General features: G+C 71.7%; 33 protein-coding genes. 28 read left to right on the forward strand and 5 right to left on the reverse strand.

From position 1 onward, the window contains the following. Window positions 1-124: 124 nt before the first annotated feature. Window positions 125-517: a hypothetical protein gene (locus ACFXDJ_RS32270; RefSeq protein ID WP_384659568.1), complete on the reverse strand. Its 393-nt coding sequence runs from the start codon at window positions 515-517 to the stop codon at window positions 125-127. A 203-nt stretch (window positions 518-720) separates the two neighbouring features. Between ACFXDJ_RS32270 and ACFXDJ_RS32275 the strand changes: the two genes are divergently transcribed. From ACFXDJ_RS32275 to ACFXDJ_RS32360, 18 genes are all read left to right on the forward strand, one after another. Further along, window positions 721-1,821 carry a phenazine antibiotic biosynthesis protein gene (locus ACFXDJ_RS32275; protein WP_384659566.1) on the forward strand — a complete coding sequence of 367 codons (1,101 nt, stop codon included), beginning with the start codon at window positions 721-723 and terminating at the stop codon, window positions 1,819-1,821. After that, window positions 1,821-3,224, forward strand: coding sequence for an aldehyde dehydrogenase family protein (locus ACFXDJ_RS32280; RefSeq protein WP_384659564.1), 1,404 nt, complete (start codon window positions 1,821-1,823; stop codon window positions 3,222-3,224). Before ACFXDJ_RS32275 ends, ACFXDJ_RS32280 begins: the two co-directional genes overlap by 1 nt. A 108-nt stretch (window positions 3,225-3,332) precedes the next feature. Then, the gene (metK, locus tag ACFXDJ_RS32285) at window positions 3,333-4,556 is read left to right on the forward strand and encodes a methionine adenosyltransferase (RefSeq protein WP_384851085.1); all 1,224 of its coding nucleotides are present in this window, start codon (window positions 3,333-3,335) and stop codon (window positions 4,554-4,556) included. Between the two features lie 37 nt (window positions 4,557-4,593). Next, complete coding sequence (locus tag ACFXDJ_RS32290) at window positions 4,594-5,574, forward strand: carbohydrate kinase family protein (RefSeq protein ID WP_384662364.1); 981 nt, start codon at window positions 4,594-4,596, stop codon at window positions 5,572-5,574. Then, window positions 5,568-6,455, forward strand: a complete 888-nt coding sequence (gene metF, locus ACFXDJ_RS32295) for a methylenetetrahydrofolate reductase [NAD(P)H] (RefSeq protein ID WP_384662367.1) — start codon at window positions 5,568-5,570, stop codon at window positions 6,453-6,455. The genes ACFXDJ_RS32290 and metF overlap by 7 nt, the downstream gene beginning before the upstream one ends. 192 nt (window positions 6,456-6,647) lie before the next feature. Continuing rightward, window positions 6,648-7,022, forward strand: a complete 375-nt coding sequence (locus ACFXDJ_RS32300; RefSeq protein WP_384662361.1) for a phosphopantetheine-binding protein — start codon at window positions 6,648-6,650, stop codon at window positions 7,020-7,022. After that, window positions 7,015-9,801 carry a type I polyketide synthase gene (locus ACFXDJ_RS32305; protein ID WP_384851087.1) on the forward strand — a complete coding sequence of 929 codons (2,787 nt, stop codon included), beginning with the start codon at window positions 7,015-7,017 and terminating at the stop codon, window positions 9,799-9,801. The genes ACFXDJ_RS32300 and ACFXDJ_RS32305 overlap by 8 nt, the downstream gene beginning before the upstream one ends. Continuing rightward, window positions 9,798-10,592 (forward strand): thioesterase II family protein, encoded by a 795-nt coding sequence (locus tag ACFXDJ_RS32310; protein WP_384662356.1) that lies wholly within the window; start codon window positions 9,798-9,800, stop codon window positions 10,590-10,592. Before ACFXDJ_RS32305 ends, ACFXDJ_RS32310 begins: the two co-directional genes overlap by 4 nt. 9 nt (window positions 10,593-10,601) lie before the next feature. Beyond that, entirely contained in the window at window positions 10,602-11,657 is a 1,056-nt protein-coding gene (locus ACFXDJ_RS32315; RefSeq protein ID WP_384851089.1) for an aldo/keto reductase, read from the forward strand. Between the two features lie 49 nt (window positions 11,658-11,706). Next, window positions 11,707-14,109, forward strand: a complete 2,403-nt coding sequence (locus ACFXDJ_RS32320; RefSeq protein ID WP_384851091.1) for an acyltransferase domain-containing protein — start codon at window positions 11,707-11,709, stop codon at window positions 14,107-14,109. An 85-nt stretch (window positions 14,110-14,194) separates the two neighbouring features. Beyond that, window positions 14,195-15,439, forward strand: coding sequence for a crotonyl-CoA carboxylase/reductase (ccrA, locus tag ACFXDJ_RS32325; RefSeq protein WP_384656812.1), 1,245 nt, complete (start codon window positions 14,195-14,197; stop codon window positions 15,437-15,439). A gap of 48 nt (window positions 15,440-15,487) precedes the next feature. Further along, window positions 15,488-17,239 (forward strand): fatty acyl-AMP ligase, encoded by a 1,752-nt coding sequence (locus ACFXDJ_RS32330; protein WP_384656809.1) that lies wholly within the window; start codon window positions 15,488-15,490, stop codon window positions 17,237-17,239. 132 nt (window positions 17,240-17,371) lie between these two features. After that, a complete protein-coding gene (locus ACFXDJ_RS32335) occupies window positions 17,372-18,253 on the forward strand; it encodes a LysR family transcriptional regulator (protein ID WP_384851093.1) in 882 nt (293 codons plus the stop codon). Between the two features lie 82 nt (window positions 18,254-18,335). Further along, window positions 18,336-19,664: a cytochrome ubiquinol oxidase subunit I gene (locus ACFXDJ_RS32340; protein ID WP_384656804.1), complete on the forward strand. Its 1,329-nt coding sequence runs from the start codon at window positions 18,336-18,338 to the stop codon at window positions 19,662-19,664. A 44-nt stretch (window positions 19,665-19,708) separates the two neighbouring features. After that, a complete protein-coding gene (locus ACFXDJ_RS32345) occupies window positions 19,709-20,689 on the forward strand; it encodes a cytochrome d ubiquinol oxidase subunit II (protein ID WP_384851095.1) in 981 nt (326 codons plus the stop codon). A gap of 81 nt (window positions 20,690-20,770) precedes the next feature. Next, window positions 20,771-21,418, forward strand: a complete 648-nt coding sequence (locus ACFXDJ_RS32350) for a maleylpyruvate isomerase family mycothiol-dependent enzyme (protein WP_384851097.1) — start codon at window positions 20,771-20,773, stop codon at window positions 21,416-21,418. Window positions 21,419-21,625: 207 nt separating this feature from the next. Beyond that, a complete protein-coding gene (locus ACFXDJ_RS32355; protein WP_384656795.1) occupies window positions 21,626-23,227 on the forward strand; it encodes an acyl-CoA carboxylase subunit beta in 1,602 nt (533 codons plus the stop codon). A 45-nt stretch (window positions 23,228-23,272) separates the two neighbouring features. Beyond that, window positions 23,273-23,467, forward strand: coding sequence for an acyl-CoA carboxylase subunit epsilon (locus ACFXDJ_RS32360; protein WP_384656792.1), 195 nt, complete (start codon window positions 23,273-23,275; stop codon window positions 23,465-23,467). Between the two features lie 50 nt (window positions 23,468-23,517). On the opposite strand, the gene ACFXDJ_RS32365 is transcribed toward ACFXDJ_RS32360, so the two are convergent. After that, window positions 23,518-24,363 carry a helix-turn-helix domain-containing protein gene (locus ACFXDJ_RS32365; protein WP_384656789.1) on the reverse strand — a complete coding sequence of 282 codons (846 nt, stop codon included), beginning with the start codon at window positions 24,361-24,363 and terminating at the stop codon, window positions 23,518-23,520. A gap of 523 nt (window positions 24,364-24,886) precedes the next feature. Here ACFXDJ_RS32365 and ACFXDJ_RS32370 point away from each other — a divergent pair. The 8 genes from ACFXDJ_RS32370 to ACFXDJ_RS32405 all read left to right on the forward strand — a co-directional run bounded on the left by ACFXDJ_RS32370 (window position 24,887) and on the right by ACFXDJ_RS32405 (window position 35,790). Beyond that, entirely contained in the window at window positions 24,887-25,615 is a 729-nt protein-coding gene (locus tag ACFXDJ_RS32370; protein WP_384656786.1) for a 4'-phosphopantetheinyl transferase, read from the forward strand. Window positions 25,616-25,916: 301 nt separating this feature from the next. Then, a complete protein-coding gene (locus tag ACFXDJ_RS32375; protein ID WP_384656783.1) occupies window positions 25,917-27,212 on the forward strand; it encodes a cation:proton antiporter in 1,296 nt (431 codons plus the stop codon). Beyond that, window positions 27,199-29,988: an ATP-binding protein gene (locus tag ACFXDJ_RS32380; protein WP_384656781.1), complete on the forward strand. Its 2,790-nt coding sequence runs from the start codon at window positions 27,199-27,201 to the stop codon at window positions 29,986-29,988. Before ACFXDJ_RS32375 ends, ACFXDJ_RS32380 begins: the two co-directional genes overlap by 14 nt. A 53-nt stretch (window positions 29,989-30,041) precedes the next feature. Continuing rightward, window positions 30,042-30,359 (forward strand): PadR family transcriptional regulator, encoded by a 318-nt coding sequence (locus ACFXDJ_RS32385; protein ID WP_384656779.1) that lies wholly within the window; start codon window positions 30,042-30,044, stop codon window positions 30,357-30,359. 2 nt (window positions 30,360-30,361) lie between these two features. Continuing rightward, window positions 30,362-31,060 carry a hypothetical protein gene (locus ACFXDJ_RS32390; RefSeq protein WP_384656776.1) on the forward strand — a complete coding sequence of 233 codons (699 nt, stop codon included), beginning with the start codon at window positions 30,362-30,364 and terminating at the stop codon, window positions 31,058-31,060. 211 nt (window positions 31,061-31,271) lie between these two features. Further along, on the forward strand, window positions 31,272-33,509 hold the full coding sequence (locus tag ACFXDJ_RS32395; protein WP_384661819.1) for an MMPL family transporter: 2,238 nt from the start codon (window positions 31,272-31,274) through the stop codon (window positions 33,507-33,509). A 137-nt stretch (window positions 33,510-33,646) separates the two neighbouring features. Beyond that, window positions 33,647-35,317 carry an NAD(P)/FAD-dependent oxidoreductase gene (locus ACFXDJ_RS32400; protein WP_384661822.1) on the forward strand — a complete coding sequence of 557 codons (1,671 nt, stop codon included), beginning with the start codon at window positions 33,647-33,649 and terminating at the stop codon, window positions 35,315-35,317. Further along, a complete protein-coding gene (locus tag ACFXDJ_RS32405; RefSeq protein WP_384661824.1) occupies window positions 35,314-35,790 on the forward strand; it encodes an ester cyclase in 477 nt (158 codons plus the stop codon). Before ACFXDJ_RS32400 ends, ACFXDJ_RS32405 begins: the two co-directional genes overlap by 4 nt. Here ACFXDJ_RS32405 and ACFXDJ_RS32410 read toward each other — a convergent pair. The 3 genes from ACFXDJ_RS32410 to ACFXDJ_RS32420 form a co-directional block, all read right to left on the reverse strand. Then, complete coding sequence (locus tag ACFXDJ_RS32410) at window positions 35,771-36,403, reverse strand: LuxR C-terminal-related transcriptional regulator (protein WP_384661827.1); 633 nt, start codon at window positions 36,401-36,403, stop codon at window positions 35,771-35,773. The genes ACFXDJ_RS32405 and ACFXDJ_RS32410 overlap by 20 nt on opposite strands. 205 nt (window positions 36,404-36,608) lie before the next feature. Further along, window positions 36,609-37,679: a methyltransferase gene (locus ACFXDJ_RS32415; protein ID WP_384661829.1), complete on the reverse strand. Its 1,071-nt coding sequence runs from the start codon at window positions 37,677-37,679 to the stop codon at window positions 36,609-36,611. Continuing rightward, complete coding sequence (locus ACFXDJ_RS32420; protein ID WP_384661832.1) at window positions 37,676-38,956, reverse strand: acyltransferase family protein; 1,281 nt, start codon at window positions 38,954-38,956, stop codon at window positions 37,676-37,678. Before ACFXDJ_RS32420 ends, ACFXDJ_RS32415 begins: the two co-directional genes overlap by 4 nt. A gap of 238 nt (window positions 38,957-39,194) precedes the next feature. Here ACFXDJ_RS32420 and ACFXDJ_RS32425 point away from each other — a divergent pair, with 238 nt between their 5' ends. Then, window positions 39,195-39,980 (forward strand): SDR family NAD(P)-dependent oxidoreductase, encoded by a 786-nt coding sequence (locus ACFXDJ_RS32425; RefSeq protein WP_384661835.1) that lies wholly within the window; start codon window positions 39,195-39,197, stop codon window positions 39,978-39,980. Window positions 39,981-39,985: 5 nt separating this feature from the next. Beyond that, on the forward strand, window positions 39,986-40,435 hold the full coding sequence (locus ACFXDJ_RS32430; RefSeq protein WP_384661837.1) for a nitroreductase/quinone reductase family protein: 450 nt from the start codon (window positions 39,986-39,988) through the stop codon (window positions 40,433-40,435). Window positions 40,436-40,623: the final 188 nt, after the last annotated feature.

The following is a 40,623-nucleotide window of genomic DNA, read 5'->3' on the forward strand; positions in this document are numbered from 1 at the left end:
CTCAACCTCACTCCTACCTCTAACAATCCCCCCCCGCCCGCGCTGCCCCACCCCCCCCCCGCCCCCGCCCCGCCGGGGGCCGCCCCCCCCCGCCCCCCCCCCCCCCCCCCGCTTCGGCATGTCCTTATTTCGTGGAGGATTCCGCGAAGGATTCCTCGGAACGTTCCTCGGAGCCAGTGGAAACGAGCCCGTCCAGGGCTGCTCCGAGACCCCCCAGAGAGTCCAGGGAATGCACTCCCTCAGCGGTCGCCTCCACGTCGAACCAGGCCCGGAAGTCCACCGGATGGCCGATGAGTTCGGCCGGGCTACGGGGCAACACCGCAGCTCGGGCGGCATCTTCCGACTCCCACAGCATCAGGGCGCCCCAGCGGCCCGTCGCCGGGTCCGACAGCCAGATCTTCAGGAGCAGACCCGGAATGCCCGTCCAGTGCTCCGACTCCTCTCGGATGAAATCCCGGAGCGTTCCTGCGGTCGCTTGCGCATCAGTGAGGTCCCACCACGCGATCATTGCCTTCATGGCGCCATCCTAGAGGGTGATGGCCGCCGTCTCGTGGGCGGTACTCAATCAAAGCACCAGTGAATAAAGCGAATTGAGTAGTCAATACTCAGGCGTGGGCGGCGGGCTGGTGATCGAATGGGGGACATCGGGCACGGCTGGCGGGGACCCGGTACGGGAGACCGACCGGCTTCGCCGAGCCGGCTGTTGACATTGGAGGACGAGTGGCGCCAACCGATCTGTCGATCCTGGACCTGCCGTACGACGCGGATCCGGACCCCGACGAGCTGGTGCGGGCGGCGATGGAGTGGCACTTCAGCCCGGAGACCGGATCGCCGTTCTGGCTGAAGCGGGCCGAGACCCTCGACTTCAACCCCCTGTCGGACGTCAAGGGCCACGCCGACCTGACCCTCTTCCCGAACGTCGCCAACGAGCTGCGGGACGTGCCCGCGGCCGACCTGGTGCCGCGCGGCTACGGTGAACGCCCCGACGTCGTCGGCGTCTTCGAGAGCGGCGGCACCACCGGCGCGCCCAAGCGGGTGGTCTGCCCGGCCGACTGGCTGGAGAAGCTGGTCGGTTGGAGCAACGCCAACCTCGACGTGCACGGCTTCCCGCGCGGCGTCGACTGGCTGGGGATCACCCCGTCCGGTCCCCACGTCGTCGGCGAGATCTTCCGGCGCTCGGCCCGCACCCACGGCCGGTACGCCTTCCAGGTCGACCTCGACCCGCGCTGGGTCAAGCGCCTGATCGCGGACGGCAAGGGAAGCCAGGCCGATGCCTACGCCGAGCACGTCATCGACCAGGCCGCCCACGTCCTGCGCACCCAGGACATCGGTGTGATGACCGTGACCCCGCCGCTGCTGGAGCGCATCGCCCAGCACGAGGAGCTCGTCGAGCTCGTCAACCGGAAGGTGAAGGCCATCCGCTGGGGCGGCACCCAGATGGACCCCGACACCGAGGCCCTCTACCGCACCGAGATCTTCCCCGAGACCACCCTCTACGGGCACTACGGCAGCACGATGATCCTCGGGATCGCCGGTCAGCGCCACGGCACCCCGCTCGGTGCGCCGTGCGTGTTCGACACCTTCTCGCCGTACATCACCTTCCAGGTCGTGGACCCCGCCACCCGTGAGCCGGTGGCGTACGGGGAGCGCGGCCAGGTCGTGATGCACCACGTCAGCAAGGCCCTGCTGCTGCCCAACAACCTGGAGCGCGACACCGCGATCAGGGTGGCCGCGCCCGAGGGCCGCGTCGGCGACTCGGCCGCGGGCATCGCCCCGGTCGCCCGCTTCGACGACGAGGTCGTCATCGAGGGGGTCTACTGATGGCCGCGGAGCAGCCGAAGGGGCAGGACGGGCAGGCCCACGAGACGCCCGTACTGGACGCTCTGGGCCCGGCCGGCCCGTACCGCGCCCACAACCGCCAGGAGATCACCGACGTGACCGGCGCGGTCATGGCCGAGATGAGCCTGGTGCCCGCGCTCTACGTCAACCGGGCGATGAAGGCCCTGCACGCCGCGACCCCGCTGCCCGCCGCCGAGCGGGCCGGGGCCCTGGCCCGTGCCGCCGAGCTGTTCCGCACGGCGACGCTCGGCGGGCTGACCGTACAGGAGTACGAGGCGGCCGTCAGTCGCGTCTCCGGCCTGCCCATCGAGGTCATCCGGGTCGCCACCGCGACCTGCGCCGAGCGGGTCGCGAACTCCTACCGCAGCGCCCAGCTCGCCCGGCCCGCCGGAGCGGTGCCCGACTGGCGCGACCCGCTGGTGCACACCTCCCAGGCCGTGTGGACCCGGCGCGGCGAGGTGCTTGCCGTCCACGTCCCCGGCAACCACCCCGGCACGCACGGGTTCTGGCCGGAGGCGCTGGCCCTGGGCTACCGGGTCGTCGTCCGCCCCGCCGCCCGCGAGCCGTTCACCGCGCACCGCCTGGTCCTCGCCCTGCGCGAGGCCGGGTTCGGCGGCGACCACGTCGTCCTGCTGCCCTGCGGCCACGAGGCGGCCGACGCCATCGTGCGGGGCGCGGACCTCGCCTACGGCGGGGACGAGGTGATCCGCCAGTACGCCGACGATCCCGGAGTGCTCTCCCTCCAGCCGGGCCGCTCGAAGATCCTGCTGACCGCGGACACCGACTGGCGCGACCACCTCGACATGATCGTCGACTCGGTGACCCGGCACGCCGGCAGTGGCTGCGTCAACGCCACCGCCGTGCTGGTCGAGGGCGACCCGGCCCCGCTCGCGGGCGCGATCGCCGAACGGCTGGCCGCACTGCCCAGCCTGCCGCCGTACGACGAGAAGGCCGTCCTGCCGGTGCAGAACACCAAGGCGGCGCGCGCACTGGAGAAGTTCGTGCTCGACCGGGCCCAGGGCACCCGCGCCTGGCTCGGCGGCACCGGGTTCGTCGACGAGCTCGGCGACGGCAGCGCCGTACTGCGTCCGGCCGTCCATCAGGTCGACTCTGCCGACGCCCCCCAGCTCTCCGCCGAAGTCCCCTTCCCCTGCGTGTGGGTCGGGCCGTGGAGCCGCGCGGACGACGTCGAGCCGCTGCGCGACACCCTGGTCCTGACCGTCGTCACCGAAGACGAGCACCTCGTACAGGCGCTGATCGACGAACCGACGATCAGCAACCTGCACGTCGGAAGCCATGCCACCCACTGGCACCGCCCCGGTCTGCCGCACGACGGCTACCTGGGCGAGTTCCTGATGCGAAGCAAGACCGTCGTCCGCGTCTGAAGCCGAAGCACAAGCCCACGCAAGCAGACCGCCGACGCACACACGGTCCGCCCTCCCGGCGGCCGGAGCAATGTCCAGCCAGCAGCCGCTGCAAACCCAGGGAGCGATGTGTCCCGCCGCCTGTTCACCTCGGAGTCCGTGACCGAAGGTCACCCCGACAAGATCGCTGACCAGATCAGCGACTCCATCCTCGACGAGCTCCTGCGCCAGGACCCCACCTCGCGCGTCGCCGTGGAGACCCTGATCACGACCGGTCTGGTCCACGTCGCCGGCGAGGTGACGACCAAGGCGTACGCCGACATCCCGACGCTGATCCGCACCAAGGTCCTGGAGATCGGCTACGACTCCTCGGCCAAGGGCTTCGACGGAGCGTCCTGCGGGGTCGAGGTCTCCATCGGCGCCCAGTCCCCGGACATCGCCCAGGGCGTCGACACCGCGTACGAGACCCGGGTGGAGGGTGCCGCCGCAGGTGAGGAAGGAGACGAGCTCGACAAGCAGGGCGCGGGCGACCAGGGCCTCATGTTCGGCTACGCCTCGGACGAGACCCCGGAGCTGATGCCGCTCCCGATCCACCTGGCGCACCGGCTCTCGCGCCGTCTGTCGGAGGTCCGCAAGGACGGCACGATCCCGTACCTGCGCCCGGACGGGAAGACCCAGGTCACCATCGAGTACGACGGCGACCGGGCCGTGCGCCTCGACACGGTCGTCGTCTCCTCGCAGCACGCCCCGGACATCGACCTGGAGAACCTGCTGGCCCCGGACATCCGGGAGCACGTCGTCGAGCACGTCCTGCGCCTCCTCCAGGAGGACGGCATCAAGCTGGAGACCGAGGGTTACCGGCTGCTGGTGAACCCCACCGGCCGTTTCGAGATCGGCGGCCCGATGGGCGACGCCGGCCTCACCGGCCGCAAGATCATCATCGACACGTACGGCGGCATGGCCCGCCACGGCGGCGGCGCCTTCTCCGGCAAGGACCCGTCCAAGGTCGACCGCTCGGCCGCGTACGCCATGCGCTGGGTCGCCAAGAACGTCGTCGCCGCCGGCCTCGCCTCGCGCTGCGAGGTCCAGGTCGCGTACGCCATCGGCAAGGCCGAGCCGGTGGGTCTGTTCGTCGAGACCTTCGGCACCAACAACGTCGACACCAGCCTGATCGAGAACGCAATTGCCGAGGTCTTCGACCTGCGCCCGGCCGCGATCATCCGCGACCTCGACCTGCTGCGCCCGATCTACGCCCAGACCGCCGCGTACGGCCACTTCGGCCGCGAACTCCCCGACTTCACCTGGGAACGCACCGACCGCGTCGACGCCCTGCGCCGGGCCGCGGGCATCTGACGGGCCACGGACGAGACTCGACGGGAGCAACGCAGCGATGCGCATAGCGGTGTCAGGGTCGATCGCGACCGACCATCTCATGGCCTTCCCCGGCCGTTTCACCGACCAGCTGATCCCCGATCAGCTCGCCCACATCTCGTTGTCCTTCCTGGTCGACGACCTGGAGGTGCGCCGCGGCGGGGTGGCGGCCAATATTGCCTACGGCCTCGGCCGGCTGGGGCTGACGCCCCTGCTGGTCGGGTCCGTCGGCCTCGACTTCGGCCCGTACGAAGTCTGGCTCAAGGAGCACGGCGTCGACACGGGCGCTGTCCGGGTGTCCGACACGGTGCAGACCGCACGGTTCGTCTGCATCACGGACCAGGACAGCAACCAGATCGCCGCCTTCTACGCGGGCGCGATGAGCGAGGCCCGGGAGATCGACCTGGCGGCAGCTGCCGCGCAGGACCGGCCCGACCTCGTCCTGGTCTGCGCGAACGACCCGGCGGCGATGATCCGCCACACCCGGCAGGCCATGGGCCTGGGCATCCCCTTCGCCGCCGACCCCTCGCAGCAGCTCGCCCGGCTGACCGGCGAGGAGGCCACCGAACTCGTGAACGGCGCCACCTGGCTGTTCACCAACGAGTACGAGGCCGCGCTGCTGGCCGAGCGCACCGGGCGCACCCGCGAGGACATCCTCGCGAGCGTCGGCACCTGGGTGACGACCCTCGGCGAGCGCGGCGTACGGATCGAGCGCGCGGGGGAACCCGAGCTCCTCGTCCCGGCCGTCCCGTGCGAGCACGTCACCGACCCCACCGGGGCCGGCGACGGCTTCCGCGCCGGCTTCCTCGCGGCCGTCGCGGCCGGCCTGCCGCTGGTGGCGGCCTGCCGCCTCGGCTGCGCGGTGGCGTCGTCCGTGCTGGACACCGTCGGCCCCCAGGGCTACGCGGCCGCCCCGGGCCTCCTGGCGGAGCGCGTGCGCGGCGCGTACGGGGCGGCGGCCGCCGAACAGCTGTGGCCGGTCCTCGGGCGGGAATCATGACGCTGCGCGAGACGCTCGCCTCCGGGACCCGGTCCTTCTCCTTCGAGTTCTTCCCGCCCAAGACGGAGGCCGGCCACCGCAACGTGTGGGACGCCATCCGGCGGATCGAGCCGCTGGCACCCACCTTCGTCTCCGTCACGTACGGGGCCGGCGGGTCCTCCCGGGACCGAACCGTGGAACTGACGAAGCGGATCGCGTCCGACACGACCCTGCGTCCGGTGGCCCACCTCACCGCGGTGGGGCACTCGGTCGCCGAACTGCGCCGCATCATCGGCCAGTACGCGGATGCGGGCGTACGCGACGTCCTGGTCCTGCGGGGGGATCCGCCCGGGGACCCGCGGGGGCCTTGGGTGCCGCACCCGGACGGGTTCACCTACGCCCACGAACTGGTCACCCTCGTACGGGAGGCCGGGGCGTTCAGCGTCGGTGTGGCGGCGTTCCCCGAACGCCATCCGCGCTCCGTCGACTGGGACGGCGAGATCCGGCACTTCGTGGCCAAGTGCCGGGCGGGCGCCGACTATGCCGTCACGCAGATGTTCTTCGACGTCGAGGACTACCTGCGGTTGCGCGACCGGGTGGCCGCCGCGGGCTGTGACATCCCGATCATCCCGGAGATCATGCCGGCGACCGACGTGCGGCAGATCCGCCGCTTCGCCGAACTGAGCAACGCGGCCTTCCCGGAGGAGCTGGCCCGCCGGCTCGACGCCGCGCGCGACCGGCCCGACGAGGGCCACCGCATCGGTGTGGAGTACGCCGTCGCCATGTCCGAACGGCTGCTCGCCGAAGGGGCCCCGGGGCTGCACTACATCACCTTGAACCGGTCCATGGCGACGCTGGACATCCACCGCGCCGTCATGGCCGCCCAGGCGGTCACCGCCTGACCCTCAGCAGCGCGACCCGGCTCGGGATTTTCGTTTTCGAAATACCCCGGCCGGGTTGTGCTGTTGTGCCATGCCCATTGCCATAAACGACAGTTCTGCCCGGCAAGGGAGGTAGTTATTGGACACCTTCCCCGGAGCAGTAGATGATTTTAAGGAAACGCCGAACCGGCGATCCGAAGGGGGAGGAGTGGAGTGCACGCATCCGATGCGAATCCACGGGAAGTAGAATTCGCAGCCGTTATCGCCGAGATCTGGTGTGAGGTCCTGGAAGTCCCCGCAGTGGGTGACGAGGACAACTTCTTCGATCTTGGCGGCCACTCCCTGCTGCTCCAGATGGTCCGGGAGCGGGTCGTCCAGCGCACCGGGAAGAACATCGAGCTCATCGAGTTCTTCACGCACCCGACCGTGCGCTCCCTCGCGCGCCGCCTGGAGACCGAGGGGACCGGCACGCCCGCCGCGGCCGCCGACGGCCGACGCCGTCCGGCAGGCCGGCTCAACCGCCTGGGAAACCGCCGGGCCCAGCTCGGCGGAAATGCCTCGGACACCCGCGGAGAATTCGGTGAGTGACAGCGAACCCCAGGAATACACCGACGGCTTCATCGCCGTCGTCGGAATGGCTGGCCGCTTTCCCGGCGCCGCCGACATCGATGAATTCTGGGCCAATCTCTCGTCCGGGACCGACTCGGTCACCCGCGATGCCCCCCAGGTCGTCCCGGGCGGCGCGCCCGACGGCGGCGACCTCACCTACGTGCCGTCACGCGGCCGGCTGGACGGCGCCGAGTGGTTCGACGCCGACTACTTCGGCTACTCCGCGAAGGAGGCGTTCCTGCTCGACCCGCAGCACCGGGTCTTCCTGGAATGCGCGGCCGCGGCCCTGGAGGACGCGGGCGCCGACCCCGACCGCTTCCCCGGCGCCATCGGTGTCTACGGCGGCTCCACCGAGACCCGGTACGCGGAGGTGCTCACGGCCCAGCGCGCCCAGCTCGCCGGAGTGACCGAGGACGACATCGTCCTCGGCACCGCACCCGACTTCCTGGTCTCCCGCACGGCCGAGCGACTGGGCCTGCGGGGCCCGGCCGTCGCCGTGCAGTCGGCCTGCGCCACCGCTCTGGTGGCCATCCACACCGCCGGGCGCGGCCTGCTCGCCGGCGACTGCGACATGGCCCTGGCGGGCGGCGTCGCCGTGCACGTACCGCCGAAGAAGATCACGTGGACCGGACCGGACGGCACCCTGGCGCCCGACGGCGTCTGCCGCGCCTTCGACGCGAAGGGGGAGGGGACCGTCGCCGGCAACGGAGTTGGCGTGGTCGTCCTCAAGCGCCTGTCCGACGCGCTGGCCGACGGCGACCACATCCGCGCCGTCGTCCGCGGCTCGGCCGTGACCAACGACGGCTCGGGCCGGATCGGCTTCACTGCGCCCAGCGTGGCCGGCCAGGTCGCCGCGGTCCGGGAGGCCCAGCTCACTGCGGGCACCGACGCCCGCACCATCACGTACGTGGAGGCGCACGGCACCGCCACCCCGCTCGGCGACCCGATCGAGGTCACGGCCCTCACCCAGGCCTTCCGGGCCGACACCGACGATCAGGGCTTCTGCGCCATCGGCTCGGTGAAGACCAACATCGGGCACGCCGACGCGGCTGCCGGCGCCGCGGGCTTCGTCAAGACCGTCCTGGCTCTCGGCCAGCGGCAGATCCCGCCGAGCCTGCACTTCACCGAGCCCAACCCCCAGATCGACTTCGCCACCGGCCCGTTCAAGGTCGCCACCGAACTCACCGACTGGGAGCCGGGCGACTTCCCCCGTCGCGCCGGCGTGAGCTCCTTCGCGGTCGGCGGCGTCAACGCCCATCTGGTCCTGGAAGAGGCCCCGCAGCGGCCGGCGCGCGAGTCCGAGCGGCGCGCCCACCTGCTGGTGCACTCCGCGCGCACCCCGTCCGCGCTGCGCACCCGGCTGGCCCGGTTCGACGACCACCTCGCCGGCGCCGCGACCCCGGCCACCGCGGACGTCGCCTGGACCCTCCAGACGGGCCGGCGCGAGCACGCGTACCGCGCGTTCGCCGTCGCGGGCGACGGCCCGGCCCGGGAGCCGGTCCGCTCCGCCGAACCCCCGCGGGAGCGGCCCGTGGTGTTCCTCTTCCCGGGCCGGATCGGACCGGCCGAGGCCTGGCGGCTGCACACCACCGAGCCCGCCTTCCGGGAGGCCTTCGGCGCCGCCCTCGACGGCGCCGACGACCGGCTCGTCCGCGAGGTACGGGACGTGGCCCGGGGCCTGGCCTGGCCCGACGACCCGGTGGTGCGCGACACCTACGTCTTCGCCTTCGAGTACGCCCTGGCCTCGCTCTGGCAGCGCTGGGGCATCCGGCCGGGCGCGGTGCACGGCACCGGCGTCGGCGCGCTGGTCGCGGCCGTCGTCGCGGGAGTCTTCCCGCTCGCTGACGCGCTGCGCCTGATCACGGAACCGGTCCGGACCCGCGGCGGCGACGACGAACTGCGCACGCTGGTGCGGTCCCTGGCTCCGCAGCCGCACCGGATCCCTGTCGTCCTCGGCGATGGCACCTGGTACGGCACGCAGACGCCGATCGAGGCCGAGCGCTGGGCCGGTGAGCTGCGCGAGCCGGCCGACCCGGACGCCGCGCTGGACACGGTCCTGGCCGACCCCGAGCGCATCCTGCTCCAGGTGGGCGCCGGCTCCAGCCTGGTCACCCTCGCCGGGCAGCAACCGCGCCACACCCCCGGGCACCTCGTGCTCGCCGGGCTGGCCGCACCCGACGCCTCCGGCGACGCGCTGGCCGCCCTGTACGACGCACTCGGGCACCTGTGGCTGTCCGGGGCGCGGATCTCTTGGGCGGGCGTGCACGAGGGTGAGCGCCGGGCCAAGGTCGCGCTGCCCACCTACCCCTTCGAGCGGCTCCCGTACCTGGTGCGCCACCCGGCGGAGGAGGCCCATGCGGCCACCGGCGCCGGCGCTGCCGGAACCGGCGCCGCCGGGACCAGTGCGGCGTACGACCGGCCCGCGGACGACGAGCCCGCCCCCCTGAGCGGCGCTCAGGCCGGCGGGAGCCGGCCGGAGTCCGAGGACCGTCCCGCGGACGACACCCCCCTCGGCGTGGTGCTGCGGCTGTTCGGCGAGGCCCTCGGACTGCCCGACATCGAACCCGACGAGAACTTCTTCGAACTCGGCGGTGACTCCCTCATCGCCGTGAAGCTCTTTGCCCAGCTCAGGGAGATCTACCCGGTCGAGATCAAGATGCGTGCGCTGTTCGAGTCCGCGACGGCGGTCGACCTGGCCGCACTGATCGAGCAGCAGCTGGCCGACCCGCACCAGGACACGGAAGAGGAGTCCGCATGAACGGCACCGGAGCCGCAATCGGCGTCGGACCCGCACCCGAGGCCGCCACGGCGGCCGACCTGCAGGCCCGCTGGCTCTCCGGCCGCAGGCCCAGGACGGACACCACGCTCGACCTGTATTGCTTCGCCCACGCGGGCGGTTCGGCAGGCGAGTTCGTCCGCTGGGCCGGCTCCCTGCCCGGAGTCCGCCTCTGGGCGGTCAAGCTGCCCGGCCGCGCACCGCGGCAGGACGAAGCCCCGTACAAGCGGATCGACGACCTGGTCACGGACCTCGTCGAGCAGGTCGACTTCGGCCGCCGGGACTTCGCCTTCTTCGGTCACAGCCTGGGCGCCCTGATCGCGTTCGAGACCACCCGCGCGCTGCGCCGGGCCGGTCTGCGTCAGCCCCGCGCCCTGCTGCTGTCCTCCATGCAGCCGCCGCCCCTCACGGCCCGGCAGGGCGTCTGCCTGCTGCCGGACGACGAGTTGCTGGCCCAGATCGAGAGCCGCTGGGGCGCGCTGCCCATGGTCGTCCACGAGGAGCCGGACCTCAAGCGGCTCGCGCTGCGCTACCTGCGTGCGGACGCCGAACTCGCCGACTCCCACGAGTACGTCGTCGAGGACCCGCTGGACATCCCGATCACGGCCTTCGCCGGCGACGAGGAGGACCCGGGCCAGCTCGACTGGGCCGCCCACACCCGCAGCGCCTTCGCCACGCACCTCCTGCCCGGCGGCCACTTCTACTTCCGCGACCCGCAGTCGCAGGCCCAGCTCCTGCGCCTCATCGGCGACGCACTGAGCACGGAGAACTAGGGGACAGCCATGCGTTACACCACCTTCGGCCGCAACACGGGCCTGCGCGTCTCCGAGTACGCCCTCGGCACCGCCAACTTCGGCACCCTGTGGGGTGGCGGCGCCAACCGCGAGGAGTCCCGCAAGATCTTCGACCGCTTCGCCGAGGCCGGCGGCACCTTCATCGACTCGGCCGACAACTACCAGATCGGCGAGTCGGAGAAGCTCCTCGGGGAGTTCCTCGGTGCCGAGCGCGACCACTTCGTGGTCAGCACCAAGTTCACCCTGGGAGCCGGCCGCGCCCGGATCTCCAACACGGGCAACAGCGCCAAGAACATCCGCAGTTCGGTCGAGGCCAGCCTCAAGCGGCTCGGCACCGACTACATCGACGTGTACTGGGCCCACCTGCCCGATTCGGTCACCCCGGTCGAGGAGATCCTGGGCGCCCTCGACGGCCTGGTCCGGTCCGGCAAGATCCTGTACGCCGGGCTCTCCAACTTCCCGGCCTGGCGGATCTCCCGAGCCGTCACCCTCGCCGAACTGCGCTCGCTGACCCGGCTGGTGGGCATCCAGTTTGAGTACAGCCTCGCCGAGCGCGGTGCGGACCGCGAGCTGATCCCCATGGCCGAGGCCCTGGGCCTGGGCACCGCCCTGTGGTCGCCGCTCGGCGGGGGACTGCTCACCGGTAAGTACCGGCAGAGCCGCAGCGGCCGCCTCAGCGACTGGGAGGGCCAGGCCATCCGGGTCGAGGACTCCGAGCAGCGCACCGCCGTCATCGACGCCGTGCTCGCCGTCGCCGAGGAGACGGGCGCCCCCGCCGGACAGGTCGCCATGGCCTGGCTGCGCGCCCGGGCGGCGCGCTCGGCCACCGCGCTGGTGCCCGTCATCGGCCCGCGGACCGTCGACCAGCTCGACGACTACCTGGCCTCGCTGGAGCTCACCCTCGACGACGGCCAGTTCGATCGGCTGGAGCAGGCTGGCGCGATCCGACTCGGCCAGCCCTACGAGCTGATCGCCGGCCACCAGGACGCCGCGCTGGGCCGCTCAGGCGACCGGTTCATCCTCCCGACCACTCCCGTGGCCTGACGGCCGGCGTGTGTACGGGACTTCGACGAGAAAGGGAAGGGCGGACCGCATGACGGACCTCGCACCGGGCGACCTCGACCTCTGCCCAAGCTTCGACCCCGGCTTCGACCTCGACGCCCACGTCGCCGTCGTCGGCATGGCGGCGCGCTTCGGGCAGGCCGCGGACCTCAACGCGTTCCGCGGGGGCCGGCCGGCCGACGCGTCGGACGCGACCGCCGGGCCGCTGGCCGACGCCGACGCGTTCGACCACAGGTTCTTCGGCATCTCACCGCGCGAGTCGGCGATCCTCGACCCGCAGCAGCGCATCCTGCTGGAGTGCGCCCAGCACGCCCTGGAGGACGCCGCCCACGATCCGGCCCGCGACGAGGCGGTCGTCGGCATCTACGCGGGCGGCGCCACCACGGCCCACGCGGCGCGGCTGCGCCGCCATGCCGTCGGGTCGCCCCACCTCGACGACCGGCAGGTCCGGGCCGGCACCGGGGCCGACTTCCTCGCCTCCCGCGTCGCCTACAAGCTGGGGATGACCGGCCCCGCCGTCTCCGTGCAGGCCGCCGGGGCGACGGCCCTGGTCGCGGTGCACACCGCCGTCCAGGCGCTGCTCGGCGGCGAGTGCGACCTCGCCCTGGCCGGGTCGGTCACCGTGCACGCCCCCGCGGGCGGCGCCCCGAGCGGCGGCTGCGCGGTGGCCGTGCTGAAGCCGCTCCGGGCCGCCCTGGAGGGCGGCGACCGGATCTACGCCGTCGTCCGCGGCACCGCCGTCGGCACGACGGGACCCGGGGAGTCCGCCGAGGAGGGCCGCGCCCGCATCGTCCGCGACGCCCTCGCGGTGAGCGGTGTCGCCGCGGACACGGTCGTCGCGGTGGACACCCCCGCCGGGACGAGCGTCACCGACACCGCACCCGCCGCGGCCGCGTTCGTACGGGCCGTCCTCGCGGTGTACGACGGAGGGGACCGGCCGGCCGGTGGCGACGTGCCGCGGCGTGCCGCGGTGAGCGGCTCCGGCCCCTTCGGCACGCACGCCCATGCGGTCGTCGAGCAGGCGCCGGCTGCGGTCTCCGCCGGCACGCCCGAGCCCGCCGCCGCGTCCGCCCGCACGCCCGAGCCCGCCGCGGACGGCTGGCAGCTGCTCCCGTACTCGGCGAAGTCCGCAACCGCGCTGGCCGCGGTGGCGGCGCGGCTCGGCCGCCACCTGGACCGTGCCGAGGACGCCGCCGCGCTCCAGGACGCAGCCTGGACCCTGCAGACCGGCCGGACGCGGTACACCCACCGGGGCTTCGCGGTGGCCCGCGACCACGCCGAGGCGGCCGCCGCGCTCGCCGAAGTCAAGGTCAAGGTCAAGGAGCGGTCCGCGGGGAGTACCGCGGGCGGCCCGCCGCCAGTGGTGTTCACCTTCCCCGGGCACGGCGGCCAGCACGTCGGCATGGCCCGCGGGCTGTACCGCCTCGACCCGCGCTTCCGGGCCGATCTGGACGCGTGCGTCGCGCACGTCCGGGACGCCTCCGGCGTGGACATCGGCGTCGTCTTCGACCCCGAGGGGGAAGCGGCCGAGGCGGCGGCCCGCCGCTGCGTCGCGGATGGCCAGATCGCGCAACTCGCGGTCTTCGTACTGGAGTACGCTCTCGCCAAGGCCTTCATCCGCTGGGGTGTGCGCCCTGCGGCGGTCGTCGGCCACAGCCTCGGCGGGTACGCCGCCGCCTGCATCGCCGGGGTGTTCTCCTTCCCCGACGCCGTCAGGATGGTCCTCAAGCGCACCGAGCTGCTGCTCACCCTGGCCCCGGGCGCCATGGCGGCCGTACGGCTGCCCGAGGCCGAGCTGCTGCCGCTGCTCCCCGAGGGTGTCGGGATCGCCGTGATCAGCGGCCCCGACCAGGTGACCGTCTCCGGTCCGCGCGAGGCGGTGGAGCGGTTCGTCGAGGAGCACGCGTCCAAGGGGCTGGAGACGCGCCTGCTGAAGGTCCCGGGGGCCGGCCACTCCTCGCTGGTCGACGCGGTGCTCGACGAGTACGAGGCGTTCCTCGCCGACATCGAGTTCCACCGGCCGGCGATCCGCGTGATCTCGGACACCAGCGGGACCTGGGCCGACCCGGAGGAGATCCGCACCCCCGGCTACTGGTGCCGGCACATGCGCCACGCCGTGCGCTACCACGACGTCCTGGAGACGCTGAACGCCCTGCAGGGCTGCGCCCTCGTCGAGGTCGGCCCCGGCACCACGCTCACCTCGCTGGCCCGCCGCCACGCGGAACTGCGCTGGAACCACCCGATCCTGCAGGCCCTGCCGCATCCGACCGACGAGACGCCCGACCCGAAGGTCCTGCTGTCGGCGCTAGGCGCGCTGTGGGCCGCCGGCGTCGAGATCGAGTGGGCGGCGTTGCACCCGCTGCGCGCCCCCCGCAGGACCTCCCTGCCGGGCTACCCGTACGAACGCACCGCGTTCCCCCTGCCCGCGGCCTGACCGGCCGGGCACCTCCCGCACCCATCGCACGCCCGCATTTGCGTTCCACCCGCCACCGTCGACGACGACTAGGAGAGCAGTGACCATGGAGAAGAGCCTGTACGAGCTCGGCGAGATGCCGCCGCTCGGCTCCGTTCCGGAGAAGATGTACGCGTCCGTGATCCGCCAGGACCGCTTCGGCGAGCCGAAGAAGTCCTTCGCCACCGAGGTCATCGACACCCCCAGGCCGGGCCGCGGCCAGGTACTCGTCTGGGTGATGGCGGCCGGCATCAACTTCAACAACGTCTGGGCCGGCCTCGGCTACCCCCTGGACGTCATCGCCGCCCGCCAGAAGCGCGGCGAGCCCGAGGACTTCCACATCGGCGGCTCCGAGGGCTCGGGTGTGGTCTTCGCCGTCGGCGAGGGCGTGGCCGGGGTCTCCGTGGGCGACCAGGTCGTCCTCTCCGGCGGCCAGTGGGACGAGACCGCGGAGGACATCCGTCTCGGCGGCGACCCGACGTTCTCGCCCACCCTGCAGGCCTGGGGGTACGAGTCCAACTACGGCACCTTCGCCCAGTTCGCGCTCGTCAACGACTACCAGTGCCACCCGAAGCCGAAGAACCTCACGTGGGAGTCCGCCGCCTCCTTCATCCTCACCGGCTCCACCGCGTACCGCCAGCTGTTCGGCTGGGCGCCCCACACGGTCAAGCCGGGCGACCCGGTGCTCATCTGGGGCGGCGCCGGAGGGCTCGGGTCCATGGCCATCCAGCTGGTGCGCAACGCGGGCGGGCTGCCCGTCGCGGTGGTCTCCAGCGAGGAGCGCGCCGAGTACTGCCGCGGCCTCGGTGCGGTCGGCACGATCAACCGCCGCGACTTCTCCCACTGGGGCCGGATGCCTGATCTCAACGACCCGGCCGCGTACGGCACCTGGATGCGCGAGCTGCGCGGTTTCGGCCGCGCCTACTGGGAGGCACTCGGCGAGCGCCGCGCGCCGAAGATCGTCCTGGAGCACAGTGGCCAGGACACCATCCCGACCTCCATGTACCTGTGCGACACCGGTGGCATGGTCACCATCTGCGGCGGCACCTCCGGCTACGCGGCCGACGTGGACCTGCGGTTCCTGTGGATGCGGCAGAAGCGCCTGCAGGGCTCGCACGGCTTCAACCCGGCCCAGTGCCGCGCGGTGATCCACCTCGTGGCCTCCGGGCAGCTCGACCCCTGCCTCTCCGGGCTGTTCAGCCTCGACGAGATCGGCGAGGCCCACCAGCTGATGCACGAGAACCGCCAGCCCCCCGGCAACATGGCGGCGCTGATCAACGCGCCGCGGGCGGGGCTCACCGACCTCGCCTGAGCGGCCCTTCGAGGATGCCCACCTGCCACCCTTGATGAACGGACGGCAATGACCACTGATTCCACGACAGAACGCACCCCGCTGCCGCTGCCCGCCCTGCTGGCCCGGCGGGCCGACGAGATGCCCGACACCGTCGCCTACGTCTATCTGCAGAACGGTGAGGAGATCGGCGAGGAGGTCACCTACGGGCAGCTCCACGGCGATGTGCAGGCGAGGGCCGGCGCCCTCGCCGGGCTGGCCGGCGAGCGGCGCAGCGCCGTACTGATGTACCCCAACGGTCTGGAGTTCATCAGGGCGTGGCTGGCCTGCACCGCGGCCGGTCTCAAGGGGGCCCCGGTCCAGGTGCCGACCCGCCAGCACGCGGCGCAGCGCGTGCGGACCATCGCCGACGACGCGCGGACCACGCTGGTGCTCACCACCCGCGAGGTCCGCGACCAGGTCCTCGCCGACTTCGACGGACTGCCCGAACTGGCCGGCCTGGAGATCGTCGCCACCGACGAGCTGCCCGCGCCGGTCGCCGGGACCGAGCTGCCGGTGCCCGAGCTGTCGGACGTGGCCCTGCTGCAGTACACCTCCGGCTCCACCGGAACGCCCAAGGGCGTGATGGTCACGCACGCCAACTTCTGGTTCAACGCGTGGGAGACGGACCGCCTGTGGCCGATGGAGGACGACGGCGCCGTCGTCTCCTGGCTGCCGTTCTTCCACGACATGGGCCTCCTGCTAGGCATCGTGCTTCCCCTGTGGGCGGGCCGACCCTCGTACCTCATGGGGCCCGAGGCCTTCATCCGCCGTCCCGGGCGCTGGCTGGAGGCGGTGTCCCGGTTCGGCGGCACGCACTCCTCGGCCCCCAACTTCGCGTACGACCTGTGTGTACGCAGCAACAGCGTGCGCGGGCCCATCGACCTCTCGCGCTGGCGGATGGCCGCCAACGGTGCCGAGCCGGTCCGCGAGCACACGATGGCGGAGTTCATCGGCAAGTTCGCCGCCAGCGGCCTGGACAGCCGGGCCCTCTCGCCGTGCTACGGCCTGGCGGAGCACACGCTGAAGGTCGCCGGCAGCCCGCCGGACGCCGAACCGGCTCCGCTCGTGCTGGACGCGCAGGCGCTGGGCCGGGGCAGGGTGGCCCTGGTCACCGACGGTCCGGGCACGTCCGTCGTGACCAGCACCGTCATGAGCGTCGGCCACACGGTCGGGGACACCCGGGTACGCATCGTCGACCCGCACACCCTCAGGGAGGCGGCGTCCGACGAGGTCGGCGAGATATGGGTATCCGGTCCGTGCGTGACGGCGGGCTACTTCGGGCGCGAGGAGGAGAGCGAGCGAACCTTCCGGGCGCTCATCCCCGGCGCCGAGGCGGACGGGCCCTTCCTGCGCACCGGCGACATGGGCTTCGTACACGGTGGGGACCTCTTCATCACCGGCCGTCTGAAGGACCTGATCATCGTCAAGGGCCGCAATCACTACCCGCAAGACCTGGAGCACTCCGTCGAGGGCAGCCACCCGCTGCTGCGCCCGGCTTCCGCCGCCGCGTTCCCGGTGGATGACGGCACGGAGGAGTCCGTGGTCGTGGTGGTGGAAGGCGACAGCCGGGTGGGCCGTTACGCGAGCGCGCAGGAGGTGACGGACGCCGTGCGGGAGGCGCTTCGCCGGAACCACCGCATCGACGTGGCGGATGTGGTGCTGATCCGCCGCGGCACCCTGCCCAAGACCACCAGCGGCAAGGTGCGCCGCCGGCCGTGCCGCGAGCAATACCTGGCCGGGACGTTGAACCGGCTCGCCGTGCCGGTCGCCCGGGCTTGAACCGGATCTGACACCGGCTTTACAGAGGCCTGACGTTCCCCGCACATGGACTTGAGGGTTCGTGTACATGCCGTTCCCTGGATGTCCCGAATGTGAAGTCTCTGCGGGCCGGCCCACCGGTACGATCACCACATGGAACTTCGTCAGCTGGAGTACCTCGTAGCGGTGGCCGAAGAAGCCAGCTTTACGAAGGCAGCCGCGCGCGTCTACGTGACCCAGCCCTGCGTGAGTGCGCAGATCAAGCGGCTGGAGCGGGAGCTGGGGCAGGACCTGCTCGACCGGGGCGGGCGGACGATCCAACTGACGGGTGTGGGTGCGGCGGTACTGCCGCACGCGCGCGCGATGCTGGCCGCCGTCGACGGCGTGCGCGACGCCGTGGAGAGCGCGTCCGGCGTCGTGCAGGGACAGGTGGCGCTCGGCTCCGTCGCGTCCTCCCTCTCCCTGCGGCTCCCCGAACTCGTCGCGGACTTCAGCGAGCAGTACCCCGACGTGGAGATCTCACTCAGCGAGGGGAGCACGGAACAGCTGGTCGAGGCCGTGCGGGCGGGGCGGATCGACGTCGCCGTCATCGGCATTGGCACCGATCCGCCCGCCGACCTCGAAACCCTGGTCATCGCCGACGAGTTGCTGGTCGGCGCGGTGAGTCACGACCACCCCCTCGCCGGGCGCACCAGCATCACCGCCGACGAGGTCGAGGCCCACGCGCTGATGTGCCTGCCCGGCGGCAGCGCCATGCGCGCCGCGTCCGACGCGGCCTGGGCGGCGGCCGGCATCAAACCCCGGGTGGCCTTCGAGGCCAGCGATCCCCGGGTGCTGGCCCAACTCGCCGCCCGCGGCATGGGGATGGCGATCCTGCCGGAGCGGTTCGTACTCTCCCAGCCGGACCAGCTGCACCCCGTCGAGATCACCAGCATGCACCTGCGCGGCGGCCTCGCCCTGGCCTGGCGGCCTAGCGGCCGCATGGGTCCGGCGGCCCGTGCCCTCGTGGCACGGGCGCGCACGCAGCTCGGCTAGCTCGGAGCCACCGCCCGTCGCGGCGAACCGCCCGCCCCGCCGGTCCCCCACCTACCTTCCCACCCTCACCGGAAAGCGCCACGTGAACGTAGTTGACCTCGCGCGACTCCAGTTCGCCGTCACCGCGACGCTGCATTTCCTGTTCGTCGCCCTGACCCTCGGACTGGTCACGGTCGTCGCCCTGACACAGACCCGGGCGATCCTCACCAGGGAACTCGCCCTGCGAGCCACCCGCATGCGCCGCGTGCGCTTCTGGGGCGGCCTTTACGTCATCAACTACGCTCTCGGCATCGTCAGCGGACTCACCCAGGAGTTCCAGTTCGGCCTGAACTGGTCCGGCCTCTCCCACGTCATGGGCAACGTCGTCGGCGCCCCGCTGGCCGTCGAGAGCGTCGCCGCGTTCTTCCTCGAATCGACCTTCCTCGGGCTCTGGGCCTTCGGGTTCAACCGCGTGCCGCCCCGCGCCCACCTCGCGCTGATCTGGGGCGTCGCCCTCACCGCGTATGCCTCCACCTTCTGGGTCATGGTGGTCAACGGTTTCATGCAGAAGCCCGTCGGATACGAGATGCGCGGCGGCACCGCATACGTCACCGACTGGGGGGCCCTCCTCACCAACGGGGCGACCTGGTACGCCGTCGTGCACATCGCGGGCGCCGTGTCCCTGCTCGCCGGCCTGCTCATGGCCGCTGTCAGCGCACACCACCTGCGCCGCGGTCAGGACACCGACTTCTTCCGCCCGACGCTGCTCCAAGGCTCCGTCCTTGCGGGCTGCGGCGCGGTCGTCACCGCGATCGCGGGGTTCGATCACCTGGAGGCGCTCAAGGGCTACCAGCCCGAGAAGTACGCCGTGCTGATGGGCCAGACCGGCGCCGAACTCGACGCGGTGCGCGCCGCCGCGGCGGCCCGGTACGGCAACGGCGACTGGCTGCCGCCCGCGTGGGTGGGCGGGGCGTCCGTGCTCATGCTCGTCCTCGGCGTCCTGCTGGCCTTGCTGGCCTGGATCCCGGCCACGGCCGCCCGTGGCGGAGCGCCGGGCCAGTCGCTCGCCCGCCGGCGGTTGCGGCTGAGGCTGCCGTCGGTCCTGCTGCCCCTCGGATTCCTGGCCCTGATCTGCGGCTGGCTCAGCCGTGAGGTCGGCCGGCAGCCGTGGATGGTCACCGGCGAACTCACCGTCCGCGACGCCGTGGCTGACGTCTCCCGCGGGGGGATGCTCGCGTCGTTCGTCGTCTTCACGCTCGTGCTCACCACCCTGGCCGTCGTCGACTGGGTGCTCATGGTCCGCTTCGCGCGGCTCGGACCGGACGCGGGACTGCTCGGCGACACGGGCCTCTTCCCGGACGCCGAAGAGCGCAGGGTCCTGCGGGAGGGCGACCGGGGGACTCCTCAGTCGGACGTCCGCCCCTCCTACTGACCCTCCCATGACCGTACGTACGCTGAGCTGACGGGGAATCAACCGTGGATGTCTTTTGGTACGCCCTGGTCGGGCTCCTCCTCGCCGGCTACCTGGCTCTGGAAGGCTTCGACTTCGGCGTTGGGATGCTGATGCCGTTCGCCGACACGGAGACCGGCCGTGCGCGCATGCGGCGCACCATCGTCCCCCTCTTCCTCGCGAACGAGGTGTGGCTGGTCGCCTTCGGTGGACTCCTCTTCGGAGTCCTGCCCGTGGCGGAGGGGGAACTGCTGCACGCGCTGCGGCTGCCCTTCCTCGGCGTGCTGTGCGCGTGGTTCCTGCGCGACGCCGCACTGTGGTTCCGTACGGCGTACGAGGGCGCCGGCTGGCGCCGGACCTGGGACATCGTCCTGGCGGCCGCCAGCCTGGTCCTCGCGGCCGGCTGGGGCGCCGTCCTCGGGATGCTGGTCCGGGGCCTGTCCACCGGGTCCCACGGGCACGCCGTGGCCTCAGCGGCCGATCTGACGCACCCCTTCACGTTGCTCTGCGCGGCCCTGGCCGTCACCGGCAGCCTGCGCCAGGGCTCGCTCTTCGCCGCCCGCAGCCTGCCGGAAGGCAGCTCGCTGAGGGTGGCGTTCGGCCGACTGACCCGGGTGCTGACCCCGATCCTGCTCGTGCTGCCCCTGCTCGTCGCGGCCCTCGGCACGGTCGCCACCGACGCACCCGTGGCGGTGGCCACCACCGCGGTCCTCGCCGCCGTCGGCGTATACGCCTCTGACCGCGTCCAGGCGACCGGCCGTACCGGCGTGGCGCTGCTGCTGGGCGCCGCGCCGCTGGTGGCCCTGCCCGCGCTGGTCGGCGCGGTGAACGGCACCACGGTGCTGGCCACCCGTGCGGGCGTGGGCAGCCTGGAACTGTCTCAGGCGATCGCCGACTCCGCCTCCCTCGCGCTGATGACCGCGATCGTGCTCCCGGCGCTGGTCCTGGTGGCCCTGGGCCAGCTGTGGTTCTGGCGGGTTTTCGCGGGTGCGGGAAATCGGCGGTGAGTCGCGGCCATGGAGACCGGCATGGTCACATATAACGGATCCTTCTAGGGCCCTCTGCAAACAGACCGGTAAGGTGAGTTCATGGGTAACGTGTCACACGCACATCCGGAATCCGTGGTCCGCGGGGCGATAGCGGCCGAACGCCGCGAACTCGCGACCGTATTCGACGAGCTGCCCGCAGGGAAATGGGACGAACCGTCCCTCTGCTCCGGTTGGCGGGTCCGGGAAGTCGTCGCCCACATGTCGCTGGGGTTTCGGTACTCCATTCCCCGCGTGGCCAAGGAGCTCGTCAAGGCCCGCGGCAGCCTGAACCGCATGACCGACCGCTGCGCGCGCAAGGACACGGCCGAGTTCTCCACCGGGGAGCTCGCGGCCTTCCTCCGGGACAACGCCACCCATCCCTGGAAGCCGCCGGTCGGCGGCATCGTCGCGGCGCTCGCCCACGACGTCGTCCACGGCCTCGACATCACGGTCCCCATCGGCGTCGACCGTGCGGTCCCCGAGGACCGGCTCCGCATCCTGCTGGACGCCGTCGACCCCAAATCCTTCAAGTTCTTCGGCGCCCAGCTCGACGGTGTGCAACTGCGCGCCGACGACCTCGACTGGACCTTCGGCAGCGGATCGCCGGTCACCGGCGCCGCACAGGACCTCCTGCTCCTCACCTTCGGCCGCAGGCTTCCCAAGGGCCGGCTCCACGGGCCGGAGGCGGACCGTTTCACCCTGACCTGATCGACGCTCAACCTCCCCTAGGGCCGCCCGGCTATCAGCCCGGCGGCCCTTTTGCATGCCCGCCTCCGGCCTGCCCGGAATAGAGGGACCACTATTAAGTCCCGGTAAATCGCGGGGTTCGGGAATAGGGGTTTTTCCGCGTGTGTGCGGCGTGTAGCGTGATGAATGCAATGAGCGTGCGGGGTGTGCGCGACCAGGGGGGTCTCGATGAGTACAGGGATATCGGCTGGAATTCCGGAACTTTCGAAGTTTCCTGGATCCGGAAGCCGTGGGCGCGTGGCCGAATTGCATGACCTGCGTGAGCAGGCGCGGCGCGGGCCGAGCGAGCGGGCGACCGAAGCGCAGCACGCCAAGGGCAAGCTCACCGCCCGTGAGCGCATCGCGCTGCTGCTGGACGAAGGTTCCTTCAAGGAGGTCGAGCAGCTTCGTCGCCACCGTGCGACGGGGTTCGGCCTGGAAGCCAAGAAGCCCTACACCGATGGTGTCATCACCGGCTGGGGCACGGTCGAGGGCCGCACGGTCTTCGTCTACGCGCACGACTTCCGGATCTTCGGTGGCGCGCTGGGCGAGGCCCATGCCACGAAGATCCACAAGATCATGGACATGGCCATCGCGGCCGGTGCCCCGCTGGTCTCCCTCAACGATGGCGCGGGCGCCCGTATCCAGGAGGGTGTCTCCGCGCTGGCCGGCTACGGCGGGATCTTCCAGCGCAACACCAAGGCCTCGGGCGTCATCCCGCAGATCTCGGTGATGCTCGGCCCCTGCGCCGGTGGCGCCGCGTACTCCCCGGCGCTGACCGATTTCGTCTTCATGGTCCGCGAGACCTCGCAGATGTTCATCACCGGCCCGGACGTGGTCCGCGCGGTGACCGGCGAGGAGATCACCCAGAACGGCCTCGGCGGCGCGGACGTGCACGCCGAGACCTCCGGCGTCGCGCACTTCGCGTACGACGACGAGGAGACCTGCATCTCCGAGGTCCGCTACCTCATCACGATGCTCCCCTCCAACAACCGTGAGAACCCCCCGGTCCACGAGACGAGTGACCCCGCCGACCGGCGCTCGGACGTCCTGCTGGACCTGGTGCCCGCCGACGGCAACCGCCCGTACGACATGCTCAAGGTCATCGAGGAACTCGTCGACGAAGGCGACGTCCTGGAGATCCACGAGCGGTGGGCCCGCAACATCATCTGCGCCCTCGCGCGCCTCGACGGCCAGGTCGTCGGTATCGTCGCCAACCAGCCCGGCCACCTCGCGGGCGTCCTGGACATCCACGCCTCCGAGAAGGCGGCGCGCTTCGTCCAGCTCTGCGACGCCTTCAACATTCCGATCATCACCCTCCTGGACGTCCCCGGCTTCCTGCCGGGCGTCGACCAGGAGCACGGCGGCATCATCCGCCACGGTGCCAAGCTCCTGTACGCGTACTGCAACGCGACGGTGCCGAGGATCTCGCTGATCCTGCGCAAGGCCTACGGCGGTGCCTACATCGTGATGGACTCGCAGTCCATCGGTGCGGACCTCACCTATGCCTGGCCCACCAACGAGATCGCCGTGATGGGTGCCGAGGGCGCCGCCAACGTCATCTTCCGCAAGCAGATCGCGGATGCCGAAGACCCCGAGGCGATGCGCGCGCGCATGGTCAAGGAGTACAAGGCCGAACTGATGCACCCGTACTACGCGGCCGAGCGCGGCCTCGTCGACGACGTCATCGACCCCGCGGAGACCCGCGAGGTGCTCGTCAGCGCCCTCTCGATGCTCCGCAACAAGCACGCCGATCTGCCGTCCCGCAAGCACGGCAACCCGCCGCAGTAGAGCGCCGGTTCAACGCAGACGAGAGACGAGAGGAGCGATCCGTCCATGAGCACGACCGCCGTCGAGGGCGTTCTGCGAGTAGAGAAGGGCCACGCCGGACCCGAAGAGGTCGCGGCCATCACCGCGGTCCTGATGGCCTGCGCGGCGGCCCGGGCCGCCGCCGCCGACCCGGGCGAGCGGCCCCACAAGGCAGGCTGGTGCAGCAGGGGTTTCCAGGCCGCGCACAGTTGGCGGGGCTGAACCGGGCCGTGGCCCGGGTCGGGTTCGGCCCGCGCCACGGCCGGTGGGCCTCACACGCCGACGAGCCTCCGGTCCGCCGCCGTACGCTGGCGCGGGGTGCGGTACCCGGCGCCAGCGTGGCCGCGGTGCGGGCCAGCCGGGCGGGCGGTGTCCGCGGTACGCGGCCGGGCGGGCCACGACCCGAAGCCGGGGAGGGCGAGCAGCACCGGCGGCCGGGTCCAGTCCTCCTGCCGCAGGACCACGTCGACGCGGGTGCGGTCGTCGGCGGCGATGTCCACGGGGCCCACCGTCCCCACGAGCAGGGGGGAGTCCCCCCACTGATCGCTCAAGGTCCGGGCCCCGAGCGTCACAGCGTGCAGGTACCAGGTGCCCGGCGGCACGTCTGTCACTTGGAAGGGCCCGCTCCCGTCGAGCTTCGTCCAGGCCGCGGGCTGCCCCTGGAGGATCGGGCTGTCGAACAGGCCGATGTGCAGGGGCGATCGCGAGCTTCCCAGCACGCGGGCCGTCCCCGACACGGATCCGAGCGGCCCGCGCTCGACGGCGAAAGGTGTGATGCGGGGACCCTCGCCCGTGCCGCCCCGGCCGATCCGCCGGTACTGGGTGGGGGAGAGGCCGACCGAGGCCGTGAAGCGCCGCGAGAAGGTGCTGGGGCTGCTGTACCCCACTCGCGCCGAAATGTCGGCCACATTCGAGGAGCTGTGCACCAGGAGCGACTTGGCCTCGTGCAGGCGGACGGCGCTCAGGAAACGGCCGGGCGTCACACCCGTGGTGCGTTGGAAAACCCTGATGAAATAGAATTTGCTCATCATCACCGACCGGGCCAAATCATCAAGCACGAGCGGCTCGTGGTAATTTTCGCGAATGGTCGTGATGGCGCGGCGAGTAAGATGCTCCATGAATCACGCACTCCCTGGATCTGGTCGACGACGGTAATACATGGGTGGGCAGCCGCCAGTGCGCCGTGTGTCCCGCAGAGACGTGAAACGGCATCACAAAAGTGCACCCGTATGAGGGCGGAGCGAGGCTCGCCGTGGGTGCTATTGAGGGAGCGAGGTACCGCACGGGTGTGCTGCGCACCTGCTCGCGGGGCTGACGGCCCGTAAGATCAGCCGGCTCGGAGGGCCTGTCGGCGCTCCCGCTAGGCGGGCCGGCTGTTGAGGAAACTGGTTGGTCAACCAGGGAATGTGCGGCGAATCAATGTCGCCCGGTTATACGGCTCACCGCGCCGAAGTCGGTCTTGCATGCGACTGTGTTCATCCTTGGACACGTGGCAACCCCCGTTGCAATCTGTCACGACGGGTTTGAGCCTCGCACACGAGCCGCTTTGAGGCAACTGACAACATGTTCCGGGCAGATGCGCAGGTTCTGCGATGTTGTTGAAATTTCATTTGAACGCAACACCGCGAGAATGGGCGCCCTGTGATCGAGGAACTGTTGCCGTCCGCGGCGGCCGCCGCCGCCGCGGCGGGGGACCTGCCGTACGCCGACCTCTACCCGGAGGAGCTCGCTCTCGTGCGCCGCATGGCCCCCCTGCGGCGGCAGGAGTTCGCCACCGGCAGGCACTGCGCCCGGCAGGCGCTCGGCCTGCTCGGTGTCCTGCCCGGCCCCATATCAAGGACGGAGGGGGGCGCTCCGCGCTGGCCCGAGGGCACGGTGGGGAGCATGACCCACTGCGCCGGGTACCGGGCTGCGGCCGTCGCCTGGCGCCGGGACCTCCTGGCGCTCGGCATCGACGCCGAACCGCACGCGGCGCTCCCTGGCGACGTACGGAAGGCCATCACCCTCGGTAGTGAACGGGCCGCCCTCGCCGACCTGGAAGCGGCCCACCCGCGGATCCACTGGGACCGCCTGTTGTTCAGTGCCAAGGAGTCGGTCTACAAGGCGTGGTACCCCCTGACCGGTCGGTGGCTGGAATTCACCGATGTGGTGCTCGCGTTCGACCCGGTGCGCGGCACCTTCACGGCGCGGTTGCTGGTCTCGCCGCGCACGCCGGCGGAACGCCGGTTTCCCGTTGAGTTCAGCGGCCGTTGGGCGGTCCGGACGGGCCTCGCCCTCACCGCCGTGGCCATCGCAGGCCCCGCCGCCCGCGTCGGAACCCACCCGGCCACGCGCGATGCGTACCGATCAGGTGAGCAATCTGGGCGATGACACGGGTGCGGCCCGGACAGCAGGCTGGGGAGGCCGATCAGGGGACGCGTGACCTCCCCGGGGCACGACGCGCGGCTGCCGAACGGGGCAGCGGCGCGAACGGCTCGCCGCCGACCGCACCTTCCCCCGAATCGGGGACCTGACGCAGGGCGGGGCCGCGTGACCCCGTGTGCGCCCTTGCAACGTGGTCGCGCCGCACGCCGAACACCACCCCACCGCCGCCGCGCCCCATCGCGCGGGGCGGCGCTCGGCCATCGCCTTCCCGCCAACGCCGGCCAACCGAGGACGGACCGTACCGATCATGACCAGTCATCAAGTGCAGTTGTTGTTCCTGGATTTCGGGTTGATCCTGCTGCTCGCCCGCGGTCTGGGCGCCCTGGCCGCCCGCATCGGCCAACCACCCGTGGTCGGCGAGATCCTCGCCGGCATCCTCATGGGCCCCACGCTCTTCGGCGCCCTGTTCGCCGACCGCCTCTTCCCCGCCGACGTACGGCCGCTGCTGGGCGCGCTGGCGAACATCGGCGTCGCCGTGTTCATGTTCGTCGTCGGACTGGAACTCGAGCACCGCTTCCTGCGGGGCCGGGTCAAGATCACTGTCGGAGCGGCCGTGGGCTCGACCCTTGTGCCGTTCGCCCTCGGCATCCCGCTCGCCCTCTTCCTGCTGCGTCACCACCCGACCGAGCAGCGCGCCGCTTTCGTGGTGTTCATCGGCCTGTCCGTGTCCGTGACCGCGTTCCCCGTACTCGCCCGCATCCTGGTCGGCCGCGGGATGTCCCGGCTGGCGATCGGCGGCCTCGCGCTGGCCACCGCCGCCGTGGTCGACGTCGTTGCCTGGTCGGCGCTGGCCGGCGTGCAGGCGTTCGTCGGCGGTGCCGGCGACTACTGGCAGGTCGCCCTGCTCATCCCGTTCGTACTGGCCCTGGTGGCTGTACGCCCCCTGCTGAAGCGGGTCCTCACGTACGGCGGCCCCGGGAGCACCCTCACCCCCACGGGGCTGGCCCTCGTGATGGTCGGCATCTTCCTGTCCGGCGTGGCGACCGAGATGATGGGGCTGCACTACATCTTCGGTGCCTTCCTGTTCGGCGCGCTGATGCCCCGCGAGGGCACGGAGGCGCTGCGCGAGGAGATCTGCGAGCGCACCGGCGAGATCACCTCGTTGCTGCTCCCCGTCTACTTCGTGGTCGCGGGCCTCAAGGTCGACCTGCGCGGCATGGGACTTGAAGGGCTCACCGAGCTCGCCGTCATCCTGCTCGTCGCCATCGGCGGCAAGTTCGGCGGTACGTACCTGGGCGCCCGGTCGCAGGGCCTCACGCCCGGGGACTCGGGCACCCTGGCGGCGCTGATGAACACCCGCGGCCTGACCGAGCTGGTCATCCTCGGCGTCGGGCTGCAACTCGGCCTGCTCGACGGCCCGCTGTACTCCCTGATGGTCGTCATGGCCCTGGTGACCACCGCCATGACCGGGCCGCTGCTGAACCTGATCCGCGCCAGGAGCGCCCGGCGGGGGCTGGCCGCCGTGCTTGACCTCAGCGCCGTCGGCGACGGGGCCGAGCAGGGTGTGTCCGGCGCTGCACGAGGCAGCCGTGCCGCTGGCTGAACGGGCCGGCCAACTCGCCGAACTGGCCGCTGTGCTCGACGACGCCGCCAGGGGCCGGGGCGGCGTCGCCGTTCTCAGCGGCGGCGTCGGCTGCGGGCGCACCGAACTCCTCGACGCGCTGCGGACGGCGGCCGTCCGGGCCGGGTACGTCGTCCTGAGGGCCGCCGGCTCCCGGCCGGAGCGGGACGCACAGGGCGGCGTGCTCGGCCAGCTGTTGCGCTACGCCGACCTCCCCGAAGACCGCTGCGACGCCCTGGCCCTGGAGCCGGCGCGGATACTCGGCCCGGGCGCCGGCGGCTCCCTCCGGTGGCCGCCCGACCGGGCGACCGGCGCGGCCCTGCACGACCTGACCGCCGGGCTGCTGCGGATCGCCGAGCAGGCGCCGGTCCTGCTCTGCATCGACGACATCGACCTCGCCGACTCCCTCTCCCTGCACTGGATCAGCCGGCTCGTGCCGCACCTGCGGGCGGCGCGCATCGCCCTGGTGGCCGCCGAGTGCACGACGACGCGGCCTGCCCACCCGCAGTTGCACGCCGAGCTGCGCCGCCACCCCCGCTACCGGCGGGTCGTACTCGAAGGCCTCGCACCCGGCGGCGTGGCCACCGTGCTGGCCGGCGCCCTGGGCGGCGAGGCGGCCCGGGGGCTGGCCGCCGCCTGCCACGGCATCACCGCCGGCAACCCCCTGCTCGTGCGGGCGCTCGCGACGGACCAGGGGCCCGCCGGCACCACGCCGGAAGGCGCCCCGGCGGCTGGGCCCGTCGTAGCCGACGCCTACGCGGACGCGGTGCTGAGCCTCCTCCACCGGGGCGGGCCCACCGTCCTGGCACTCGCGCAGGTCCTCGCCGTACTCGACGAGGCGGACGTGGACCCCGGCCTGCCGGCCCGGCTCCTCGAAGAGCAGCCCGCCGCCGTCGCCGAGCGGTGCCGGGACCTGGCGGCGGCCGGACTCCTCGAGGGCACGCGGCTACGGCATCCCGTGGGCCGCGCGGCGGTCCTGCGGAGCCTGTCCGCACCCGCCCGCGCGACGCTGCACCGCCGTGCGGCTGAGCTGCTCCACACGGAGGGGGCCGACGCCCCGAGGATCGCCCCGCACCTGCTCGCGGCCGCACCCTGCGACGAGCCCTGGGTGCCGGCCGTACTGAAGGAGGCCGCGCAGAGCCACCTGGCGGCCGACCGGCTCCAGGATGCGCGGGACTGCCTCGGCGCCGCCGTGGCGGTGTGCCGCGACGACGGCGAACGCGCGGTCCTGCGCGCGCTGTTGGCCGCCACCGTTCGGCTGCTCGACCCCGCGCTCGGCACCCGGCACGTCGCGGAACTCGCGGCGGCGCTGCGCGAGGGCCTGCTGCCCGGCCGCCACGCCCTGGCCCTGGCCCGGCACTTGCTGTGGCACGGCCGGTTCGGCGAGGCCGCCCTGGCCGTCCAGCGGGCGGGGGAGCAGGCAGCGGGCCCGTACGCGAGCCCGACGGTCGCCGCCGAGGTCCGGGCCACCCGCACCCTCCTGGCGGCGATCCGCCCACCGGTGCTGGTGCCGGCCGCCGGCACCGGTGGCGATCCCAGGATCCGGGCGGCGGCGGCCCTGTCCGAGGTGCTCGCCCGCGGCCCCGGCGCACCGGCCGTCGCCGCTGCGGAGGCCGCGCTCCGGGGCATGAGGCTGGGCAGGAACACCTCGGAATGGATCGTGTGCGCAGTGGCGGCCCTGTTCTATGCCGAGCAGACCGATGCCGCCGACCGGTGGTGCCGGCACTGGCTGACCGAGGCCCGTACCCGCAAGGTCCCGTTGTGGGAGGCGGAATTCTCCTCCCTGCTGGCCGGCATCCGGCGCCGCCAGGGCGATCCCGTCGGGGCGCGCGGCCTCGCCGAGGCGGCCCTGGCGCAGGTGCCGGTGGAGAGCTGGGGGGTGACCCTGGGCCGGCCGCTGGCCCATCTCGTCGAGGCCGCCACGGACCTCGGCGACCACCTGGCTGCCGCGGAGCACCTCGCCGTACCCGTGCCGGACGCGATGTTCGAGACCCGCTTCGGGCTGCACGTCCTGCACGCCCGCGGCCGCCACCTCCTGGAGACCGGACGGGCCGACGAGGCCCTCGACGACTTCACGGCCTGCGCGGACCTCATGCGCCGCTGGGGATGCGATCGACCGGCCCTCGTGCCCTGGCGGACCGGGGCGGCCCTTGCCCACCTGGCCTGGGGCGACACGACCACCGCCCGTGCCCTCGCCCAAGAGCAGCTCGCCCTGGCGGGACCGCTGCCCACCCGGACCCGCGGGCTCACCCTGCGGGCCCTCGCGGCCACCGAGTACGGCGCCGAACGCATCGCCCTGCTCACCGAGGCAGTCGCCGTCCTGCGCACCGCCGGCGACCCCCTCCAGGCCGCCGGCGCCCTGGCCGACCTCGCCCGCGACCACCTCCGGGCGGGCCGCACCGACCGCGCCCGGACGGGCCTCGCCACGGCTGCCCGGCTCGCCGGGCGGTGCGGGGCGCGCCCGCTGGCGGCCGCCCTCGCAGTGGAGGCCGAAGCGCTGGAGCCGCCCGGGCGGCGGCCCCGCGGCGACCGGGCGGGCCGGGCAGCCGCCCTCGGCCTGCTCAGCGCCGCGGAGCGGCGGGTGGCGGCCCTCGCGGCGGACGGGCACGCGAACAAGGAGATCGCGCAGCGCCTGCGCATCACGGTCAGCACGGTGGAGCAGCACCTCACCCGCGTCTTCCGCAAACTCGGAGTCCGGGCCCGCCGGGACCTCCTGTCGGCGATCGCCCCACCCGCCGCCGTCCCGGTCGAGCGCTGATGGGCCGAAACAGCCGTGTCCGGTTCCGGTCTTGATGTGTAGTGTGGGCTAACGTGAAGGCGGAGAACCTGCGGGGCAACCTTGAAGGCATGCTGCTGTCGGTGCTGGAGCCCGGCGCGCAGCACGGCTACGCCGTGATCGAGGAACTCAAGCGGCGCAGCGGCGATGCCATCAACCTCCCCACCGGGACGGTCTATCCGGCGCTGCACCGGCTGGAGGCCGCGGGGCTGGTCGGCAGTGAGTGGGGCACCCACAACGGCCGTCGCCGCCGCAACTACTTCCTCACTACGGCCGGACTTCGGGCGCTGGCCGACAAGCGGACGGCATGGCAGGAGATCTCCTCCGTCATCTCCGTCGTCCTGGGCGGGTAGGCGTGACGCAGGTGGCCGTACTGCGGCGCTACACGGACCACGTCGCGGAGCACCTGGTCGGACCGGACTCGCGCCGCTCGGCCATCCTCGACGAGGTGCTGGACGGCCTCCAGTGTGTGGTGGAGTGCAACCTGGACGACGGCGCCGACCACGAGGAGGCGGCGCACCGCGCCGTCCGGGAGTGGGGCCCGGCGCCCGAGGTCGCCCGCGCCTACAACGACGCGACCCTGCGCATCAGTGCGAACCGGCTGTCCGTGCAGGCGATGTGCGCCCTGCCGCTGCTCGCCGCGACCTGGGCGTCCGCGCTGCTCGGGGGCCCGGAGGGCCCCTGGCCGTACCATCCGCCGCTGTTGCTGACGGGGCTGTCGATCGTGGCCTTCGGCTGCGTGCTGTCCCTGGCGGGTGCGTTCTCCGGGCTCTCCAAGGGCACGGGCCTCGCCGCGGCGGCCGCCCGGCGCGACCAGATGGTCACCACGGGGACGCTCGCGGCCCTCATCGGGCTGCTCTCCGTACTCGGAGCGCTGACCCTGCTCCTGCTCAACCGGGGCCTGAGCCATCCGGAATCCTTGGACTGGCCCATGGTCGCCATCCCCGCGACGCTGACCCTGCTGGCCGGCGCGTACTTCGGGACGGCATTGAAGCGGTTCCTGTCCGTTCTGCGCGGGGCGGATCTTCCGGTAGTGCCAGCCTCGAACCGGTAGTACGGCGAGAGCCCTCGGCGGCCGGTCCCCTTGTCAGGGACCGGCTGCCGAGGGCTCTCCTGCTTTCCGGAACCTGCCAGCCCATCTCAACTGCCCTCGTATCGAGCGGGTTTGGTGTTGCGTCACTTCGATCAACGGGATAGCTTGTCCTCCGACATATGTAGCGTGGCTACACAGTAGCGTCCCTACAGGAGTGGTTACCTTGGAGCGCATGACTCGATGGGTGCTTTCCCATCGGCTGCCCGTCGTCTTGGTCTGGGTGGTGCTCGCCCTGGCCGGAGGCGCCCTGGCAGGCAGCACGATCAACAAGCTCTCGTACGAGTCGCGGCTCCCTGACAAGCAGTCACAGGCCGCGAACGACGCGCTGGCGCAGCGCTTCTCGCAGACAGGTGGCAAGAACGCCCCGCTGCTGCTCGTGGTGACCGTGCCCGAGGGTGAGAGCGTCGACAACGACGGCGTCCGTAAGCAGTGGGGCGACCTGATCGCCAAGGTCACCCCGGAGGGCGGCCGCAGCGTCTCCTACGCGGGCCCCGGCGGCGAGTCCCTGGTCTCGAAGGACAAGCACACCACGGTCGCGCTGGTCTACCCGCCGGCCAACCGCTCCAACGTGCCGTACGCCCAGTCCCTCCCGGGCATCAAGGCGACGGTCGAGCAGGCGAAGATAGCCGGAGCCCCGGTCGAGCTGACCGGCCAGCCCGTGCTTTCCGGCCGGGACAGCGGAGCCACGCGCAGCCCGATCTACGAGACCCTGATCGGCGCCCTCGGCGCCCTGGTCGTCTTGGGCCTGGTCTTCGCCAGCGGCCTGGCCATCGTGCCCCTGCTGATGGCAGCGGTCGCGATCCCCACCACGTTCCTGCTGGTGCGCGGCATCACCGGCATCACCGACGTCTCCTTCATCGTGCAGTTCCTGGTGGCGCTCATCGGCCTGGGCATCGCGATCGACTACGCACTCCTCATCGTCACTCGCTGGCGCGAGGAGCGGCAGAAGCCCGGATCCGACGGCGCCGACCCCGCCTCCCGCCGCGATGCGGTCATACGGGCCGTCGCGAGCGCTGGTCACGCGGTCGTGCTCAGCGGCGCCACGGTGGCGATCTCCCTCGCCGCGCTCGTGGTCCTGCCGGTTCCGTTCCTGCGCAGCGTCGGTTACGCCGGTCTGCTGATCCCGCTGGTCAGCGTCGCGATCGCGGTCACCCTGCTGCCGATCATGCTGTACGCCTGGGGCGACAAGCTCGACCGGCCGCGCCGGGCCCACCGCCCGGACAGCAAGCTGTGGGGCCGGATCGCCGGACTCACCACCCGCCGTCCCGCACTGTGCGCCGTGCTCAGCGGAGCGGTGCTGCTGGCCCTGGCCGCGCCCGTACTCGCCCTGCGCCTGGGCCAGCCGGCCACCGTGACGCTGGCCCAGGGCGGCAAGCCCGCCGCCGCGTTCCAGCGGATCGTCGACGCGGGCTTCGGCGAGGGCATCGCCCGCCCCCTTGAGGTCATCGTGGACGCCGGCGGCACCGACGCCCTGCACGGCAAGATCGCCGGCCTCGAAGGCGTCGCCGGCTCCGCGGCCCCGGCGGACTGGGCGCGCGGCGGACAGCGCATCGTCGACGTGTGGACCCAGGCCGACCCGTCCAGCAGCGCCGGCCGGGACACGGTCACCAAGGTCATGGACCTCGCCCAGGACACCCCCGGCGCTCTCGCCGGCGGCGGCCCCGCCACGGACGTGGACTTCATCGACGCGGTCTACGGTTCCCTCGGGCTCATCCTGATCCTCGTCGCCCTGCTCACCTTCGTGGTGCTCGCCCGTACCCTGCGCTCGGTCGTCCTGCCCATCAAGGCCCTGATCCTCAACGCGCTGTCCACCTGCGCGGCCTACGGCGTGATCGTCCTCATCTGGCAGAAGGGCTACGGCAGCGAGGCGCTGTTCAACACGCCGGCGATCGGAGCGGTGACCATCTGGATCCCCATGGCGGTCTTCGCCTTCCTCTTCGGGCTGTCCATGGACTACGAGGTGTTCATCCTCCACCGCATCCGTGAGACGCACCTGGAGCTGACCGCCAAGGGCGAGCACGACACCGTGGTCCCGTCCGTCGTGACCGGCATCAGCCGCACCGGCCGACTCGTCACCTCCGCAGCGCTCATCCTCTTCCTGGCCTTCATCGCGCTGGCCAGCATTCCGATCACCGACGTGAAGGTGTTCGCCACCGCTCTGGCGGCGGGCATCCTCATCGACGCCACCGTGGTCCGGGGTCTCCTCACCCCGGCTCTGGTCACCCTCCTGGGGCGGTCCAACTGGTGGTTCCCGCGCTCCTTGGGCCGGCTGCTCGTCACAACCCCCGGACAGGCACCCGGACCGAGGACTCGCCCGGCCGTCGACGACGCGGCAGGGCACGAGGGGCAGGTGGCGGAGGTGTCCGCCGCAGCCCCCGCCACGCAGGCCGGCCCGCAGAGCCGCGCCTGACGGTGTAAGCCACCGCGCCCCCGGCGCGGTGGCTTACACGCGCTTTCTCGCGCCTTCATCGGCGTACGCAAGGCTGGTCGGGCGAGCGTCGACGGCAATACGGCGCCCCCGACAGACGAGTGCGAAGGGAACCGACAGTGTTCACACAGAGGCCCAGCCACGACGTGGTGATCCTGGGATCGGGAATCGCCGGGTCCACCCTCGGCGCGGTACTGGCCCGCAGCGGGGCCAAGGTGCTCATCGCGGACGCGGGCACCCATCCCCGCTTCGCGGTGGGGGAGTCCATGATTCCCCAGCTCGTCGCCTGGCTCCAAGTGCTGGCCGAACGCTACGACGTGCCCGAGTTCGAGGCCCTCACCGACGCGACGACCATCAACGAGAAGGTGAGCAACACCTTCGGTCGCAAGCAGCACTTCGGATTCATGCTGCACCGACCGGGCCAGGAGCCCGACCCGGACGAGGCGCACCAGTTCGTCATCCCCGACGCGCTGACCTCCGCGAGCCACCTCTTCCGCCAGGACAGTGACGCCTACCTGCTGCGCGTCGCCGTCCAATACGGCTGCGACACGCGCCAGCAGTGGCGGGCCGAGAAGATCGACTTCGACGACGACGGCGTCACCTTGACCGGCACCGACGGGCACGTGGTCCGGGCCCGCTACCTGGTGGACGCGAGCGGCTTCCGCTCCCCACTGGCCGACCACCTCGGCCTGCGCGAGCAGCCGGCCCGGTTCCAGCACCACTCCCGGTCCCTGTTCACGCACATGATCGGGGTCAAGCCGTTCGACGACGTGCTGGACGTGCCCCAGGAGAGCCGGCCGCCGGTGCCGTGGCACAACGGCACCATGCACCACCTCTTCGACCGGGGCTGGTTCTGGATCATCCCGTTCGACAACCACGAACTCTCCCGCAACCCGCTGTGCAGCGTTGGCGTCACCCTCGATCCGCGCCTGTACCCCAAGCCGGAGGACGTCAGCGCCGAGGAGGAGTTCGCGCAGTTGCTGGCCCGGTTCCCCGCGGTGGAGCGGCAGTTCGAAGGGGCGAAGAAGGTCCGCGAGTGGGTGTCCACCAGCCGCCTGCAGTACTCCTCGAACAAGACCGTGGGCGAGCGGTGGTGCCTGATGTCGCACGCAGCCGGCTTCCTGGACCCTCTGTACTCGCGCGGCATGTCCAACACGTTCGAGATCATTCACTCCCTCGCCCCGCGGCTCCTCGCCGCGCTCGCGGACGACGACTTCTCCGAGGAGCGCTTCCGCCACGTCGAGGAGCTCGAACAGGGCCTGCTCGACTACAACGACACCCTCGTCAACTGCTCGTTCATCGCCTTCTCGCACTTCCGCCTCTGGGACGCGGTGTTCCGTGTCTGGGGCAGCGGCAACACCCCCGGCACCCTGCGGATCAACAACGCCCTGCGCAAGTTCCGCATCGACCGCGACGCGAGTGTCTTCGACGCCTTGGAGAAGGTGCCCCACACCGGCCTTTGGTGGCCCGACAACGACGACTTCAAGGCCCTGCTCGACGGTACGGCGAAGGCCTGCGCGCAGTACGAGGCCAAGGAGATCGACGGAGACCGGGCGGCGGACATCATCCTCGGCCTCATCGCGAAGTCCGAGGCGGTGCACCCGGGGTTCGGCTGGAAGGACGTCGACCAGCGCTTCATCCACCCGGACCGCGGCCAGATCTCGGACTTCTTGCAGTGGGCCGCGCGGTCGCCCGTTCCGGCACTGAGCACCGTAGGCCGCGAGAGCCTCGACGCGCTGCGCGCGGCAGGCGCCGTACCGACCTCCCCCTCCGTGGAGGGAAGCCGGTGACGGGCGTGGTGCAGGGCGGGCAGCCGACCGTGCAGGAGGCCAACAAGGCCCTCGCCCGCCGTTGGTTCGACGAGGGTTGGAGCCGCGGGGAGCTGGACGTCGCCGACCAGATCTTCGCCCAGGAGTTCCTGTTGGGCGGCCGGCCGGTCGGCCCCGAGGGGCCCAAGGAGAGCGTGCGGCTGCGGCGTGCCGCGTTCTGCGGGCTCACGGTCGAGGTGGGGCTGCAAGTGGCCGAGGGCCCGTGGGTGGCGAGCTGGTACACGACGCGAGGCACGCACGTGGGGGAGTTCGCCGGCGTGGCGCCCACCGGACGCGCGATCGCCTCGGAAGGAATCCAGCTGTGGCGCGTGGAGAACGGGCGCGTCGTCGAGGACCGGAACGTGTTCGACGTGGCTCGGGTCCTTGCCCAGCTGCGGGCGCCCGAGGGGAAGACCCCGGGACCGGCCCCCTTCGCTACGGGCTCGCGTGAATGATGTTGTTCTCGTAGGCGAAGATCACGGCGTGCACACGGTTGCGCAGGCAGAGCTTCCCCATCACACGCTGGATGTGGGACTTCACGGTGCTCTGGCTCAGTGTCAGCTCCGCCGAGATCTCCGCGTTGCTGTAGCCGCGGGTCACGAGGTGGAAGACCTCGACCTCCCGCTCCGTTAGCCCCTCCAGGGGAGAGTCCACCGACTCCTCTCGGGCCCGGGGGATGAGCAGGGACCGGCCCGTCGCCATGATGCGGACCGCGGCGGCGAGCTCCTCGGAGCTGCTGCCGCTGGACAGCACACCCTTCACGCCGGCTTGCAGGACGTGTTCCGCTGCGGCGTCCGCGTCGTCGATCAGTACGAGCGCGTTGGCCGCAGGCAGCGGCGACCGGGCCCTGGACAGTGCGTGCACGATGTCCAGGGCCCGGCCCGCGTCCCGGTGCGTGTTGATCACGACCACGTCGGGACGCAGCTCCTGGTACAGCGCGGCCGCGGTCTCGCAGTCCTGGGCGGCGCCGACCACCCTGAGGTCGGGGCAGCCGTCGAGAATGGTGTGCTGCCCCGTCAGCGAGATGGGGTGTGAGTCGATCAATAGGACGCTGATGTGTGCCGTCACTGTCTTGCATCTCCCCCAAGATCATGTCTTGTGCAATGGCCGGCCAGAATAACCCGGTTGAGTTGGCCGAATGCTGCGCAGGGTCGGGCGTGCCGCCGCGCATGAGGGGTGGGAAACCTTCACGCTACTGGACACTGGCCCACGGGGTGCGGAACACCCGCCCCCGGACCGGCCACCGGTCCCGGAGCGGGTGTTCGCCATTGGTTCAGCTCTTGCGGCCGATCACGGCCGTCGTCAGTGCGGGCAGCCGTACGACGCGCTCGACCGCGAAGCCCGCGTCCGTCATCCACGCGCCGCACTCGGCCGGCGAGAAGCCGCTCGCCTGCGCGGATTGCAGCATCATGATGAGGCTGAGCAACAGAGCGTCCGGATCCTGCCGTTCGTCGTCGAGCATCGTGTCGTACACGATCAGCCAGCCGCCGTCGTGGACGGCGTCGTACGCCTTGCGCAGCAGGGTCGCACGCTGCTCCGCCGGCCAGTCGTGCAGGACGCTGCCGAGGATCACGACGTCCGCGCGCGGCAACTCGACCTGGAAGAAGTCGGCGCCGACGTAGCGCAGTCGATCCGCCACGCCGCGCTCGGCCACGAGGCGGTCGAAGTGCTCCGCCATGGACGGCCGGTCCAGGACAGTGCCGGTCAGCCCGGGATGGGCGGTGGCGAGGTGCGCCGCCAGGTTGCCGCGGGCTCCGCCGACATCGCTGAACGTCGCGACGCGCGACCAGTCGAAGACCCGGGCGAGCTCCGGCCCGACGGCCCCGCTGAAGCTGTCCATGGCGGACAGGAACTGCCGCAGCCGGACCGGGTCGTGGAAGATCTTCGTGAACGGGACCTCGCCGCCGGCTCCCTGGTTGCGGGCCGTACCACCCCGCAGCAGCCCGTTGAGGGACTCCGGGTCGCTACCCATGAGTTCGGTGGTCATCCGCAGGAAGCCGCCCACGAACCCCTCGCGGTCCGGTAGCAGGTGGCGCTGCGTGCCGGGGCTGTTGCGGTAGCGGCCGTCCTCCCGTACGAGCAGCCCGATGGCGGCCAATGCGTCGAGGAAGTCCCGGGCGCCGCGCGGGTGCAGGCCCGTGCGGTCGGCCAGCTCCGCGGCGCCGAGCGAGTCGTCGCCCAGCACCGAGAAGACCCCGATGTCCATCGCCGCGGTCAGAAGCTTGCTCCGGAAGAAGGACCACCCGGTGAACATGACATCGAAGGGGTCCTCCAGCGGGCGCTCCCCGGTCCGGCGGGGCTCCGGGGAGAGGGGCCCGTCCGTGACGATTTCCGGTGTCGTCATGGCTGTCGAACCTCATTCATCGATGCGGTGCCGCTTTCCGCGCGGGACTCGCCGGGGGTGCCCGTGGACAGGGCCTGAGTTGGAATGCGTACGTCGCGTCGGCCGATTCGGTACCGCAGCCACCGCTCGACGGGGCGCTCGAAGAACTGGTACATGAGAGCGCAGGCCGCAATGCTGATGACAAGGGCGAGGGCCGCCCAGCCCGCATTTGACCAGCTGGCCTCGGCGGGGCGCATGTAGTATTCCATGATGCTCTTCCGGTTGAATACCGTGGAGGAAATCTCGAAGAGCACGGTGAAGTGCAGAAGGTAGAACGCGTACGACCATTCGCCGAGCGCCACCATCGGCTTCGCCTGTAGCCACGAGGTCCGTCCCGCGAGGTCCCGCTGGGCCACGGCGACCACTACGAGCGCGTACAGCGGGGCGGTGACCTGGGGCAGGGCGTCGTAGATGCCGACCAGGCGCCAGGTCTCGAACCGCAGCACCCACAGGACGAGGAAGCCGGCGGCGAGCAGGGCGGTGGCCGAGGCGGCACTGAGCGGCAGTCGCCAGCCCTTGCGCACGGCGGTGGCCGCGACCACACCGAGCAGGAACTCCCAGACCCGTGCGATCGGGGAGTACATGCCGAAGATCATGCCGTCCACACCGGTGAACGACGGGGGCAGCTTGGGCGGGTAGGCCTCCCACAGCCACACCTTGATGCCCCAGCCCACCAGCACCAGCGCCACGGCCGCGCCGCCGAGCCAGCGCAGTGACCGGCGTGCCGTGAACCTCGCGACGAACGGGAAGACCGCGTAGAAGAAGGCCTCGCAGGCCAGCGACCAGGTCACCGGGTTCGTGCTGGCCAGGATGTGGCCGGGCACCCACGCCTGGTACATCAGGATCGCGGAGAGCGCCATCAGCTTCAGGGAATCGCCCTGGCCCGGCCGGGCGTCGGGGAGCTGCAGGAACAGCGGGACCAGCACGGCCACCAGCAGCATGGGCCAGACGCGGGCGAACCGGCGGCCGTAGAACGGGCCCACCCGGTCGCCGGCCGCATACGTCCAGGTGAGGACGAAGCCGGACAGGACGAAGAAGAACGTCACGCCGGAGGAGCCCAGGCTCAGCACCGGTTTCGCGTCGGGCAGCGGCAGCAGGGTGCCGACGTGCGAGAGGAACACGGCGAGGGCCGCGATCCAACGCAGGCCGGTGAGGGAGTGCAGTCGGTCGGCCGGACCAGCGCCGAGTGCGAGGGGTGTCAGGGACGGTGATTCCCGCTTTAGCGCGGACGAACTCATGGAGACGACACCAGCCATTTCGACGGGGACGGGGACGGAGCGCAGGTGGCGGACATGAGAAGTCCAGCCAATCGTGCTGCAGCATTTCATCACCGGCCGATGAACCCTTGCTTAAGCCGGCATAAACCGGCCCCGTGGGGGTTGTCGGAACATTCCGTTCGCTGGCCTATTCGCCGAGGCTGCGGTTAATGTGTCGGCACGTATCAAGTTGAATTTCCGAAGAGATTTGAGGAATGTCATGCGGCGATTTCCGTACGCCTCGGCCATGGTGACCGGGGCGTCGAGTGGGATCGGCGAGGGGTTCGCCAGACTCCTGGCCCAGGAGGGCGTCGACCTCGTCCTCGTCGCGAGGCGGGCCGAGCTGCTGAAGCAGCTCGCGAGCGAGCTCGAGTCCGCCCACGGCGTTACCGTGGAGGTGCTCGCGCTCGACCTCACCGACGAGAGCCAGCTCGCGGTCGCCGAGCAGCGGCTCACGGATCCCGAGCGGCCCGTGGAGCTCCTCGTGAACAACGCCGGTTCGAGCGGCTCCGGTTACTTCGCGGAGCTGCCCGCGGAGCGCGAGCTGCACACGGCGGTGCTCAACGCGATCGTCCCGTTGAGGCTGTCCCGCGCCTGCCTGCCGGGCATGATCGCCCGCCGCGCCGGGGGCATCGTGAACGTCTCCTCGCTCGTCGCCGTCCTGCCCAAGCCGCGCTCCGCGACCTACGCCGCCTCCAAGGCCTTCCTTTCGTCGCTGGGCGAGAGCCTGGCCATGGAGGTCGCCCGGCACGGCGTCCACGTGACCACCGTGCACACGGGGCTGACCCGCTCCGGGTTCCACACCGCGGCCGGGGTGTCGGCCGACGCGCTGCCCAACATCAAGTGGCTGACGGCCGATCAGGTGGCCCGGGCCGGCCTGGACGCGGTGGCGGCCGGCGAGACGTCCACGGTGCCGGGTCTCGCCTACCGCATTAGGCTTCCCCTCATGCGTGCCATGCCGCGGTCCGTGGTCCGGGCCATCACGCGACGCGTCCACGAAAGGTGACCAGCATGAGCGGGCAGCGCTCCCTCTCTCCCAAGCACAGGATCCGCAACAACATCGTCATCCTCTCCCACCGGCTCGGGCTGCCCTTCGGGCCCATGCACCTGCTGACGGTCCCCGGCCGCACCAGCGGCCTGCCCCGCACCAATCCGGTCGCCCCGGTGGTCGTCGACGGCACCCGCTACATCCTCCAGGCGTACCCGCAGTCCGACTGGGTCAAGAACGCCCGCGCCGCGGGGCGCGGGGTGCTGACCCGTGGTCGGCGGGCCCAGTCGGTGGACCTCGTCGAGCTCCCCGTCGCGGAGCGGGGCCGTATCCTGCGGGAGTTCCCCGGCCAGGTCCCGCGCGGCGTCGACGCGTTCGTACGCAACGGGCTGGTCGAGTCGGCCTCCCCGGAGCACTTCGAGGCGGCCGCGGCGCGCTGCCCCGTCTTCCGCGCCGTCCCCCGTACGTCCTGAAGCGCGGCCCGTGGCACACCCGCGGGCCGCACCCCAGTACCCGGTACGGGAGGGACGCCACGACGGCAACACAACAGGAGCGGGGGGGGGGGGGGCCCCCCAGGCGCGTGGTCGCCCCCCCCCCGGGAGTGGGTCACGCCCCCCAGCGGAGAGGCATCGCAGTCAACGCACGCTACGCGAGGCCAGCC

The organism is Streptomyces sp. NPDC059443 (genome assembly GCF_042750105.1).
In the GTDB taxonomy this organism is placed as follows: domain Bacteria; phylum Actinomycetota; class Actinomycetes; order Streptomycetales; family Streptomycetaceae; genus Streptomyces.

Coding starts and splice junctions, on each gene's coding strand:
- ACFXDJ_RS32395 (WP_384661819.1), top strand. CDS start 31,272: ATGACTCGATGGGTGCTTTCCCATCGGCTGCCCGTCGTCTTGGTCTGG.
- ACFXDJ_RS32270 (WP_384659568.1), bottom strand. CDS start 517: ATGAAGGCAATGATCGCGTGGTGGGACCTCACTGATGCGCAAGCGACC.
- ACFXDJ_RS32355 (WP_384656795.1), top strand. CDS start 21,626: ATGAGTACAGGGATATCGGCTGGAATTCCGGAACTTTCGAAGTTTCCT.
- ACFXDJ_RS32415 (WP_384661829.1), bottom strand. CDS start 37,679: ATGACGACACCGGAAATCGTCACGGACGGGCCCCTCTCCCCGGAGCCC.
- ACFXDJ_RS32315 (WP_384851089.1), top strand. CDS start 10,602: ATGCGTTACACCACCTTCGGCCGCAACACGGGCCTGCGCGTCTCCGAG.
- ACFXDJ_RS32290 (WP_384662364.1), top strand. CDS start 4,594: ATGCGCATAGCGGTGTCAGGGTCGATCGCGACCGACCATCTCATGGCC.
- ACFXDJ_RS32430 (WP_384661837.1), top strand. CDS start 39,986: ATGAGCGGGCAGCGCTCCCTCTCTCCCAAGCACAGGATCCGCAACAAC.
- ACFXDJ_RS32425 (WP_384661835.1), top strand. CDS start 39,195: ATGCGGCGATTTCCGTACGCCTCGGCCATGGTGACCGGGGCGTCGAGT.
- ACFXDJ_RS32420 (WP_384661832.1), bottom strand. CDS start 38,956: ATGAGTTCGTCCGCGCTAAAGCGGGAATCACCGTCCCTGACACCCCTC.
- ccrA (WP_384656812.1), top strand. CDS start 14,195: ATGGAGAAGAGCCTGTACGAGCTCGGCGAGATGCCGCCGCTCGGCTCC.
- ACFXDJ_RS32350 (WP_384851097.1), top strand. CDS start 20,771: ATGGGTAACGTGTCACACGCACATCCGGAATCCGTGGTCCGCGGGGCG.
- ACFXDJ_RS32365 (WP_384656789.1), bottom strand. CDS start 24,363: ATGGAGCATCTTACTCGCCGCGCCATCACGACCATTCGCGAAAATTAC.
- ACFXDJ_RS32320 (WP_384851091.1), top strand. CDS start 11,707: ATGACGGACCTCGCACCGGGCGACCTCGACCTCTGCCCAAGCTTCGAC.
- ACFXDJ_RS32280 (WP_384659564.1), top strand. CDS start 1,821: ATGGCCGCGGAGCAGCCGAAGGGGCAGGACGGGCAGGCCCACGAGACG.
- ACFXDJ_RS32335 (WP_384851093.1), top strand. CDS start 17,372: ATGGAACTTCGTCAGCTGGAGTACCTCGTAGCGGTGGCCGAAGAAGCC.
- ACFXDJ_RS32330 (WP_384656809.1), top strand. CDS start 15,488: ATGACCACTGATTCCACGACAGAACGCACCCCGCTGCCGCTGCCCGCC.
- ACFXDJ_RS32310 (WP_384662356.1), top strand. CDS start 9,798: ATGAACGGCACCGGAGCCGCAATCGGCGTCGGACCCGCACCCGAGGCC.
- ACFXDJ_RS32375 (WP_384656783.1), top strand. CDS start 25,917: ATGACCAGTCATCAAGTGCAGTTGTTGTTCCTGGATTTCGGGTTGATC.
- ACFXDJ_RS32360 (WP_384656792.1), top strand. CDS start 23,273: ATGAGCACGACCGCCGTCGAGGGCGTTCTGCGAGTAGAGAAGGGCCAC.